The following is a 56,258-nucleotide window of genomic DNA, read 5'->3' as shown; positions in this document are numbered from 1 at the left end:
CCACATCAAGCAGCCCGAGCCCCTCGACACGGCCTGCCGCGCCTTCAAAGCCTTGCGGGTCCTCAACGCTTTGGCCCAGCATTTGATAACCGCCGCAAAGCCCAATGATATACCCGCCGCGTTGCCTGTGCGCTTTAATATCCTCGTCCCAGCCCTGCCTGCGCAGGAATGCGAGATCGCCAATCGTCGATTTTGACCCCGGCAGAACGATCAGCCCGGCATCCCGCGGCAATCGCTCACCCGGCGGCACAAACACCACTTCCACCTCCGGTTCCGCCGAGAGTGGATCGAGATCGTCGAAATTGGCGATGCGTGACAGCATGGGCACCGCAACCTTGAGCTTCGCCGGCAGCGGGCTCGAGCGCCGCGCCAGTGTGACGGAATCCTCCGGCGGAAGCCGATGTGCCTCTGCAAGCCACGGTACGACGCCGAAAGACGGCCAGCCGGTGAAGCGGTGAATGGCGGCGATCCCGTCATCAAACAGCGAGAGATCACCGCGAAACTTGTTCACGATATAGCCGACGATCATCCTCCGGTCCGCTTCCTCGAGGATCAGATGCGTGCCGGCCAGCGCCGCGATCACGCCGCCCCTGTCGATGTCGCCCACCAGAACCACCGGCACGTCGGCCTCTGTGGCAAAACCCATATTGGCAATATCGCGTGCACGCAGATTGATTTCGGCCGGCGATCCTGCTCCCTCGACGATCACCAGATCAGCATCCTGGCGCAGCCGTTTGAAGGAATCCATCACCGGCGCCATAAGCGCGCCCTTGCTGCGCTGATAATCGCGCGCCCGGGCCGAACCACGTGATTGCCCCTGCACCACGAGCTGCGCGCCCGTATCGCTCTCGGGCTTGATAAGAACCGGATTCATATCCACGGTGGGTGCCACACCGCAGGCCAGTGCCTGCAGCCATTGCGCGCGCCCGATTTCGCCCATTTCACTGGATCCTGGAATGGCTGCGATGGCCGCATTGTTCGACATGTTCTGCGGCTTGAACGGAAGAACGTTGAGGCCGCGCCGCTTGGCCATCCGGCAAAGCCCGGCCACCAGAACAGACTTGCCCACATCCGAACCCGTGCCCTGCAACATGATGGCGCGCGCCATGGTCACCCCGTCTTCTTCCTCACCGCGTTTGATGCACAGCGCCTGTGCCACACCTCGCATTGCGCGGTTCCCTCAATGCACTAAAGTGCTCGATCAGGGAAGGAATTCCATTTCGGGAGGACGTTATGGACGCCAGCGTTTCACAGGCTGCGGAGCAGTTCGAGCTCAACGCAGACCAGCGCGCCATCCAGGAAATGACCCAGAGCTTCGCCGCTGATCGTGTCGCACCCCATGCGCTCGACTGGGACCGTGAAAAGCATTTTCCCGCCGATGTGGTGCGCGAGACAGGGCCGCTGGGTTTCGGCGGCATCTATGTGCGTGACGATGTCGGTGGCTCAGCGCTCGGCCGGCTTGACGCGGTGCTGATTTTTGAAGCTCTTGCCGCGGCCTGTCCGGGCTTTTCCTCCTTTATCTCCATCCACAACATGGCCGGATGGATGATCGACACATTCGGCAACGAGGAACAGCGCCAGCGCTTCCTGCCAAAGCTGACCTCCATGGAATGGCTTGCCAGCTATTGCCTGACTGAACCCGGTTCCGGCTCCGATGCGGCGGCGCTCAAGACAAGAGCCGTCAAAGCGGGCGGCGACTACGTGCTGAACGGCACCAAGCAGTTCATTTCGGGTGCTGGCGAAAATGACATTTATGTCGCCATGGTGCGCACCGGCGAAGACGGTCCCAAGGGCGTGTCCACGGTCGTCGTCCCGAAAGATGCGCCCGGCCTTTCCTTTGGCCCGGCCGAGTTCAAGATGGGCTGGCACATGCAGCCGACCCGACAGGTGATCTTCGAGGATTGCAAGGTTCCTGCCGAAAACCTTCTGTCCAGTGAAGGCGCCGGCTTCAGCATTGCCATGGCCGGGCTTGACGGCGGACGTCTCAACATCGCCGCCTGCTCGCTGGGTGGCGCGCAATCCGCGCTCGACAAGGCCCTCGCCTACACGAACGAACGCCAGGCGTTCGGCCAGGCTATCAACCGGTTTCAGGCGCTCCAGTTCAAACTGGCCGACATGGAAACCCACCTGCAAGCCTCACGCATGATGCTCTACACCGCTGCCTCCAAGCTGGACGCCAAGGCTTCGGACGCCTCGAAATGGTCGGCCATGGCCAAGCGCTTCGTCACCGATACCTGCTTCGACATCGCCAATGACGCGCTGCAGCTTCATGGTGGTTACGGCTATCTGCATGAATACGGCATCGAAAAATTGGTGCGTGACCTGCGCGTTCACCAGATTCTCGAAGGCACGAACGAGATCATGCGCCTCATTATCGCACGGCATCTGGTCGGTCGGAGCTGATCCCGCCGCCGAAACCGCATCGCCACCCCCGGGAGGAAATTTATGGCAAGCATCGCATTCATCGGTCTCGGCAATATGGGCAACCCCATGGCCGCCAATCTCGTCAAGACGGGGCACACGGTGCTGGGTTTCGACCTCGTCACGGAAAACCTCGAGATCGCAGCAAAAAACGGTGTCACGGTCATGGCCAGTGCAGCCGCGGCAGTGAAGGATGCAGACGTCGTCATCACCATGCTGCCCGCCGGAAAGCACGTGCTGTCCGTTTATGCAGACATCGCTGCGAAGGTCCGCAAGGGTGCGCTCTTCATCGATTCCTCCACCATCGATGTGGACTCGGCCCGCAAGGCCCATGGCATTGCCTCCGAGCACGGGCTCCTTTCCATCGACGCTCCGGTCTCCGGCGGTGTGGGCGGAGCGGAAGCAGGCACCCTCACCTTCATGGCCGGCGGTTCGGCTGATGCCTTTGCCAAGGCGAGCCCGATTCTCGAACCGATGGCGGGTCGCGTCGTTCATTGCGGCGAAGGGGGTGCCGGTCAGGCCGCGAAAATCTGCAACAACATGATCCTCGGCATTTCGATGATTGCCGTCGGCGAAGCTTTCGTATTGGCCGAAAAGCTAGGTCTTTCCCATCAGGCGTTGTTTGACGTGGCCTCAACATCCTCGGGCCAGTGCTGGTCGCTGACAAGCTATTGCCCCGTGCCCGGTCCGGTGCCCGCATCCCCGGCAAACCGCGATTATAAGCCAGGTTTTGCGGCAGCCTTGATGCTCAAGGATCTGAAACTGGCGCAGGAGGCCGCCCAGAGCGCCGGCGCTGCCACACCGCTCGGCGCGGAGGCCACGCAGCTCTACACGCTCTTCAACGCCATGGGACACGACAGCACCGATTTTTCCGGCATCATCAATTTCCTGCGAGGCAAGCAAAGCTGAAAATATAGAACGCCGGCAAAAAAAAGTGATTTTATACTTCGCGCTAACTTCCCGGTAACCATGAGCAGCTAGAAATGACGTCGAGGCGGCTTTGAAGCCTCCCCGACGCCGGATCAGGTCTCGCGTACCGGTACGGGAACTCTTCGCAGTGTTGCGTATTGGCGAAGAGAAGTATTCGAGTGCTGTAAAACCGCGTCTCTTCCCGCCCGAAGACACGCGGTTTTTCTTTGCTGGATCGTCAACCCTTGCGAAGCTCGGTTTCGGCCTTGTCCAACGCCGCAGAAATACGCTCGCAGGCCATGTCGATGGTTTCGCGCGTCCAGATCAGCGGCGGTGACAGGATCATCGTGTCCCCCACGGCCCGCATCATCATGCCGCCGGCAATGGCGTGGTCGCGCACGCATGCAGCGGCCGCCCCTTCATCAGGGAAGCGTTTGCGGGCTTCCTTGTCCGACACGATTTCAATCGCTGCCATGAGCCCGAAGGAACGCACCTCGCCAACAATGCCATGCCCCCCGATGCGGGCCTGCAATGCCTCGGCCAGATAAGGGCCGGTGTCGTTGCGCACGCGCTCCACCAAGCCTTCCTGCTCGATGATTTCCAGATTCTTGAGCGCCACCGCGCAGGCCACAGGATGGCCCGAATAGGTGTAGCCATGGAAGAACTCGCCGCCTTTTCCGACCAGCGTTTCGGCAATGCGATCACCGACCAGGAGCGCTGACAACGGCTGATAGCCGGAAGTGAGCGCCTTGGCCGTCGTAATCGTGTCCGGCCTCAATCCCAGCCGATTGGCTGCAAACCACTCGCCTGTGCGGCCATAGCCGGTGATCACCTCGTCCAGCATCAGAAGCACATCGTATTTCTTGCAGATGCGGTCTATCTCCGGCCAATAGCTTTCCGGCGGAATCTTCACCCCACCTGCTCCCATCACCGGCTCACCGATGAAGGCTGCGACAGTCTCCGGTCCGGCCGCAAGAATTGCATCCTCAACTGCCCTGGCTGCGCGCAATCCGAAATCATGGTCGCTCTCGCCCGCTTCCCTCAGCTCAAACGCATAAGGCGGCATCACGTGGTCGATGTTCGGCACGGCGCCATAGAGCTGCCCGTGCATGGCGCCCATACCGCCAAGCGATGTCGCCGCAACGGTGGAGCCGTGATAAGCCCAGTTGCGCGAGATGATCCGGTTCTTTTCCGGCCGGCCCTCAAGCGCCCAATAATGCCGCACCAGCCGCAGCGCCGTGTCATTGGCTTCCGAGCCGGACGATCCGTAAAAGACCTGATTGATGTTCTCCGGCGCGATCTCCGCCAGCTTCTGCGAAAGCAGCACCGGTGAAGGCGTCGAGCAGCGAAAGAAGGAATTGTAATAGGGCAACTCCTTCATCTGTTCATAGGCCACTTCGGCCAGCTCGTTGCGCCCGTAGCCAATGTTCACGCACCACAGGCCGGCCATCCCGTCGAGGATTTCATTGCCCTCCGTGTCATAGACGAAGGGCCCGTCGGCACGGGTGATGATGCGTGAGCCGGAAGCCCGCAAATCCTTGTGGTCGGTGAATGGATGCAGATGGTGCGCAGCATCCATTGCCTGAAGCTGCTTCAGCGAAAAATTCCGATAGGTCATGAGTTTGGCCTCTTCTGCTTGAAATCTTCCGGCAATGCCGGAGCCGCGTTCAAACAGAAGCCGGGGGAGAATATCCGATGCGCGCGCAAAGCCGAAGCAACTCCGCGTGCCGTGTACGCGACGACGGCTTGGGCGCCGGCAAGATGCCGTGATCGTGGGTTGCGCGATGTTTCATGAAGCGACTCTAGCCGCACACGACTGCGCTGTTCAAGCAGGATTACCCCCGGCCACCCCGGCCGTTCAGCGGCGAATATGTCGCATCTCTGACGCTACAGGTCGCCAGCCCTGCCTTGTCCCGCCTCTCTTGGCTCCATCATCAAGAATACGCAGCAGTCACGAAGGATGCCCATGACGCAGGACCTCGCAACCGCTGATCCCGGCCCGGCCCGCTCGAGGCGCGGCGGGCGCGCCGCCAAGCGCGCCAGCACGTCACATTTCGAACAGCCTCCCTTCCGACGCCTCGTCAATCCCTTCGAGCCAACGCGCATCGTTTCCGAAGATCAACTTGAAGCGATACATTTGGCCTCATTGCGGGTGTTGAGCGAAATCGGCGTCGAGGTGCTTCATGATGAAGCGCGCGCAATTATGAAAGCCCATGGCGCCGATGTGCGCGCCGATACCCAGCGCGTTCATTTCGATCCCGCGCTGATCCTCGACTACATCGCTCATTGCCCATCCGAATTCGAGGTTCACGCACGCAACCCGGCGCACAATCTGCGTATGGGCGGTAACAGCCTCATTCTCGCGCAGATGGCATCGGCACCCAATTGCTCCGATCTCGACCGCGGCCGCAGACCGGGCAATCAGGAGGATTTCCGGAACTTCATCAAACTCTCGCAGATGCACAACATCATCCAGTGTCAGGGTGGCTATCCGGTCGAGCCCATCGACATCCACCCCTCTATCCGTCATCTGGAATGCCTGCGCGACATCGCCACCCTCACCGACAAGGCGTTCCACATCTATTCGCTTGGACGTGAACGCAACCTCGACGGTTTGGAGATTGCCCGGATCGTTCGTGGTGTCAGCCCCGAGCAATTTGCCAACGAGGTTTCCTGCTTCACCATCATCAACACCAATTCGCCACTCAGGCTCGACATACCGATGATGGAAGGCATCATCCAGATGAGCCGCCACGGTCAGGCCGTTATCATCACACCTTTCACGCTGGCCGGCGCGATGGCCCCGGTCACCATCGCCGGTGCCGTGGTCGAGCAGAATGCCGAGGCTCTTGCCGCAATTGCCTTTTCCCAGATGGTTCGCAAAGGGGCACCCGTCGGCTATGGTGGTTTTACCTCAAATGTCGATATGCGCTCCGGCGCGCCTGCCTTCGGCACGCCTGAATACATGAAAGCCCAGTTGCTCGGCGGGCAACTCGCAAGGCGCTATGGCATCCCCTATCGCAGCTCCAATGTCTGCGCCGCCAACACGGTCGATGCGCAGGCCGCCTACGAAAGCACTTTTTCGCTCTGGGGCGTCATTCAGGGCGGCGCGAACATGGTCAAACATGCCGCCGGCTGGCTCGAAGGCGGGCTGTGCTGTTCCTACGAAAAGATGATGCTCGACATCGATCTTCTGCAGATGGTGGCCGAGCTTCTACAGCCGCTTGATCTTTCCGAAGATGCACTCGGTGTCGATGCCATCCGCGAGGTCGGGCCCGGTGGACATTTCTTCGGCTCCCCGCACACACAGGCCCGTTACAAGACCGCCTTCTATTCCCCGATCATTTCCGACTGGCGCAACTACGAGACCTGGGCTCAGGCCGGCTCTCCCACTGCCATCGATCATGCCAATCGCCTGTGGAAGGAGCGGCTTGCCATGTACGAACCACCCCCAATGGATGACGCCATTCGCGACGAACTGAACGAATTCGTCGAGCGCCGTATCCGCGAGGGCGGCGCACCCACGGATTTCTAGAGCGATTCCAGGAAAAGCGGGAATGCTCTGGTTTCGATTCCAGAAACAGGTACAAGCCTATGAAATCGCATGCAAAAGCAGTCGTGATCGGTGGTGGCGTGGTCGGATGTTCGGTGCTCTACCACCTCGCCCGCGCGGGCTGGCGCGACATCATGCTGATCGAACGATCCGAGCTCACCTCCGGCTCTTCCTGGCATGCCGCCGGCGGTTTTCACACGCTCAATGGCGATCCCAATGTTGCGAAGCTCCAAGCCTATACGGTCCAGCTTTACCGGGAAATCGAAGAGCTGTCCGGCCAGTCCTGCGGTCTCCACCTCACGGGCGGCGTCATGCTGGCCGACAGCCCCGAGCGCATGGATTTTCTGCGCCTTGCCCACGCCAAGGGTCGGTATCTCGGCATGGAGACCGAGCTGATCACACCGTCGGAAGCCAAATCCATGTTCCCCCTCATGGATGAGCGCCATTTCGTTGGCGCCATGTGGGATCCGGTCGAGGGTCACCTCGACCCCTCCGGCACCACCCACGCCTATGCGAAAGCCGCGCGGAAACTCGGTGCCGAGATCGTGCTCAGAAACCGAGTCACGGAACTCTGGCAAACCTCTGATGGCACATGGAAAATCGCCACAGAGCAAGGCACGGTCGAAGCAGAGCACGTGGTCAATTGCGGCGGCCTTTGGGCGCGCGAGGTGGGCCGAATGGCGGGCCTCGAGCTGCCGCTTCTGGCCATGGAGCACATGTATCTTCTTACCGAACCCATGCCGGAAGTGGAGGCTTTCAACCGCGAAACGGGCCGCGAGATGATTGGCGTCATCGATTTCAAGGGCGAGATCTACACGCGCCAGGAGCGTAACGGCATTCTGCTTGGCACCTATGAGAAGGCGGCGAAGCCGTGGTCGCCGCGCGAAACCCCGTGGGATTTCGGCCATGAGCTTCTGGAGCCGGACATCGACCGCATCGCACCTTCTCTTGAAGTGGGCTTCCGCCATTTTCCGGCGCTGGAGAACGCCGGCATCAAGCAGGTGATCAATGGCCCCTTCACTTTCGCGCCCGATGGCAACCCGCTTGTCGGCCCGGTTCAGGGTCTCACCAATTACTGGGTTGCCTGCGCCGTCATGGCCGGGTTCAGCCAGGGTGGAGGTGTCGGGCTTGCCCTTGCCAACTGGATGGTCGATGGCGACCCCGGCTTCGATGTCTGGGGCATGGATGTCGCCCGTTTCGGCGAATGGGCAAGCCTGCGCTACACAAATGCCAAGGTGCGGGAAAACTATTCCCGCCGCTTCTCCATCCGTTTCCCCAATGAAGAACTGCCGGCAGCCCGCCCGGCGCAGACAACGCCGCTCTACGACATCATGGTGCGCGACAACAATGCAGTCATGGGCGATTCCTGGGGTCTGGAAACACCCCTCTGGTTTGCCCCGCAAGGCACCAAGCCGAAGGATGTGGTCTCCTTCCACCGCTCGAATGATTTTGCGCCTGTGGGCAATGAGGTGCGCGCCGTTCGCGAGCGCGTGGGCATCACCGAGATCGCCAATTTTGCAAAGTATGAGATTTCCGGCACTGGTGCGCGGGCCTATCTCGACCATTTGATGACCAACCACCTGCCAAAGCCCGGCCGCATCGTCCTCTCTCCCATGCTCAACGAGTTCGGCAAGCTTATCGGCGACTTCACCATCGCCAATCGTGGTCCAAAAGACGGCGCCGACCGCTTCATGGTCTGGGGCTCGTCCGCCGCGCAAATCTACCACATGCGCTGGTTCGAAAAGCACCTGCCGCGCGACGAAACGGTGCATCTCCACCGCTTCGATCAGACCCTTGTCGGCCTGTCGCTCGCCGGCCCCAAATCCCGCGCCGTTCTCGAAAAACTGGTCGACATCGATATTTCCAAAGATGCCTTTCGCTTCATGGACTTCCGCGAAATCGCCGTCGCCGGCGCGCCCTGCCTGGTCAACCGCCTCACCTATACGGGCGATCTCGGCTATGAAATCTGGATGCCGCCGGCCTACCAGCGCCTCGTTTATACGGCGCTGAAGGAGGCGGGCGCCGAATTCGGCATTGTCGATTTCGGCATGCGCGCCCTGCTCTCCATGCGGCTTGAGAAGAATTTCCCGACCTGGTTTCGTGAGTTGCGCCCGATCTACGGCCCTTTCGAAGGCGCCATGGAGCGTTTCGTCAAAATGGACAAGGGAGATTTCATTGGGCGCGAGGCCGCCATGCGGGAGAAGCAGGAGGGGCCGCGGCTGCGCCGCGTCTCCTTCATCGTCGAGGCTGAAGACGCCGATGTGATGGGCGACGAGCCCATCTGGGCAAAGGTCGGCGATCAGGATTTCGGCACCGTCGAGCCACCCCATGGCTATGGTGCGCCCCGCTTCGATGAAACCGGCATGGAGATCTCCAAGCCCGGCAGCAGCATGGTCGATGGCGCGTGGCGCGTTGTCGGCTGGGTGACCTCCGGCGGATACGCCCACTCGGTCGACAAATCCATGGCGCAGGGCTATGTGCCCGCAGCTCTTTCCGACGACGAGACCACCGGTCTCTTCGAGATCGAGATCCTGGGCCGCCGCTGTCCCGCACGCATCAATGTCACGCCGCCCTTCGATCCCGAAGGCGAACGCATGCGCAGCTAGGCAAGAAGCACTGACCGCAGCGACGCAAGTGTTTTCGCGTCCGTTTCAAGGCTCGTGACATAGGGAAGCCCCAGCCGCCGCGCCGTCCACCCGGCGATACGCAGCCCATCTAAACCAGGCACGAAACGCTGCGCCAGTGCCCAACTTCGGCAATCCACGGCGCACACATCCGCGCGCCCGTCCCGCACGGCCTCCAGCGAAGCGCGGTGCCCCCCGGTCTCTCGCTTTTCCGAAAACATTTCAATCGTTTCTCCCGCCTCTCTCAGATCCTGAATCAAGGCGAGAAAGCCCGAGCGCGAGAGCGTTTCATTATAGGCAAGGCGCATTCCCCGCATCCCATCAAGCGGCAGGAGCGCCCCTCCATCCCCGGGCGCAGCTACATCACGGCCAGCCATGCCCTTGCGCATCACGATGACGCTTGAATAATGCGGGCCCGCCCCACCCTCATAGGCTGAATAGTCCGGCTGCCCGACCACACGCACATGCCGGGCCAGTCCCGCCTCCATCGGTCCCCAGCATGTCTGGGCGAGAAGCAGACGCGGGTTCCGCCACAGCGCCTGCAATTCGTCGCCACGCGAAAGCGCCTCGGGCGCGTTGACACCACGCCCGCGCAGCGCATCGCGCAGCCGGCGCCATTGCGCATCGGTCTCATCCCGGCACTCCAGCCAGTCATACATTGGAAGGGCTGCAATCCAGTCACTCATGCGCTCTTATCCGATACGGAGCGCGCCAGACGCAAGCGCTCACTCCTTCACCGGCCTTGCCGGCACGGGCACGGTCCCCTGCCCGCCAACCCTGCGCCCATGCGCCCGCGGGCGAAAGCCGCGCGCAGCCTCAGGCATGCGCCGCAAGACAGGATGCGGCACCGGCTCCTTGGCCCGAAAGGCAAAGTCCTTCAGAAGCGCCCAGTAACTGGAATAGCTGTAGCCGCCATTCATGGCGAGCCATTCCCCCCGCCTTTCCCGGTAAAGCGCGGGAAGCCGATACCATGGCACACGCGGCATCTTGTGATGAACGAGATGCAGATTGTTGTTCAGGAAAAGCAGCGACAGCGGCGAGCGCTCCACGATGATGGTGCGCCCGTCCGGCCGTTCCGACCACTGATGCTCGGCAAAGGTACGCACGGAAATCAGCGATTGTCCAAGCCAGGCCGGCACCAGACCATAAAGCCACAGCGCCATGTCGAACCCATAGCCGATGACAGGCAGAACAATGATAAGCCCCGCCCCGTGCAGCAGCCAGGCTTTGCGCACACCGGGCGCATTCTCTCCGATCAGCCTCCATTCCGAAACCAGAAAGCCCGCATTCATGATCACCGGCCCAAGCACGAACCGGCCCAGCATGGTGTTGTTGATTGTCAGGAGGCGCTGCACCCAGACGGGCATCTCCTCATATTGCCAGAGCGCCCTGTAATGGCTCTCCGGATCCTCGAAAGGATCGGTCAGCCGTTCATCCGCGTGATGGCGCAGATGCAGCGCCTTGAACCGGCGGTAAGGATAGACAAGGCCGATGGGCAGGAACACCAGCGCTTCATTGATGACCGCCGAGCGTGTCGGATGCCCGTGCAGGCATTCATGCATGAGCGAACTCTGCAGCGCGATCGTCAATGTGAGGAGGACGAGCGCTGCGAGCGGCCAGTGAGGCCAGAGCACGAGACCCGCAATCGCCCAGGCTCCGTAGCAGGCGAAAATCAGGGCGAGCGTTGGCCATTCCACCGCCGCAGAGCGTGTGCCCCGGCGTCTGGTCGTTTTATGCATCGGTTTTCCGGTTCTGCGCCACACCCCAAGCCCGTCGGGCCGCCACGGCAGCGCGTCATTTATCCTGACAATAGTGTGTCAGGAGCACCGATTACACGCAATGCGAGAAAGCGCACAATCCGTTGACATTGCACACTTATCGTCGCATTTGTTTACTAAAGTCATCATTCGTTGAGAGGCGTTATGGAAAAGCTCATGATCGACAAGCGCGATCTCTCAGGCACCTTCCGTGATCGCCTGAAAATCCTGCTCCAGCGCTCCGGCCTCAACCAGTCGGCCTTCGCCGCAGCCGTTGGCATAGATCGCTCCGCTCTCTCTCAGCTGCTCTCCGGCGCGTCCACCCGCCTTCCGCGCGCCGAAACGCTCATCAATATCGCCGCAGAACACAAGGTGTCGCTCGACTGGCTGCTCGGGCTCAGCCAGGACGAGGGCATCACCGGCGACCTGCGCGAAAGCCTTGAGATCGCCGAGGCTCAGGGCGGGTTCGACGACACGATGCTTGCCAGATGGCATGCCGAGGCAGTCGGCACAAAAATCCGTTACGTGCCCTCGGGCATTCCCGATCTTCTGCGCACCGAGGCTGTCATCCACTATGAAGCCGAGGCCATGCCCCAGCGCCGCGACACGCAGATCAGCGAGGCCCGGTATCGTGTGGACTACAACCGCCGGCCCGAAACCGACATGGAGGTCTGCATGCCCCGGCAGACCCTGGAGCTTTTCGCCAAGGGCGAAGGTGTGTGGCGCACCCTGCCCGAACAGGTTCGGGCAGAACAGGTCATCCACATGGCGCGCCTGGTTGACGATCTCTACCCCACCTTTCGCCTTTTCCTGTTCGATGGCCGCCGCCGCTATTCCGCGCCCTACACGATCTTCGGCCCCTACCGCGCGGCCCTCTATATGGGCGGCATGTATCTGGTGATCAGCTCCACCGGCTCCCTCCAGCGCCTCACCCGGCATTTCGACGGGCTGATCCGCGACGCCGAGATCAACGCACATGAGGCAGCCGATTTCGTCAAAAGCCTTCGGCTTGGATGAGAAAGGCGGATTGACGGATATAAAGATTTCTTTATATCCTCACCCCACATCGAAGCCTCGCCAAATGGAAGGCGCACCCATGCAGACCCCGTCTCTCGCAAATCCCATCGATGCTCTGCTTGCAGAACGCGGCGTGCTCCTTGCCGATGGGGCAACCGGCACCAATCTCTTTGCCATGGGGCTCGAATCGGGCGAAGCGCCGGAACTCTGGAACGAGGATGCGCCCGAAAAGATCGAGGCCCTGCACCAGGGCTTTGTCGATGCCGGCGCCGACATCATCCTCACCAATTCCTTTGGCGGTACACGCCACCGGCTCAAGCTGCACAACGCACAGGACCGGGTCCACGAATTGAACCGCAAGGCGGCTGAAATTGCCTGCCGCATCGCCCAAAAGGCAGGACGTCGCGTCATCGTGGCGGGCTCCGTCGGCCCCACGGGCGAGCTTCTCGTGCCGCTCGGCGCGCTCACCTATGAGGAGGCGGTGGACGCCTTCGCCGAACAGATGGAAGGACTCAAGGCAGGCGGCGCGGAAGTGGCATGGATCGAAACCATGTCCGCGCCCGACGAGATCCGCGCGGCAGCCGAGGCGGCGATCCGGGTTGGCCTTCCCTACACCTATACCGGTTCCTTCGACACGGCCGGCCGCACCATGATGGGCCTTGCACCAAAAGACATTCACACCGTTGTCGACGACCTGCCCCAGGCACCTCTCGCCGTCGGTGCCAATTGCGGCGTCGGCGCGCCCGACATCCTGGCCTCTTTGCTGGACATGACAGAAGCGCGACCGGATGCCACGGTGGTCGTCAAGGGCAATTGCGGCATTCCGGAGTTTCGCGGCACCGAGGTCCACTATTCCGGAACGCCGGAACTCATGGCCGAATATGTGCGGCTTGCCGTCGATGGCGGCGCGAAGATCATTGGCGGCTGCTGCGGCACCTCCTTCGAACATCTGGCGGCGATGCGTGCTGCGCTGGACCGTCACAAGGAGCCCGGCAACCGTCCGGGCATCGAAGAGATCGTGGCGCGCGTCGGCCCCTTGCGCAACAAGGCTGCATCCGAAAGCGGCGCAACGACCGGAGCGCGCAGGTCCCGCCGCGGGCGCAATTAACGGCGACTGGACCAAACGAAACCAGCTTGCCTGTCTGGCTGGCAACGTTAAAAGCAATTCTTCGCCGAAGGCATCCTCCTTCCGCGCATGATTCCGGCAGGCGTTGAATGCTCCGCCCGCCACAAGGGGTAGACAACATGACGGCCATCGCTCCCGGCGTCCGCGCGCCGGCCAATCCGTGGACCGCCGAAGCGCGGGCGATGCTGGCGCTTTCTTGGCCGATGGTGCTCACCAATCTGGCGCAGATCGCCATGACAACGACCGACGTCATGATGATGGGGCGTTTGGGCCCGGATGCCCTGGCAGCCGGGACACTCGGGTACAATCTCTATTTCGCGCCGTTGATCTTCGGTCTTGGTCTGCTGTTGGCCACCTCCCCCATGATGGCGAGCGCGCTTGGACGCAAGCTTCATTCGGTGCGAGACGTGCGGCGCACGGTCCGGCAGGGGCTTTGGCTTGCAATCGCGGTCTCCGTCCCGATTTGGCTCCTGCTCTGGCAGTCCGAGCGGGTGCTTCTGTGGATGGGACAGGAGCCAGACCTCGCTGCAGTGGCTGGCAGCTATGTGCGTGCGCTTCAATGGGCGGCTTTGCCGTTTTTCGGCTATATCGTGCTGCGCTCGTTCATTTCGGCGCTGGAGCGACCCGGATGGGCGCTTACCATCATGTTCATCATGGTCGCCTTCAACGTGCTGGCCAACTGGTGTTTGATGTTCGGCAATCTCGGTTTTCCGGCACTTGGCGTGCCCGGATCCGGCATCGCCACCACGCTTTCAAGTCTTTTGATGTTTCTCGGTCTCGCGCTGGTCGTTTCCATCGAACGCCAGTTCCGCCGCTACCAGCTTTTTGGTCGCTTCTGGCGTTCCGACTGGCCGCGCTTCTTCGAACTGATCCGCCTCGGCCTGCCAATTGCGGGAGCGATGACGTTCGAGGTCACGATCTTCAATGCCGCCGCTCTTCTGATGGGCCTCATCAGTGCGCCCGCATTGGCCGCCCACGCCATTGCGATCCAGATTTCCTCCATCACATTCATGGTGCCCATGGGCCTTGCGCAGGCGGCAACCGTTCGCGTTGGCCGGGCGTTCGGTGCGCAGAACCGCGATGCGATCACCCGCGCCGGCTGGACCGCGTTCGTCATGGGAGTTGGCTTCATGGCGTTGATGGCCGTTATCATGGTCACGCTTCCAAAACCGCTTATCGGCGCGTTCCTCGACCTCGATTTGCCCGAGAATGCAGAGGTCATCGCCCTTGCCGTCACCTTCCTGGCCTTTGCGGGTCTGTTCCAGATTTTTGACGGAGCACAGGCGCTCGCCGCTGGCATGCTGCGCGGGCTGCACGACACGAAAGTGCCGATGATCTACTCGCTTCTGGGCTATTGGGGGCTTGGCATGACGTCGAGCGTGGTCCTTGCCTTTGTCCTCGGCATGGACGGGCCCGGCATCTGGATCGGCCTCGTAAGCGGCCTCGCCATCGTTTCAGTCCTGCTTTATGGGCGCTGGTTGCGGCGCGAGCGCCTCATGCCCTGGCTTCACCAGCCCCGCGCGGCTTGAATTTGCCGCGTTTGGCTTCATCAATCAGCATATTCGCCACCTGCATGCGCATCATGGCATTCGCCCGCAGGTGAGCAGGCACACGGTCGGGGTGATTGCGAAAGGCGAATTCCCGCCGCAACCGATCAAGGAGTTTGGGCTCGATGGCCTGGCTCAGACCGAGTTCACGGGCGATATCGTCTGGGTCAGTGGTCAACGGCGGTGACGGAGGCGCTTCGGCAGCCTTGCTAGCAGCCTTGCTCCTTGGCTCGACCGGCTCCGCCATCCGGTGCTCGTCATACTCGACCTGCGCGAGCCGGTCGGTAAAGTTGATGCGTCCGGAATGGAGCTCTTCGGCCACGGAAAGATAGTCGAGTGAATTGAGGCTCGCAGGCACGCCGCCCGCATGCTCATCATCCTCGCTGATCAGTTCATCAAGCAATGCCGCAAAATCGCGGCCTCTCCCGATGGCCATGTCGCATCTCCCGCCGGTGCGAGAGCTCCCATCATCCAATCCGCACCGAACGCACCCATAGCGAGGGGCGGTTAAGAAATGCCCCTCTGTTTCATTCTATTTGAAACAACACCAAAATGCACGACGCGCCGCTACAGGCGATCACAATCTGAGCAATGTTCAAACGCTAATATCGGTGCGAATCGATGTTTCCCGCGTTACCCTGCAGGCCGTTTCGAGCCGAGGAGGCCCTGATGAAACCCGCTTTCGCCGCCATCGCATTCCTTGCTGCGTTGCAAACATCCGTCCTTGCACAGGACGAACCCTATCTGGACGACCGCTCGACGCCGCAAACCTTGTTGAAATCCCTTTACAACGCCGTCAACCGCAAGGAATACGCCCGCGCCTACGACTATTTCGCAACGCCGCCGGCCGATACGCTCGAAGCCTATCAACAAGGCTATGCCGACACTGAACATGTCGAGCTTGCAACGGGAACAGCCACCTCCGAGGGCGCTGCCGGCAGCATTGTCTATTCACTGCCCGTGGCGATCCGTGCGCAGGCAAGCGGTGGCGACGAACGGGTTTTTGCGGGTTGCTATACGCTGCGCCTGTCCAACCCGTTGATCCAGGGAACACCTTACAATCCGCTTCATATCGAAAAGGCGGAAATGAAACCCGCTACCGGCGAACTCGCCAGCGTTCTGCCGCCCAGCTGCGGTGATGGCGCTCCGGATGAAACCGACGCCATGTTGGCCAGCGCAACGGCACTCTTCAAGTCTGTTTATGGCGCCAGCTGCCCCCAGGCATTCGAACAGAAACGCGACGATCAGGTGGAAAGCTACACGATCGCCTTCAACTACTCGCACGAAAGCCTCGACACACCGAAACACGAGGCCAAGCTCTTCCGATTCTATTGCGGTAGTGGCGCGTATAATGAGATTCACGCTTATATTCTGGCCGATGAGGCCGGTGCGCTCACCCCTCTGCAATTTGCCGCGCCCGAAACGAGCGTACAGTATCAAGATGATGATCCCGAGGGGAAAGTGGAGGACATCCGGACGATCGGTTATACTGCCGACAACACGCTTGTGAACTCGTCTTATGATGCCGATACGCTGACGCTCACCAGTTACAACAAATGGCGCGGTGTCGGCGACGCCTTCTCGTCAGGCACCTGGATCTTCCGCGAGGGCACCTTCACGCTCGTGCGCTATGATGTCGATGCGTCCTATGACGGCGAACAGGATCCCATCACCATTCTCGACTATCATACAGGCCCCTGACACGTCGCGTCATTGCTGAGCAAGCATCCAGTTCAGCGTCTCGCGCCAATCGGTCATGCGGATCGGCGTGCCATGGGTGCCGGTCTCAAACCGCACGAAGCGGGCAGGATAACCCTTTGCCGAAGCGCGGATCTTGCGAAAGAACGCCTCCTGCCGCTCCACCGGAAACACGCGGTCATTGCTGCCGTGACCGAAGAACACCGGCACGCGGGCTGCAAAAGCCGGGCTCTTGAGAAACGCCTCATGCCACAGGGAGCCGAGCAGCAGCAGCCCGCCAAGCCGATCCACCATCGTTTCATCTTCCGCGAGCCACCAGCACTGCACGCCCCCCATCGAACCGCAGGCGACAAACACGGGCGCGCCCGGCGAAGCCGCCGCATAATGAGAAATCAGCGCCGCGATCTGTTGTTTCCCACGCGTCTCGAAATCCGCAACATCAGGCGACAGATAAAGCCCGCCGCTCCTCACCATCAGGTTCTTGATGCGGTTGAAATTGCCACCGAAGGTGAAATCGTTCACACCCTGCCGGCGATTGCCGCCCTGCCCGTGCAGGTAGATCACGATCGCGCTCGCCCCGCGGGTCTTGCCCACGGCAAAGAAACGCAGCGTGCCCGCCTCCGTCTTCATTGCGAGTTCCTGCTGCGCACTGCGCACGCCTGTGGAAATGTATCGCCCCTCCACCCGCCGTTCCGGCACGGCATCGCGAGCATTGATGTCGCGCATCTCCTGATAATCGACAACGCGGTAGGCGCCGCCATCGCTGGATGACAGAACCGCGGGATAGGCGAAAAGCCGGTCCTTGTGCGAAGCAAGTTCAAGCGCCTTCACCGACGCTACCGAAACAAACAGGAAAAGAACAGGAAACCAGAACCTTGGCCTGAAAAGAAAACTCATCGATCGAACGTCCCGCCCGCCTTTTCGAGCGCCTCCGGCGTGTCCACGTCGAGATGCGCCGCACCGCCGATCTCCACATCGAACACCGGGACCAGCCCCTGCTCCACCACATGCCTTGCGCCCGTATCACCTTCAAGCCGCGCCACTTCGGCAAAGAGCACGCGCGGAAGGATCACGGGATTGCCGCGTTTGCCATTGTGGGTTGCCCGAACCACGGAATTGCCGCCCGCCTTCACAAAGGCATCCACGAGCCTGTTGAGATCGTCGCAACCAACCTGCGGCATGTCCGCCAGCATGATCAGCGCACCAGAAGCCTCTTCCGGGAGCGCCGCAATTCCGGCCTTCAGAGAAGTGGAAAGCCCGTCCGCATAGGCATGGTTGATCGCAAAGCCCAGTCCGAGACCTTGAAGCGCTGCCTGCACAGGCTCCGCGTCATGCCCAAGCACGGCCACGGCTGCGCCCACACGCGCCTTGGCCAATGCCGCTCCCGTCCGCCGCACCAGCGGCACATCGTCAAATTTGGCGAGAAGCTTGTTGCGCTCCCCCATCCGGCGCGATTGGCCGGCCGCCAGCAAAACACCCCAAACCAGGGGGTCGTCCGCGTCGCGCTTTCCCTCGCGCGGCTGCGGCCGCGTCGGTATTTCGGCGAGCAGACCGCCGACGCCCATCCCGGCAATATCGGCAGAAGAAACGGCGAGCCCCGCCATCAGCCGGTCAAGCACCCAGTCAAAACCATTTGTCTTGGGGCTGCGCGCGCAGCCGGGCGCGCCGATGACCGGCTTGCCGTCAATCGTGCCCAGCACCAGAAGATTGCCGGGATCAACCGGCATGCCGACCCGCTCCACCGCGCCGCCCGCCTTGCGGATGGCGGAAGGGATCACGTCATCCGCATCGCACACCGCCGATGCGCCAAAGACGAGCAGCATGTCGCTTTCATCCTTGAGCGCATCGAGCGCGCGCGCAACCGCTTCGGTCTCATGCGCCGGTCGCAGCTCGCGCGTCACGCGGCTTCCCGAACGCGCCAGCCGCTCACGCGTGATCCGTGCAGTCTTGCCGAGCACGCTGTCTTTCAGGCTGGGCAATGCGGTCTGCACCACACCGACAGAATGCGCGCGGAATGGCGCCAGGCGGAACACGTCCTCTCGGATCACAGCCAATGCCTCATCCACCCTGCCAGAGCCAACAGCAAAGGGGATGATCTTCACCGTCGCCACCATCTGCCCTTCGCCGACCGGGCTATAATCTGGCAGCGTGGCAAGCGTGACGGCCGGGTCCACGGCATTCAACCGGTCCACAGCTTCCTTGTCGACAATGAAGAGACCTGCCTTTTCAGCATAAAAGTTCACCCGCCCCGTGGAGGGAGGCCGCGCGGCAATTCCGTCGACGGCAAGCCGTTTCGCAAGCCGTTCCGCCGCTTGATCCTCGTCCAGATCTCCGGGCTCCAGCTTTGCCGCAATCACGGTCGAGACACCTTCGGCCCGCAAAAGTGCAATGTCTTGTGCCGTAAGCCGGTGCGCCTTGCGCAGCCGCATGCTGCCGGCCAGCGTCGCATGGGCAAGAACCGCTCCCTCGGCATCTTCAACGCAAAGCGGCCCGAACTTCACGACGGGAGCCCCCCACCATCGAGCCCGCGCGTCCGCAGCGCCCGGATCACCGAGCCAAGCACCGCCACGGCGATCTCTGCCGGCGTCGCTGCGCCGATATCGAGCCCTATGGGTGCATCGATCCGCTCCAGCGCCTGCCCTGCCACGCCGGCATCCTTCAGCCTCTCCACGCGCTTGGCATGGGTCTTCCGGCTGCCCAGCGCCCCGATGTAAAAACACTCAGCGTCAAAAGCTGCCTTCAAGGCAGGGTCGTCGATCTTCGGATCATGGGTCAGGGCTGCCAGCGCCGTATAGGCATCGAGCGGCTGGCGCGCCAGCGCTTCATCCGGCCATTCGGCGTGAAGCGCCACGTCGGGAAACCGCTCCGGCGAGGCGAAGGCGGTGCGCGGGTCGATGATTGTCAGATCGAAGCCGGCGATCTTCGCCATCGGCGCCAGCGCCTGGCTGATATGCACCGCCCCGATCACCACGAGACGCGGTGCGGGCAGATGCACGTTGAGGAAAAATTGCCGCCCGTCGACCTCCGCCACACCGGATTTTCCGGAGCGAAAGGCACGCGCCACGGCCTCCCCCAGAACTCCTGCCACCGTGTCGCCCTCGCCGATCACACGGTCGCGTCCGTCGCCCAGATCCGTCAGCAGGATCGCAGCCTTGCGGTCGCGCCGCAGCGCGTTCAGTTTTTTGAGCGAATGCGGATCCACTAGCCAAGCCTCTCCACATAAACCCGGATGCGCCCGCCGCAGGAGAGCCCCACCTCCCAGGCGGTCTCGTCGGCCACACCGAATTCCAGCATGCGCGGCTTGCCCTCAGCGAGCACGTCAGCGGCCTCGGCCACCACCGCGCCCTCGACACAGCCACCCGACACGGATCCTTCGAAATTGCCGTCCGTGTCGATCACCAGATGGCTCCCCACAGGCCGGGGTGCAGATCCCCAGGTCTCGACCACGGTGGCAATCGCCACATCGCGGCCGGCCTTCATCCATTCCTCCGCGATCATCAGCGGATCGCGCGCATGGTCCTTATGCACAAGATCAGACATTGGCGTTTCTCCCGCCTTTCATATGGGCACGCTGAAACTGCCGTGCCAAGTCCCCGCCGCTCGCCGGTGCCGTCAGCGCGGCCACCAGATCGTCCAGCGCATCGAGCGAGTGGACGGGCCGCAGTTCGTCCACATGCGGCAGCATGGCGCGCATGCCGCGTGCGCGCGGCTCGAACCCCTTGAAACCCAGCAACGGGTTCAGCCAGATCAGTCGCCGGCATGATTTCGAAAGCCGCTCCATCTCGCGTGACAGAACCTCGATATGGTCGCGCTCCAGCCCGTCGGTGATCAAAAGCACGATGGCGCCCTGCCCCAGAACCCGGCGCGACCACAGCCGGTTGAAATCGCCCAGCACCGTGCCGATCCGCGTGCCGCCCGACCAGTCGCGCACGGTTCCTGAAGCCTCGTCCATCGCCTCATCGGGATCGCGACGGCTGAGCGCACGCGTGATGTTGGTCAGCCGCGTGCCGAAGGTGAAACTGTGAACGCGCCGACGCTTCTCCGTCAGCGCGTGGAGAAAATGCAGGAAAATGCGCGAATACTGGCTCATCGAGCCCGAAATATCGACCAACGCCACCAGCGGCGGCGCGATCTCGCGTGGTGAACGGAATCTTGGCAGGATCAGGTCACCGCCCGTGCGCAGGCTCGACCGCAGCATGGCATGGGGATCGATCCGCACACCATGGGGATCCGGTCTGAAGCGGCGCGTCGCGATCTTGTCGAACGGCAATGTGAGATCACGCATGGCAAGGCGCGCCTCGGCCAGTTCAGCCGCCGACATCTGCGCAAAATCCTTGCCACGCAGCACCTCCATTGCCGTGAAGGAAAGGCGCGCATCGAGCTCGAATTCCGGGCGTTTCTGGATGATCCCGCGCCGTTCCTCATCGAGCGCATCTTCGGCACGGCGGTCGCCGGCGCGCTTCTTCTCGCGCAGCACTTCCGCCTCCTCGCCGTCCTCGCCATCGTCCGCGTCGTCACGATCCTCGCGCCGCACCCAGTAAAGGCGGAACACCGCGTCGAACACCGCATGGTCCTCGCGCCGCGAAATCATGGTCGAATGCAGGGTCCAGTAAAAATCCTCGCGCTTCTCGATGCCGACCGAAAGCACCGCGCGCACCGCATCCATCACCGCCGCAGGCCCGATCCTGAGGCCGGCGCGGCGCAGCATGCGGGCAAAGCCGACAATGCGGTTTGCCAGCCGCGCGCCCTCCGGCTCAACCGAAGCCGATTTCTGCGTTACCGGGGCGGCGGCCATTCAGCCGACCCTCACCTCTTCCAGAACCTGCACGCCCTCGCCCTCTTCCATGCGCGCAATGTCGTCCTGGTATTTCAGGAGAACGCCCATCGTGTCAGATACGCTTTCGGCGTCCAGCGCCTCCTTGCCAAGTGCCGTCAGCGCCGTGGCCCAGTCGATGGTTTCGGCAACACCAGGCGCCTTGAAGAGATCGAGCTCGCGCAGTTTCTGCACGAACACCACGATTTGTTTTGCCAGCGTCGCATTGGCGTTCGGCACCTTCTTGGCCAAGATGTCGAGCTCGCGCTGCGCGTCGGGATAATCGACCCAGTGATAGAGGCAGCGCCGTTTCAGCGCGTCGTGAATCTCGCGTGTGCGGTTGGTGGTGATGACGACAATCGGCGGTTCGGCAGCCTTGATCGTGCCCAGTTCCGGCACACTCACCTGAAAGTCGGACAACACTTCCAGCAGATAGGCCTCGAAGGCTTCGTCAGCCCGATCCAGCTCGTCGATCAGAAAGATCGGTGGTCCATCCACACTGCTTTCCAGCGCCTCCAGCACCGGGCGGCGGATAAGATACTTTTCGGAGAAAACACCGCTTTCCATTTCCGCGCGGTCATGAACGCCTGCCGCTTCGGCCATGCGGATCTCAATCATCTGGGCGGCGTAGTTCCACTCATAGACGGCAGAAGAGACATCGAGCCCTTCATAACATTGCAGCCGGATGAGTTTGCGGCCGAGCCGGTTGGCCAGTACCTTGGCGATCTCGGTCTTGCCCACACCCGCCTCGCCTTCCAGAAACAGCGGCCGCTGCATCGTCAGGCTGAGATAGAGCACCGTGGCAAGTGAACGGTCAGCCACATAGCCACCCTCAGTCAGCAGCTCCAGTGTTTCATCGATCGATTGCGGCAGGCCGCGTGTGCTCGGTTGGGCCATCATTCCCCCAGTTTTCCTGCCCCCAGTTTTCGCGCCCCCAGTTTTCGCGAAAGCGTGCAAGGTTACAACACCCGGTAACCCCGTTCATGGTAGAGGAGCGGGCTCGATTTGTCGCCGATACTGAGGCCTGCGACCTGGCCGAAATAAACCCGATGCGTGCCAAGCTCCACCGTCTTCACCACGTGGCAGTCGAACACCGCCAGAGCATCTGGAAGCGTGGGAGCGCCGGTGGCAATGGTTTCCCAACGGGCCAGCGCAAAACGCTCTTCGGGCGAAAGTCCGGTCAGCCCCGAGAATGCGTTCGAGAGCTCCTGATGCTCCGCTGCCAGCGTGTTGAGCGCAAAAACGCCGTTCTTCACGAAACTGTCATTGTTGGGGTTTTCGCGGTTGAGGCACACCAGCACCGTGGGTGGATTGTCCGAAACCGAACAGGCCGCGATGGCTGTGACGCCGCGCTTGCCTGCCGGCCCATCCGTGGTGACCACATGAACGGCACCGGCAAAACGGGCCATGGCATCGCGATAGTGGCGCGGTTCGATCTCGTTGGTCTTCAGCACAATCAACTCTTTTCAACTCTTGGGCGCGATATAGGATATTCCCAAGCCTTACCAAGGCATACCGAAACCCGACAGTGCAAAATCAGAAAAAGCGGTACGCCAACCCAACACGCCAAGCAGACGCATATTGCCGCAAGTGCTTTATGGCACAGTTATTTACCAGTTCAGCAGCTTTGCGGTTAATGTCTGGTGCCGACGGGCTGATTCCCATGTTACTGCGTGACCGTTAAACGGGTAACTGAACCACGATATGCGTTGCTTGGTCTTTTTCATCTTTTGCAGCTTCGCTGCCATCAGCCAGCCTGCCGCTCATGCGCAGGAGCCGGTTGTCGGGCTGGCCGCACCTTTGACCGAGAACTTCGAGCTGCTTGGGCAGCAGCTGCGCGATGGAGCACGCGTGGCGGCTCAATCGATGGGTGCGCGGATTGTCGAGGCCGATACGCAGTGCAGCACCGAAGGTGGGGAGGCCGCCGCCCGCTCACTCATCGATCAGAACGTATCGGTGGTGGTGGGCTTTCTGTGCACAGACGCCATCGACGCAGCGCTCCCTCTCTTCGCGAAAGCGGAGATTCCAGTCATCACCCCCGGGGTGCGCACTGCAACCCTGACCGATCAGCGTGAACGTACCGGCTGGCCCGTTTTTCGTACAGCGCCGCGCGCTGATGCGGAGCGCGATGCGGTCACCCGGCTTCTCCTGCCCCGCTGGCGCGATGCCTTTTTCGCCATTGTGGATGATGGAACCATCTATGGGCGCGAACTGGCGGAGAACCTCCGCGCGTCTGCCGAGCTGCAGGAACTCAAGCCCGTCTTCATCGACACGTTCCGCCCGCAACTCGACAATCAGATTGCACTGGCAGGGCGCCTGAAACGCTCGGGCGCCACCCACGTATTCGTGGGCGGCGATCGCAGTGACATTGCCATTCTCGCGCGCGACGCGGCAGGCATGGATTACCAGCTCGTCATCGCTGGTGGCGAAGCGTTGCGCGCAGAAGAAAGCACCATACCTCTTGCCGACGGAACACTGATGGTCGGCCTGCCGCGTTGGGCCGACATCGCCACTGAGAGCGCCAAAAGCGCGCTGGACGACGCCGGCATTGTGCCCGACGGTTACGTTCTACCTGCCTTCGCAGCCACCGAACTTGCCATTTCCGCGTTGCGTGCGGGGACCGACGCCATCTCGACGACACTCCAATCCGGCACATTTCAAACAGCGCTCGGCCCATATTCCTTCGATGAGAAAGGCGATCTCGAACAGCCCTTGTACCAGCTGTTCCGCTTCGACGGGCAGGCCTTCAAGGCGGTTGAATGATGTGGCGCAAGGGACCGCGGAACCTGATTACGGATGTCGCAGGCCTCACGGTCGGCAATCACACCGACCAGCGCGTGAGGTCGGGGGTCACAGCAGTTCTGTGCGAAACGCCGGCGACTGCCGGTGTGCAGGTTCTCGGCGGCGCGCCGGGCACCCGCGAAACCGACGCGCTGGAGCCACACAATCTGGTCGACGGGGTCGATGCCATCACGCTGTCAGGCGGCTCCGCTTTTGGCATTGATGCTGCGGCCGGCGTTCAGGCGGCGCTGCGCGAAATGGGCCGGGGTTTCGAAATTCTGGGCTTTCGCGTGCCCATAGTGCCCGGCGCCATCCTGTTCGATCTTCCCAATGGCGGCAACAAGGACTGGGGTCGCTTTTCCCCCTATCGGGATTTCGGCTTTTCCGCCGCCATGTCCGCATCGCAGGACTTCGAGATCGGCACGGCAGGTGCCGGCACAGGCGCCACCACGGCGACGCTGAAGGGCGGGCTCGGCTCGGCATCCACCGTGCTCGAAAACGGCATCACCGTCGGTGCGCTCGTTGCGGTGAATGCGGTTGGTTCGGTCACTCTCGGCAACACACGGCATTTCTGGGCCGCCCCTTTTGAGATCGGCGACGAGTTTGGCGGCCTCGGTCTGCCTCACCCAATGCCGCCGAATGCTTCCAGCGTCACCACAAAAATGCGCACGGCCGCGCGCGGCAACACCACGATTGCCGTCATTGCCACCGATGCAAAGCTCGACAAACCGGCTGCAAAGCGTCTTGCCATCGCCGCTCATGACGGTTTCGCGCGCGCCATCTGGCCGGCGCACACGCCGGTCGATGGCGATCTGGTCTTCGCGTTGTCGACCGGCCGCAACGAAACACCGCTTGATCTCGAAGCAGTGATCGATCTCAACGCCGCCGCCGCCGCAACCATGGCCCGCGCCATTGCCCGGGGGGTGTTTGCCGCCAAACCGGCTGAAGGTGATATATTTCCCACTTGGGCGAACACATCTGTCATAGGGCAGTGAGACGAGCATTCAGCCGAAAGGAATGTCATCATGAAACAGTTTCTCATGGCACTGTGCGCCGCCGCACTTCTCGCCGCTTCACCCGCGGCTCATGCAGGAGACACGCCCTCGGTCGAGGTTCTCGGCTTTTCAGCCGACGGTTCCACATTCGCCTTTGAGGAATTCGGTGTGCAGGACGGGTCCGGCTTCGCTTACGCCAATCGCTATTACATCAATACCGCCCATGACAGTTTCCTGCCCGGCACACCCATCCGCGTGACCCTTGAGCAGGACGGGGCCAGTATTTCCGAGGCCCGCGCTGAAGCCAGAACACAGTCTCAAACTGTCATTGCAGACAGCGAGCTTGCAGAAAATCTCGGTTTTACCGCCGGCTGGAACGCTGTGACGGAACAGTCAGCTGATCCCTTCCGCATGGCTGTCAATCCCCGCCCGGTCTTTCCCGCGATCGACAGTCCCCTCGAATTCCGCCTGACTGAACTTCCCATGCCGGACGGTGCGGAGTGCTATGGGTTCGGCGAGCCAGCAGGCTTTCGCCTCACACGTATTGCCACACAGGCCGGGGCGGAAACCGTTCTTGTGCATGAAGACAGCGCGATTCCGCAGAGCCGCGGCTGCCCTCTCGGCTATAGGATCAGCGGCATCCAGACTTTCTATCCGCAGGGTGGCACACCGGTCTTCGCGGTGATCATTGCCGTACGCAAAGTGGGCTTTGAAGGGCCCGACCATCGATTTATCGCCGTTACAGGTCGGCTTTGAACGTTGATGTCGGACGGCGGCAGAGACGTGGTTTTTTCGTGAGGCGGTGTTTTGCCAGCCTGCGGCAGGCGCTGCCATCGCTCACACAGGCGTTGACAGGCGCGCTCTTTTGGGGCGCGCTCATGGGCCTCAACATGCTCGTTTTTCTGTGGGCGCGCGGATGGCAGACACTGCCGCAAGTGCTGGTGCTGACATCGATCTTTGCGCTGGGTGGGGCACTGGCCTTTCCCGTCGGGCACACACTTCAGGCGCTTGTTGCGCGCAGGTCCGGGCCCGAGACGCGCTTTGCTGCAGCCTTTGTTTGCTTCGCTCTCGCCACCATCGGCATCACGGCCGCGCTCTATGCACTGCAGTATCGTGCATACTACGCTCAGTGGCACGGCGATCCCCTGTCGGTCCGGTGGATACTGCATTTCATTTTCACCACGGCGGGTGCCGTCTATCAATTCGCCGTCATCGGGCTCCGGGCCTATTTTCCCTGGGGATTGGCCGCGCTTTTCGCCCTCTCCTGCATCTATGCCGCCAGGCCGCGTTGAGGAAAACGTCAAGCTCTGCTAGTCAGGCGCCGACCCCACTTTCATGGAAGGCAAGGCACGCATGATCCCGCGCTATTCGCGGCCGGAAATGGCTGCAATCTGGTCGCCCGAGACCAAGTTCCGCATCTGGTTCGAAATCGAGGCTCACGCCGCAGACGCAATGGCGGAGCTCGGCATCGTGCCGAAGGAAGCCGCCAAGACCATCTGGGACAAGGCCGGCAACGCCACGTTCGACATCGACCGCATCGACGAGATCGAGCGCGAGACGAAGCACGACGTCATCGCCTTCCTGACGCACCTGGCAGAGATCGTCGGGCCCGAGGCCCGCTTCGTCCACCAGGGCATGACCTCCTCCGACGTGCTCGACACCTGCCTCAGCGTCCAGCTCGTGCGCGCCACCGACATCCTGCTCGACGATCTCGACAAGCTTCTCGCGGCGTTGAAGAAACGTGCCTTCGAGCACAAAGACACGGTCACCATCGGTCGCAGCCACGGCATCCATGCCGAGCCGACCACCTTCGGTGTCAAGCTGGCGCAGGCCTATGCCGAGTTCGAGCGCTGCCGCACCCGCCTCCTCAATGCGCGTGAGGAAATCGCCACCTGCGCCATTTCCGGCGCCGTCGGCACTTTCGCCAACATCGACCCGAGCGTCGAAGCACACGTGGCGGAGAAGATGGGGCTGAAGCCGGAGCCGGTCTCCACACAGGTCATCCCGCGTGATCGGCATGCCATGTATTTCGCCACGCTCGCCGTGATCGCTTCCTCCATTGAGCGCCTCTCGGTGGAAGTGCGCCACCTGCAGCGTACCGAGGTTCTGGAAGCCGAAGAGTATTTCTCGCCGGGCCAGAAGGGCTCGTCGGCCATGCCGCACAAGCGCAACCCGGTTCTGTCGGAAAACCTGACCGGTCTTGCCCGCATGGTGCGCGCCTATGCCATGCCTGCCATGGAAAACGTGGCACTCTGGCACGAGCGCGACATCTCGCACTCCTCCGTCGAGCGCATGATCGGCCCGGATGCCACCGTCACGCTCGATTTCGCGCTCATGCGCTTGACCGGCATGATGGAAAAGCTGGTGGTCTATCCCGAGGCGATGGACAAGAACCTCAACAAGTTCCGTGGCCTCGTCCATTCGCAGCGCGTGCTTCTGGCGCTCACCCAGGCAGGCGTGTCGCGCGAGGATGCCTACCGGCTGGTGCAGCGCAACGCCATGAAGGTCTGGGAACAGGGTGCCGATTTCCTTGAGGAGCTTCTGGGCGACAAGGATGTGCGTGCGGCTCTCTCGGAAGACGAGATCCGCGAAAAATTCGATCTCGGCTACCACACCAAGCATGTGGACACGATCTTCGAGCGCGTTTTCGGCGAAAGCTGATCTCTGCCCCTTAAATGCAAAAACGCCGGCGCATCACCCGATGCGCCGGCGTTTTTTTGTCTGGAGCAATTCCGGAAAACTGGGAACGCTTCAGGCAGATGATGGCTTCCTTCTCCCCGCGTGCGGGGAGAAGGTCCCGGCAGGGGGATGAGGGGCCGACGCCGCGCATGAAAATTTTGCCGTATTGTGGGTTCGCAGAACTTCGCGCCCGCCCCTCATCCTCACCTTCTCCCCGCAAGCGGGGAGAAGGGGGCCTCGAAGTCGGCGTCTGAAGCAGTTCCGGGAAAAGCGGGAACCGGTTCTCCGCGTTTCAGCGAAAGCGGAATGGTCCGGAACCGCGCCACATCAGTTTGACGGTGCGACCCGGATCACCGTGCCCCACGGGTCGGCGAATTCCTTCTCCGCCGTCGCATTCCTGCTCTTCAGCTCCAGCCAGGAAAGTCCGGTGCGGTTTGGATTGCGCTGGCCCGCGCCGGCACTGCGCCAGCTGTTCGCGCCGATATGGTGGTGATAGCCGCCCGTCGCCAGAAACACCGCCTGCGATCCGTAGCGCGTCATCGTGTCGAAGCCCTGCGCCTCGTGCCACCAGGTTTCCGCCGTCTTCGGATCGCCCACCCGCAGATGCACATGGCCGATGACGGTGTTTTCCGGCGCGCCCTGCCAGCCTTCGTCGCCATCCGCCAGGGTGGACAACAGGCTTGAGAAATCAAGCCGCTCGGTCGCCATCGCAATGCCGTCCTCGTTTCTCGCCCAGCTTTCAGGAGCACGGTCGGCATAGATCTCAATGCCATTGCCCTCCGGGTCCGAAAGATAAATCGCTTCACTCACCAGATGGTCCGAAGCACCTTCAAGCCGCATGTTCCTGTCGCGCGCAAACAGTGCCCAGCGCGCCAGATCAGCCCGCTCCGGCAAAAGGAATGCCGTGTGGAATAGCCCTGCCTCGCGCGGATTATCCGGTTCGGCAGAGCGATCCTCGACGATCTCCACAAGCGTGCGACCGCCGACGCCCAGAGCAATCGCACCATCGTCGCTTTCCATTTCCTCAAGGCCCAGGATATCCGCATAAAATGCGGCCAACATCCGCGCATCGCGTGCTTTCAGGCCCACGCGGCCGATGCTCACCGGGGTGGTTGCGGCGAAGGGAAACCCATTCATGGCAAAATCTCCATTAAAGTGGCAGCCGGCCATTTCCGCGGGCCACCTCGCGTTTGCCTGAAACTGGCGTGTCATCCTCCCATGCACAAGCATGTGTCGGGAGAACACTTCGTTCACAGTTTCAATGCCAATAAAAAGCAACCGTTCGATGCAGATCAAAATCGTGCTTCCAACCGGCGAACGCTTGCATGCAACCGATACGATGGCTACATGGCCGGCCATGAAAGCTTCCGACGCAGACATCCTCATCATCCCCGGATACACCAATTCGGGACCCGATCATTGGCAGACGCGGTGGCAGTCTCGTCTCTCCACGGCGCGGCGTGTCGAACAGGAAGCCTGGTCGAAGCCGGTGCGCGAAGACTGGGTCGCCAATGTCGCAAAAGCCGTCAATGAAGCGGAGAAGCCGGTTGTTCTGGTCGCACATTCGCTGGGTGTGGCCACCGCGGTGCAGGCGATTCCGGAATTCAGAAAACCCGTCGCCGGCGCCTTTTTTGTTGCCCCGCCGGACGTCGCCAACAGCAGGATCAGACCGAAACACCTGATGACCTTCGGTCCCTATCCGCGCGACCCGCTGCCCTTCCCGTCAATCACCATCGCCAGCCGAAACGACCATTTCTGTGCGTTTGACGTCGCAGAAGATATTGCAGCCGCGTGGGGGTCGCTGTTTCTGGATGCAGGCGAATCCGGCCATATCAACGCCGAGTCGGGCTTCGGCCCGTGGCCTGAGGGCTCCATGACCTTTGCCAAGTTCCTCCAGCAGCTTTGATCGCTCTCAATCCTGAATGGAATCCCGCGCGGCCTGGAGCATAGCCGGAGCGCCCTGAGCCATATATGTCGCTTCTGATCCCATGGCGAACAGCCTGAATCCCATGGCGTAGAACCGCCCGACAAGGCGTGGATCGACCACATAGATGGCCGCGTGTTTGCCGAGAGCCCGCGCCTTTTGAGCGATAGACGCAATCGCAGGCATCATTTCTTCAAGCGCCGGATCCACGGTCTTGCCGTTCGACCACGCGATGGAAAAATCCGAGGGGCCAACCAGCACACCGTCGATGCCGTCCACAGCCAGAATGTCGTCGAGCGCGGCAAGTGCCTGCCGGGTCTCTATCATGGCAAAGGCGACCGTGCCGGTATTGGCTGTTTCCAGCCACGTCTGCCCGTCGAAAGCGCCTTCACGCGGCATGGCGAAACTTGGCCCCCAGGACCGCAGTCCGACGGGCGGGTATTTCGTCGCGGCCGCGAAGGCGCGGGCGTCCTCAAGTGAGTTCACCATCGGGGCGATCACAGCCTCTGCGCCCATATCGAGCGCGCGACTTGCCATGTCGAAACGCCCCACGGGGATCCGCACCAGAGAATGTTTGTGATGCGAGCGGATGGCACTGATTCCACGCAGCACGCTGTCTTCGTGATGCCCCCCATGCTGCATATCCAGTGTCACCGCGCCGAAGTCCAGTCCGGCGACGAGCTCGACGGTTAGCGAATCGGGGATGGCCGACCAGGCGGAGAAAACGCTCTCTCCTGCCTGCAGCCGGGTGGCCAGGGAGGGAACCGGCAAGCGCCTTACTCGCCGCTCTTGATTTGCTCGAGCGCAGTGGCGAGCAATTCGTCCATTGTACGGCGAATCTGATGATCCGATTGCTGAACCCCTGCCGCATCGAAATCCTTGCGAACCTTCCGGAACACATCGTCGTCCCCGGCTTCTTCGAAATCCGAGTTCATGACCTCGCGCGCATAGGCATCTGCCTCATCACCGCTCTTGCCCAGCTTTTCAGCGGCCCACAGGCCGAGCAGCTTGTTGCGGCGTGCCATCGCTTTGAACTTCTGGGTCTCGTCGTGAACAAACTTGTTCTCGAACGCGTCTTCACGATCTTTCATATTGGCCATCTCGCAATTCCTCCGGCTCGGGCATCGTGTGGCGATGCGGAAACATCTGGTTGAGAAGCAGAAACCAGATGCCCCGTCCCGGGTCAATACGCTCGTTTGGCGCATCCGTTCTTTGCCGGCGGGACACAAACTCGTTGGCTATCACAAATGGCAATTGTGGTATGAGTGGGTTTGCGCTAGAGACCGCGTGAAACGATGCATCCATGAAACTGCCGCATTGCGGAACTTCCGCGCGAAGTTTCCCTGTCTAGGCAACGGACCAGGAAAAGCCATGAACCGTCGTCGCCGCATTTATGAGGGCAAGGCCAAGATTCTTTATGAAGGCCCCGAGCCCGGCACCTTGATCCAATTCTTCAAGGACGACGCCACCGCCTTTAACAAGAAGAAGCACGAGATTGTCGATGGCAAGGGCGTGCTCAACAACCGGATCTCGGAGTACATTTTCGAGCATCTGAACCGAATCGGCATCCCGACCCACTTCATTCGCCGCCTCAACATGCGTGAGCAGCTGATCAAGGAAGTGGAGATCATTCCGCTTGAAATCGTCGTGCGCAATGTGGCAGCCGGCTCGCTCGCCAAGCGTCTGGGCATCGAGGAAGGCACGGTGCTGCCCCGTTCGATCATCGAGTTCTACTATAAGGCCGATGCGCTGGACGATCCCATGGTCTCCGAAGAGCACATCACGGCCTTCGGTTGGGCCAGCCCCCAGGAGATCGACGACATGATGGCGCTCGCCATCCGCGTCAACGACTTCCTGACCGGCCTCTTCCTTGGCGTCGGCATCCAGCTCGTCGACTTCAAGATGGAGTGCGGGCGTTTGTGGGAAAACGAGATGATGCGTGTGATCGTGGCGGATGAGATTTCGCCCGATTCCTGCCGCCTGTGGGACACCACCACGCAAGACAAGATGGACAAGGACCGTTTCCGCCGCGATATGGGCGGGCTGGTCGAGGCCTATCAGGAAGTCGCACGCCGTCTCGGCATCATGAACGAGAACGAACCGCCGCGCGGCAATGGCCCGGTCCTCGTATCCTCCAAAGACAACAAGACGCGCCACTAGGCCGTTTCAGGACATGCAGGGAGCAGCAAAGTGATCAAGGCCCGCGTCACCGTGACGTTGAAGAACGGCGTTCTGGACCCGCAGGGAAAGGCCATCGAAGGCGCGCTCGACGCGCTCGGTTTTTCCGGTGTCGGTTCGGTGCGCCAGGGCAAGGTCTTCGATCTGGAGCTCGAGGGTTCCGACAAGGCCAAGGCCGAGAGCGACCTCAATGCCATGTGCGAAAAGCTTCTGGCGAACACAGTGATTGAGGACTACACTGTCTCTGTTACCTGAGGTTGTGGAGAAAGACTGTCATGGGCGACGTCACCAACGAGCTGCTTTATGAAGTTCTCAAGAGCATGCAGGGTCGCCTGGACAAACTTGAAGCCGGTCAATCGGAGATCCGTCAGGAGCTAATCTCCATCCGGGGGCATATGATTGCGATCCAGCAGGATACCCACAACATCTACGGTATGCTTGGTCGTCATGATGATCGCCTCGAACGCATAGAACGCCGCCTCGAGCTCCGCGAATTGGCCCAAGGCCCTCAGAAACCGTACGATCCCAGCCCAAGCGATCAGAACCCATGAAATCAGCCATCATCCAGCTTCCCGGCCTCAATCGCGACCGCGACATGATTGCCGCGCTTACCAGGATTTCCGGAAAAGCGCCGATCACCGTCTGGCAGACGGAGACCGAGCTTCCCGATGTCGACCTGGTGGTCATTCCCGGCGGCTTCTCCTATGGCGACTATCTGCGCTGTGGCGCAATCGCCGCGCGCATGCCGGTCATGCAGGCCGTGGCCGAGAAGGCTCGCAAGGGCGTTCTCGTCATGGGCGTGTGCAACGGGTTTCAGGTTCTGCTTGAGATGGGCCTCCTGCCCGGCGCGCTCATGCGCAACGCCTCATTGAAATTCGTGTGCCGCGAGGTCAAGCTCGAAGTGACCAACGCCAACACCGCCTTCACGCGCGGCTATGCTCAGGGCCAGATCATTCGCTGCCCCGTTGCCCATCATGATGGCAATTATTTCGCCGATGATGAAACATTGAAACGGATCGAGGATGAAGGCCAGGTTGCGTTCCGCTATGCCGAAGGCACCAATCCCAATGGCTCTGTGAACGACATTGCCGGCATCGTCAGCGACAGCGGCAACGTGCTCGGCATGATGCCGCATCCCGAAAACCTCATCGAGGCCGCCCATGGTGGCGATGACGGTCGCGCGCTCTTTGCCGGCCTTCTTGGAAAGGCCGCCTGATGGGCTATGCCGGCCATTCCGGCTTAAACCTGCGACGCTTCGCTCGCTGTGCTACCGGCGCGGTGTCTATAACAGCGCTGCTTCTGTTGTCAGCATGCCAGACAGAACCTGTGGGTGGCGATCTCAACCTTGAGGTCGATGCGTCGACCCCTGTGGCCGCTCTGCAGAAGATCAACAGCATTGGTGCAAAGTGCTGGATGCGGTCGGGCGATCGCCGCTTCCGTGATCTCCATATGATTCCGGAGCTCGACACGCGCGTCGGGCGGCCACGGCTCCTGATCATGCGCAGCAAAAATCAACAGGGGCTGCCTTTGCTTGTCATCGAAGCAACAGGTTCTCCAACAACGATTTCGACCTACGGCCCCCTGGCGTCGTCACAGACCGGTGCAAGGATCAACGCTGATATCATGCGCTGGTCTGGTGGAGCGTCCGACTGCTGAGCAGCAAAATCGCTTGAGCGGAATTGACGTACCCCACTCCCACATGCATTCCCTTGGCGAAACGCATTCCCTTGGCGATATGGAATTGTTGCGGGGTATCGCGTCAGGACAATACGACCGGATCTTTTGCACAGCGTGGTCGTGCGTTGCCCTTTCGGAACCCGGCCCGTTCTCACGACAATTGCTTTAGGCCTAAACTTTAAATTTAGATTCTCGGACTAATGCAAGCCTGGCAACACGGCCCAGGGGAACCCGCATGACGAAAATCCTGAACATCGCCGGCCTCGTGGTCGGCTTGCTTGCTCTTGTCGTGCAATTCACCTTGACCATACCGGCTTCCATGGAAGCGGGTCGCAGCCTCATTGGCTCCATCATCTACTACTTCTCGTATTTCACGATCCTGACCAACATTCTGGTGGTTTTCGTCCACATGGCTGCTTTGTCCGGAGCTCCTCGCTTCTTCACACAAGCCTGGGTGCGTGCCGGCGTCGCGGTGGCAATTTCGGTGGTCAGTCTGGTCTACTGGCTGCTTCTGTCGGCGATCTGGCAGCCACAAGGCCTGTTCCTTGTGTGCGACATCGCGCTGCATTACGTCGCGCCGGCGCTCTATCTCGTCTGGTGGTTGGTGGCTGGTACGGATGGCAGTCTTTCCTGGCGCCACCTACCGCTTTGGCTCGCTTACCCGCTCCTCTATGTGATCTTTCTACTCGTGCGCGCGCCCATCGCGGGTGAGATCCCCTATTACTTTCTGGATGCACGGTTGAACGGATGGCCGAGTGTGCTCGTTTACTCTGCCGCCATTCTCGTCACATTTGCGTTTCTCGGACGCGTTGCCATGCTGGCGGATCGCCTTATAGCGAGCGGAAAACCCTCTCGCGCCAACGCCTCTGTCTAGAGACAGGCAGCACCAAAACCTTCATCAACCTCGCCCTCTTCTCGGCTATTGGAAAGGCGTTTCGATAGCTACCGGCGTGCTCACCCTTCACTCTCGAGGGACGCGAAAGCAGTCTGCTCAACTCCAGAACGATCTCAGCCCTTCGCGACGGGCCTCTTCCCGCGAGATGCCTATATCCCGCAATTGATCATCTGTAAGGTCGTACAAGGCCAGCCTGCTGCGACGTTTGCTGAGCGCGGCATTGATCCATTCCAGCGCGGAACGAAGCCCAACCCCATACATCCTCTTCGCGGGCCCAGGCGTCGCCGGCTCGCATCTTTTGCCGATTGTCTTGATTGCGTCCATTGTATCACTCCTCGTTTCATATTGGAGCGATTGAACCTATGCATTGACTCAAAAAACGGAGCAATATAGATAATTGTCACCATGACAAATTGGCTCCCTAACCTTCATCGCGGATCCGGCCCGCTTTATGTGCGACTGGCCGACCAGATCGAACGCGATATTGAGAATGGCACGCTCCCGCCCGGGACCAAGCTGCCGCCGCAGCGCAATCTTGCTTACGATGTTGGCGTCACGATCGGCACGGTAAGTCGGGCTTACACGCTCGTCCGACAACGTGGACTCGTGTCGGGAGAGGTGGGGCGCGGCACCTATGTTCTAGAGCGTATACGCAGCGCCCGCTCGACGGATGCGCAAGCACAACCCTTCGGAGGCACACGGTCAACCGTGCCGGAACCCGGCAAGACCCGAATGGATTCGACTGCTGCACCCAATGTCGGCCAAGCGCAAATTCTCACTCATATCGCGGAACGAATCGCTCGCGAACATCCTTCTGATGTCGCCAGTTACACGCGCGCGCTCCCTACGCACTGGCTTGAGGCGGGGAGCCAGTGGCTCGCGCGTGGCGATTGGCGCCCGCAGCCGGGCTCCATTGTCCCCACACTCGGCGGTCATGCCGGCATACTCGCGGTCATTGCTGCCATGACCGTGCCAGGTGATCGGATCGCTTTCGAGGAATGCACCTATTCGCATGTCGCCCGCAGCGCCACCGTGATCGGTCGCCGTCTGCTTTCGGTCGCCATCGATGACCAAGGCATGGTGCCGGAGGATTTTGAACGGGTTTGCGCCCAGCAACATCCCCGCATGGTGTTTCTGGTTCCCTCGCTCCACAATCCGACACTTGCGACGATGCCCGAAGCGCGCCGGCATGCCATTGTGGAGATTGCCAAGATTCACAATGTCTGGCTGATCGAGGATAACATCTACGGCGCGCTTCTTGAGGCGACGCCGCCCCTGTTCGCGTCACTGGCGCCTGAGCGCACATTCCACGTCGGCAGCCTGTCCAAATCGGTGGCGGCAGGTGTGCGCGGCGGTTGGGTGGCCAGCCCCCTGCCCTATGTTTCGCGTGTGCTTACCGCGCACAAAATGATCACCGGCGGCATTCCTTTTCTGCTTGCCGAATTGGCCGCCCAGCTGGTGCTTTCCGAAGAAGCCGCAAGCATTCATGCCCGCGTGCGCGCGGAGATCGCAGCCCGGCAGGCGATTGCCGCATCCGTCCTTGCCGGGAAAGATTTCGCCTCTCACCCCGATGCACCCTTTCTGTGGCTGAAACTGCCCGAACCATGGCTTTCCAGCACCTTCAAACAGGCCGCCATGGAGGAAGGTGTCCTGGTTGACGACGAGGACGAGTTCAAGGTCGGTCGGGGCGGCACCCCACTCCACCGTGCCCGCATCGCTTTCACCGTTCCGGAAAGCCGGGAGACAGTGACACGAGGACTGAAGAAGCTCAGAAGCCTTCTGGACAATCCGATCAGCGGGTTTGACAATTACGGTTGATGAAAACCGGCAAAGGGAAGTGGATTATCCGCGCGCAATACTGTACCGCAGGCGCGAGATAGCCTAAGCAACCCCTTTGCAGGGACCATGCCGACCACATGACCATTCCCAATCACATCCCCATCACCGAAGATCTCATCGCCGCCCACGGCCTGAAGCCCGACGAGTATCAGCGCATTCTCGACCTGATCGGTCGCGAGCCGAGCTTCACCGAGCTTGGCATTTTCTCGGCCATGTGGAACGAGCACTGTTCCTACAAAAGCTCGAAGAAATGGCTTCGCACACTCCCCACTTCGGGGCCGCAGGTCATTCAGGGGCCTGGCGAAAACGCCGGCGTGGTCGATATCGGCGACGGGCAATGCGTGGTCTTCAAGATGGAGAGCCACAACCACCCCTCCTATATCGAGCCCTATCAGGGTGCGGCCACCGGCGTCGGCGGCATTCTGCGCGATGTGTTCACCATGGGCGCGCGTCCCGTCGCCGCCATGAACGCGCTGCGCTTCGGCGCGCCCGATCACCCCAAGACGAAGCATCTGGTGGCCGGTGTCGTCTCCGGCATTGGCGGCTACGGCAATTCGTTTGGCGTTCCCACCGTCGGTGGCGAGGTCAATTTCGACGCCCGCTACAATGGCAACATTCTGGTCAATGCCTTTGCCGCAGGCATCGCCGAAACCAACGCCATCTTCTACTCCAAGGCCGAGGGCGTCGGCCTGCCCGTCGTCTATCTGGGCGCCAAGACGGGCCGCGATGGCGTCGGCGGGGCGACCATGGCCTCGGCCGAATTCGACGAAGGCATCGATGAAAAACGCCCCACCGTTCAGGTCGGCGATCCATTCACCGAAAAATGCCTGCTCGAAGCCTGCCTCGAACTGATGGCCACCGGCGCCGTCATCGCCATTCAGGACATGGGTGCCGCCGGCCTCACCTGCTCTGCCGTCGAAATGGGCGCCAAGGGCGATCTCGGCATCGAGCTCGACCTCGACAAGGTCCCCGTGCGCGAAGAGCGCATGAGTGCCTATGAGATGATGCTGTCGGAAAGCCAGGAGCGCATGCTCATGGTGCTTCAGCCCGAAAAGCGCGACGAGGCCGAGGCAATCTTCCGCAAATGGGGGCTCGATTTCGCCATTGTCGGCAAGACGACCGACGATCTGCGCTTCCGCATCCTGCATCAGGGTGAGGAAGTGGCCAATCTTCCCATCAAGGAGCTTGGCGACGAGGCGCCCGAATATGACCGCCCGTGGGTCGAGCCGAAGCCGCAGACACCGCTCGCCGGCCCCGTTCCGGAAGCCGACATCGCCGAAAGCCTTCTGAAGCTTCTCAACTCGCCGGATCTCTCCTCCCGTCGCTGGGTGTGGGAGCAGTACGACACGCTCATTCAGGGCAACACACTGCACATCCCCGGTGGCGATGCCGGCGTCGTCCGGGTGGACGGACAGGAGAAAAAGGCCCTTGCCTTCTCCTCCGATGTCACCCCGCGCTATTGCGAGGCCGACCCTTATGAAGGCGGCAAGCAGGCGGTTGCCGAATGCTGGCGCAACATCACCGCCACCGGTGCCGAGCCGCTCGCCTCCACCGACAATCTCAATTTCGGCAATCCCGAAAAGCCCGAAATCATGGGCCAGCTCGTTCACGCCATCAAGGGCATTGGCGAAGCATGCGCAGCACTCGGTTTTCCCATCGTGTCCGGCAATGTCTCGCTCTACAACGAGACGCTCGGCGAGGCGATCCCGCCGACGCCCACCATTGCCGGTGTCGGTCTCATCCCCGACTGGCAACAGGCCGCCCGCGCCGCTTTCGCGGCAGAAGGCGAAGCCATCGTGCTGATCGGCGCACCGGAAGGCTGGGGCACGCATCTCGGGCAGTCCGTCTATCTGCGCGACATTCATGGCCGCGCCGAAGGCCCGCCTCCGCCGGTCGATCTCGCTCACGAAAAGCGCACCGGCGATCTGGTGCGCGGTCTGATCCGTTCCGGCGCGTTGACCGCCACGCATGACTGTTCGGACGGCGGCCTTGCCGTCGCGCTTGCAGAGATGGCCATCGCCTCCGGCATCGGAGCCACCATAGATGCGCCCAAAAACGCCATCCCCGCCTTCTTCGGCGAGGATCAGGGGCGCTATGTGGCAACGACGGCAAAGGCCGATGCGGTTCTGTCGGCCGCCAGAACGGCGGGCGTTGCAGCTGTGATCATCGGCACGACCGGCGGCGATGTGCTGGCGCTCGGAGATGCCGCCCCTGTCCCTGTCACGACCCTGAAAGAGGCGCACGAGGCGTGGTTCCCGCACTTCATGGACGGCGCCTGACAAGGGCCTGTCAGCGCGCCTTCGCTCCTGCTAGATTCAGGTAAAATTCGGCCGGAGGCGCGCCGATGTATGACTGGAACGATCTGAAATATCTCCTGGCAGTGATACGAGCCGGGTCCACCGCTGCCGCCGCCCGATTGCTGGGTGTCAGCCAGACCACGGTCGCGCGTCGGCTTGATGCTTTGGAACATGCACTGTCCGCGCCCTTGTTCGAGCGCATGCCGGAGGGGTTTCGGCCCACACAGCTGGCGATGGAGCTCCTGCCCCTCGCAGAGCGGATCGAAGAGCGCGCCTCCAGACTTTCAGATCTGGCCCGCGCCCACGCTCGTCATTCGCGCCAGGTCTTGAGAATTTCAACCACCCCGCTGCTTGCCGCCTATCTCCTGCCGGACCTTCTCGCACACTACAGGCAGAAGGTGTCTGAGATCACGATTGAGATCGATACCAGCGACAGTCCCGCCGACCTCGTCCATGGAGAAGCCGACCTGGCGCTGCGTCTTGGCACATTGCCCCAGAACCCGGAGATCATCCGGTCACGCGTGGGGATCAGCCACTGGACACTTTATGCAAGCCGCGATTTCGTAAGCGTCCACGGTCTACCCACATCGCCGGAAGCACTCATCGCTTGCCCGCTGGCTGTCGGGGAAGGCGCGCTCGCTCGTATCCTGCCGCTGCAGCGTCTTTCCGAATTGCTTTCCACGCATGCACCTGCGTATCGCTGCGACAATCTGGAAGCCCTGATCGCTCTGGTCAGGGCCGGGCTTGCAGCCGCGCCCCTGCCTGTGTGGCTTGCAAACAGGGACCAGACCCTCGTGCCCCTGCCCGTCACCACCTGCAATGTTGCAGCGCCAATCTGGATGCTGTCTCACGAGCGAAATCGGCACGTTCCCCACATTGTAGCTTTTCGCAAAGTGGCAACGCATCGTCTTCGCACGATGCGTCACCAAAATGCCGATCCGGAGAATGCCTTTGATCAGGCTGCATCTTCCTTGGGCCTTACAGGCCCCGCCGCAACCGGGAACCCGAGCTGACGCGCCTGCGCAGCCGCGTCGCGCACCCCCCAACGCTTCTGGACCTGATTGTTCTCGATCTCGAACCACTCCATGGCCACCAGCTCATAGCTGTTGCCCGTAGGGGCATCGAAATCGAGGAATGGTGCAGTCCAGCGTCCCGTTTCGCGAAAACGGACGGCAGCCCTGTTCTTCTCCATCACGCAGTCCTCAACCACCAGCTTCATGTTGAGGGAATCATGAAGCTGACGCCAGATGGAGGCGGCGAACGAGAAGGCACCCGTCCCCGTCACGCCCTGAATTTCGCAGTCCGGCGCGAAGATCTGCCTCAAACGCTCGATGTCGCCATGGTTCATCGCCTCGACATAGGCGTCGATGACATCCCTCACGCCCTGTTCCTTGCTCTCTACTGTCATGTCTGTTCCTTTGGAAAACCGCCCGTTCGGCGGCGCATCCTCATGCGTCTGATCGGGTGCTCGCTTCAACGGAACTTGTTGCAGCCCCCTTCTGCAAATCTGTGGTCCAGATTGCGCAATTCTCCCCACTCGATTGACCTTGTCGGCGCCAGACGCCATATCTCGATTGAGAACACTTCAGGAGGCACCGCATCCATGGCCATGAACGCCGCCGACATTGAACGCCTGATCAAGGAAGGCATCCCTGACGCCAAGGTCACGATCCGCGATTTGGCTGGAGACGGGGACCATTACGCGGCGGAAGTGGTGGCAGAGAGCTTTAGAGGCAAATCCCGCGTGCAGCAGCATCAGATGGTCTACAATGCCCTGAAGGGCAATATGGGCGGAGCTCTTCATGCGCTCGCCCTCCAGACCAGCGCCCCCGATTGAGCGAGAAAAAAGTTTTTATCCGTCGGCGTTGCACCGCAATGGATGGTGCAATACATAACGGTTAACAAGTGAAACGCCGGGCCTTTACCCCGGTCAGATGAGGATTTGCGATGACCGGCATCAACGAATTCATCGATAATGAAGTCAAAAGCAGCGACGTTGTGCTTTTCATGAAGGGCACACCCGGCTTTCCGCAGTGCGGCTTTTCCGGCCAGGTGGTTCAGATCCTCGACTATCTTGACGTCGACTATAAGGGTGTCAACGTTCTGACCTCCGACGAACTGCGCCAGGGTATCAAGGATTATTCCAACTGGCCCACCATTCCGCAGCTCTACGTGAAGGGTGAATTCGTGGGCGGTTGCGACATTATCCGGGAAATGTTCCAGGCAGGTGAGCTGCAGGCTTTCCTGAACGAGAAGGGCGTGGCTGCCAAAGGCGCCGCCTGATTTCGATACCGGATTAGCGCCCCTGTCGGGGCGCTTGCTTTCTTTTGTAGATGCGTTGGCGTTCGCCAGCGCATTTTTTCGCGTCGGTAACTGGTTTCCCGTTTCACTGCCGGCGTTTGTTGTGGCCCCGAGCGCGGTTTCTCGCCTCGGATGGGGTCGCAGCGCCTGCTTGCATTAGCGCGGCCGACTGTCGCCACGAGCAGGCTTGATTGCGTATACCTGATGATCGTTGGAGAGTCATATGAACAAGCCCGTTTCAAATGAAGCCTTGCAACCCCAGAGATCCCTGGGTCGTGCGGAATTCATTGCGCTTGCGGCTGCGCTCATGTCGCTGAACGCGCTTGCCATCGACATCATGCTTCCAGCTCTTCAGCAGATTGGCGCCGAGCTTGGCGTGGATGATGAAAACGCTCGCCAATACATCGTCACCGCCTATATAGCCGGCCTTGGCGGGGGCCAACTCGTTTTCGGTCCGGTTTCCGACCGCTTCGGTCGCCGCGCGCCATTGTTCTTTGGCCTCGTTCTCTATGTATCAGCGGCGCTGATCGCAGCGATCTCCCCCAGCTTCGCCTTCATTCTCGTTCTGCGCTTCCTTCAGGGCATCGGAGCAGCAACGACGCGCGTCATCGCCGTCTCCGCAATCCGAGATGTCTTTGGCGGACGCCAGATGGCCGAAGTCCTTTCCATGGTCATGATGGTGTTCATGGTTATACCGGTCATCGCGCCGAGCATTGGCCAGATCATCATGATTTTTGGCGACTGGTCCGAGATCTTTCTCGCCATGGCGGTCCTGGCGGTGGTCTTTGGCACATGGGCCGCGCTTCGGCTTCCAGAGACACTTTCACCTGAGAATCGGCGTGAGCTAACGTTCTCATCGGTGACCAAGGGCTTCGCCTACGTCCTGACCAACCGGATCGCTCTTTGTTACACGCTCGCGACGACGAGCATCTTCGGTGCGCTTTTCGGGTTCATCAGTTCAGCGCAGCAGATTTATACCGATACGTTCGACCTGGCGGACTGGTTTCCGATCCTGTTTGCCATCGGAGCCGGCCTCATGGCTGTCTCGTCCTTCACCAATTCGCGGCTGGTGGGGCGAATCGGCATGCGCCGCCTCTCCCATACGGCGCTTGTCGGGTTTACGCTCGTCAGCTTCCTGTGGCTGGTGCTTGCCATGGTGGGCTATATGCCGTTTGCACTCTTCTTCGTGTTGTTCTCTGTCGCCATGTTTCAGTTTGGCTGGGTGGGTGCGAACTTCAATTCGATCGCCATGGAACCTCTGGGCCACGTGGCCGGCACCGCGGCAGCAACGCAAGGGTTTCTGACCACGCTTGGCGGAGGTTTGATCGGCGCTCTGGTCGGCCAATCCTTCGATGGATCCACCGTGCCGCTGGCCGCCGGTTATTTTCTCACCGGTGCCGTGGCCATCGTTCTTGTTCTGATCGGCGAACGCGGTCGCATGTTCCACGCGGTCAATCCGCCCGTGTGAGCCCCGCAAAGTCGAACAGGTTCCGGTCAAGCAGGTGAGACGGGCGCGCATTGGTCAGCGCCCGGATCATCGTGTCCTTGCGTCCTGGCATGCGACTTTCGATATCCGTCAGCATCGCCTTCATGGCGTTGCGCTGAAGGCCGTCCTGACTGCCGCAAAGGTCGCAGGGAATGATGGGAAACTTCATGGCCTCGGCGAACTTGGCCAGATCTGCCTCCGCACAATAGCTCAGCGGACGCAGCACCATGACATCGCCCTCATCGTTCAACAGCTTGGGCGGCATCGCCGCAAGCCGCCCACCATGAAACAGGTTCATGAAAAAGGTTTCGAGAATGTCCTCTCGGTGATGGCCAAGCACGAGTGAGGAGCAGCCCTCCTCCCGCGCAATCCGGTAGAGATGCCCGCGCCGAAGACGTGAACACAGCGAGCAATAAGTGCTTGATTTGGGAAGTTTCTCCGTCACCACCGAATAGGTGTCCTGGTATTCGATCCGGTGCGCGACACCGATACTGTCGAGATACTCCGGCAGAATGTGTTTTGGAAAATTCGGCTGTCCCTGATCCAGATTGCAGGCGAGAAGTTCAACTGGCAAAAGCCCGCGCCACTGCAGATCCATCAGCACGGCCAGAAGTCCGTAGGAATCCTTTCCTCCCGAAAGTGCTACCAGCCAGCGCTCACCGGGTTTCACCATGGCGAAATCCTCGATCGCCTGACGCGTCTGGCGCAACAGACGCTTGCGCAGCTTGTTGAATTCCACCGAAGACGGCATGCCGTGCATGAACGGTGGAGTGTCTTGCGCCGCATCCGCCTCTGCGTCCGTCATATCGATCGGTTCTTTCGATTGCGCCAAAGTGGTATGCATGGACACGCCTCTGTCGGTACATATGATTTCGCGTCTTCCTATCAGAAGCCTTGCGGCAAGGCGACTTAACGAATAGGCATTTTCAACTTTCTATTGGCAGAACATCGTTTGATGGAGATTGCGCGCGTGGCCCAGCGGCTCGACATTCTGGTTCCTTTCCTCAACGAACGGGAGAGCGTTGCCGGGTTCAGCGCCCTGGCAAGCGAGCTTGCTGCACAGGTCAAGCAGCGCTTTGATCTCGACACGCATTTCATCTTCATCGATGACGGAAGCACGGATGAAGGCGGCGCACTATATGGCGAGCACATGACCGGCCATTGGTCCCTCATCACGCTTGCGCGCAATTTCGGCAAGGAAACGGCGATCCTTGCCGGCCTCGATCATTCGGAGGGAGATTATGTCCTGCTCATGGATGCCGATCTCCAGCATACGGTGGATGTCGCCCTCGACATGATCGACCGTATCACTCACGATCCCGATCTCGACATGGTCTATGCAGTTCGCGCAGACCGTGCCGAGAGCCGCACGCTGGGGCGATACCTTGCCAACGGTTTCTACTGGCTGATCAATATGGGTCAGCGGTACGAGATCCCGGCCAATGCCGGCGATTTCCGTGTCATGACGAGCCGCTTTGCCGCGGCACTGCGCCAGTTGCGTGATCAGCGCCGCTTCAACAAGGGGCTTTACGCCTGGACCGGCTTCAAGCAGGAACGCATCCTCTACAAACCGGCCGAACGGCAAGGTGGCGAAAGCAAATGGTCGCGGCGCCGTTTGATCGCCTTTTCTCTGGAAGGGTTCACCTCGTTCTCCGTTGTGCCCTTGCGCATGGTCTCGCTGTTCGGGACCGGTGTTGCGGTGCTCGGCTTTCTCTACGGCATCAAGATCCTTCTGGAGGTTCTGTTCACCGGTGTCTCCGTTCCCGGCTATCCCAGTCTGATCGTGGCGGTACTGGTCCTGGGCGGTCTCAACCTGGCTCTGACGGGCCTTGTGGGCGAGTATGTCTGGTCCGCGTTGAGTGAGGCGAAGAACAGGCCGAATTACATCGTGAAGTCCATCACGGGCTCTGGGGCCTCTGCACTTTCGGCCACGAAAGAGCGCAAGCCGCGCAAGGCAACCCATGGCTGAGCCCGGCGCCCGCTCGATCTGGCTGATCGCGGATGACTATGGATTTTCGCCCGGTGTCAGCGAGACCATCCGCGCGCTGCTGGAAGCCGGACGCCTGAGCGGCACGGGCTGCATGACCCTCTTCGATGACTGGTCGAACGAGGCCGGCGCCCTTGCCACGATCGGCGGTCCATTCGCGGTCGGCATGCATCTCACCCTCACAGACTTCCCTGCCCTATCCACGGGCCGGACCATGCCGGACCTGAAACGCCTTCTTGGCAACGCAGAAGCGGACGCCATCATGTCCGAGGCCGATGCCCAGCTGGCGCGCTTTCGCGAGGCGTTCGGGCGAGATCCCGATTTCATTGACGGCCATCAGCATGTCCATTTCCTACCACCCGTGCGACAGTGGCTGATCCAACGGTTTGCAGATATTCCGAGCGACAAGCGCCCATGGTTGCGTGGTGCACCGACGCTGCGCGCAGCGCCTGCTCTTGTGAAAGCCAAGATCGTTGTCGCGCGTTTGCTCGCGCGCAACTTCGACGCGGAAATGCGGCGGCATGGTTTTAACGTCGAGGGACCGCTCTGCGGCTTCTATGACTGGCGCCGCCCGGGTGCGTTCGCCCGCGCGCTCGATCTCTTCATGGACAAGGCTCCCAATGGCGCCGTTGTCATGTGTCATCCCGGCACGGTGGATGAGGTTCTTCGCAGCCGCGACGTGTTCACCGATGCCCGCAACGAAGAACGCGATGCGCTCGCTTCGGAGGCTTTCCCCTTGCGCCTGCAGAGTGCCGGCCTCGTTCTGAAGCGGGCGGCGTCATGAACCATCAGGCCAATCGCCCGTTTGCAAGCAAGCTTGGTCGGTTTGCAATTGTCGGGCTTTTGAACACGGTGATAGACCTTGCCACCTTCAGCGCACTTGTCGCGCTGTCGGTTCCAGCACTGCTTGCCAATTTTCTCGGCTGGACTGTTGCCGTGATATTTTCCTTCGTGGCCAACTCATGCTGGACATTCGAGCGTACAAAGCGCTTCAACCTTCACCGGGCGTTTGCGAAATTTGCGGTCAGCGGGAGCATCATCTCCCTCGGATCGTCGACACTCGCCGTTTATCTCCTGCCACCGTTCACGGGCTTGTTCGCGGCCAAACTCATCGGCATTGTCGTCGGTGCGATCCTCAATTTTTTTGCCGCCCGCTGGTCGATCGAAAATCGGGTAATTTAACGAGCTTTCGGACGAAACGGACCGGTTTTAGCTCGAATTCCGGCAAACCGAGCCATTTTCGGAAAAATGCTTCAAAGCCCGCTGCCGGCGGGTGGAACAAAGAAAATCCGCACCGTCCAGTTTCTGTCTCCGCCAAAGCCGGGAACCGTCAGGTCCTGCGTATCGCGCCCGCCGCTCGATAACTCTATCGCCTTGTTCAAACAGCCTTTCTGGCCTTCGAAGCAGGCAATCAGCATCCCCTTCCGAGCGACATCCTCGGGGCTGATCCAGGGCGTTAGCGCATAGGAGTTCGCCTGCATGGAATAGGGGCGAGAAGCCGTGTAGAACGTCATTCCGCTGGCCAAAATCTTGTCACCGGCCACATAGGTGAGCGGCGTGTCATACCGCGCATACCACGCGCTCTCGATCTGAACCGCGAGTGTCCGAACGGGCACGTTGTTGTAGTGCGAGGTGTTTTTCGCTTCCTCGGCATAGATGATTGGCGTCAGAGCGAGAAGGCAGGCGCCGTAAAGGACAACGATCGCAGGAATGGCAGGCTTCTGCACCTCCAGACGTCCAGCCTTGACGAACAGCATAAGAAAGGCCGGCGCCGAGAAATACAGTGGCAGCGCCCACACCGAACTAAACTGCACGGTGAACGCGATACCAAGCAGAAGCGTCAGCGCTAGGGACCCGAAGCCGGTCCACAAGAGCGCGCGCCCAGTCAGAGTGCTGCGCAGCCCAAGAAAAGGTCCTGCGTCAAACCATGGGCCGCGCCCGTTGCGACGGATGGCGATCAACAAGACAAGAACGGCCGGAAGCAGATAGGCCAAAAGGGCCGCGAGGAACCGCGGGGCGGAGGTAAGCCCGATCCAAGGGGAGCCATCTCCCTGTTCGGAGACATAGGTCAACGGCAGAAAATCGTTCGCAAACAGCCAGAGCAGATGCGGAGTCATCAGCGCCAGAAACACAAGGCTTGCGACCCAGACGCCAGGCTTCAAAAGCAGCGTACGCGCCTCGCGATCAAACAGAACATGAAGACAGATCGCACCCAGAAGTGCAGCCGAAAAATACTTGATCAGCACGGACGCAGCCGCCAGCGCACCCAGGACTACCGCATCGATAAAGCGTTCTCTTTCCAGAAAGCGCAGGTAGAACCATACCGTCGCGGCCCAGAAAGGAAGCATGGCCGAATTTGCATTGTATTTGATCGCGAGAAATGTGACCGGCGGCAGAAAGAAGAAAAGCGCCGTTGCCAGAAACGCGCGCCATGGATCGAGGAACCTGACGGCGATCCGCCAGCTCGCAAACATGAGCGCTGCGCCATTGACCGCCGAGAGGAGATAATAGGCCCAGTCGACATTGGGAAACACTGCAAACCATGCCGCCGTGATCCAGGCAAACAGCGGCGGGTGCTTGTAGTATCCCTGCTCCCAGGCAATGCCCCAGGAGTAGTTTTCCAGCATGTCGCCAAAGCCATCGAGATTGAGCTGGGTCAGGCTGGCATAAACCGTCCATAACGCAACGAAAAAGGCCAGCAACAAGCCCATTCGCACGCCGGACGCAGCGGCCAGTCCTTTCATCGCATTACCCCGATAAATCTCTGAAGACAAAAAAGAAGGCGCCCGGCCAATGGCAGGACGCCCCCTTCCGAATTACCTGCCGAAACGTATCAGCGCGAGTAGTACTCGACAACCAGGTTCGGCTCCATATGCACGGCGTAGGGCACATCGGAGATCGAAGGCATGCGCAGATAGGTGGCGACCATCTTGTTGTGGTCGACCTCGACATAATCCGGAACATCGCGCTCGGCGAGCTGCGTGGCTTCCAGAACGATGGCGAGCTGCTTGGACTTTTCCTTGACCTCGATCACGTCACCGGCCTTGCAGCGGTAGGACGGGATGTTGACGCGGCGACCATTGACCAGAATGTGGCCGTGGTTCACGAACTGGCGCGCAGCAAAGATCGTGGGAACGAATTTGGCGCGGTAGACGATGGCGTCGAGGCGGGACTCCAGGAGACCGATCAGGTTCTCGTTGGTGTCGCCCTTGCGGCGGTTGGCCTCGTCATAGGTCTTGCGGAACTGCTTTTCCGAAATGTCGCCGTAGTGACCTTTCAGCTTCTGCTTGGCGCGCAGCTGCAGACCGAAGTCCGAAAGCTTGCCCTTGCGGCGCTGACCGTGCTGGCCGGGGCCATATTCACGACGGTTGACCGGAGACTTCGGACGGCCCCAGATATTCTCGCCAAGACGGCGATCGAGTTTGTATTTTGCTGAATGGCGCTTGCTCATCGCATTCCCTTTCACATCAAAAATCCCGGAGCAAAGAACTCCGGACGAAGGAAACGCGCCCTCCTCTGGTTTCCGTTTTCGAAACCTGACAGGACATGCCACGCACGCTGATGCGGCTTGTCCACGGGACACGTTAAAAAGCGCGGCAGCCGGAAAGCCATCGCGCTTGTGCGGGTGATTATTGAAGACCGGAGCAAATGTCAACCGAAACGCGACGACTGCTCAGGAGGTTTAGTCTAATCTGAAACCGAAGCCCGAGACCAACCGGCGATAGCCCTCGACCGGTGCGCCGGAGGTGAAATGGGCAATGTCCTGTCCAGGCGCACCTGCGGAGGCAAGAGGCAGATCCGCTGCCAGCGTGAGGGCACGCCTTGCAATCGCTTCGGATGTATCGATCCAGTCCACGGGCCAAGGCGCGGTCTTGCGCATGCGGTTCACCAGAAACGGATAATGCGTGCAGGCCAGCACCACGATGTCGGTGCGCTTTCCCTCCTGCTCGACAAAACAGGGGGCGATTTCCTGCGCCACGGCCGCCTCGTCCACATAGCCCTCGCGCATATACTGCTCGGCAAGAGCTGCCAGGTTTTCGCTGCCAACCAGGCGGACATGGCACTTGGCCGCATAGTCGCGGATCAGATCGCGCGTGTATTGCCGTTTCACGGTGCCGGGCGTGGCCAGAACGGAAACCAGCCCTGATCTTGTGCGCTCGGCGGCCGGTTTGATCGCGGGAACCGTGCCCACAAAGGTTTCACCAGGAAACACCTCGCGCAATCGGTGAATGGCAAGCGTCGAAGCGGTGTTGCAGGCGATCACCGACATGGCTGGCCGATACGTCTCCAGGAGTTCCTCAAAAAGCGTGACCATACGCTCGAGGAGCGCGCCCTCCTCCCATGCGCCATAGGGGAAGGCTGCATCATCGGCCACATAGACATAGGGCCGGCCCGGCAGAAGAATGCGCGCTTCCTTAACCACCGAAAGGCCGCCAATGCCCGAATCGAAGAAAAGGATCGGCCGAGTCTCCATGGTCACCCTTCGTCAGGCGCGCCTGCGCCGCGCGGGTTTTTCGGCGAAAACTTCTCCAGCGAACGCAACACACCGCGCAACACCGCCAGCTCTTCCACAGTGAAGCCAGGACGTGTGAACAATGCCCGCAAATTGTCCATCATCTTCGGCTTCTTGTCCTCGGTTCTGAAGTAGCCACGCTCATCCAGCACCTTGTCGAGATAGTGCATGAGGCTTTCAATATGCAGTTTCTCGGCGGGAGCGAGCGCAATGTCGGGTGGCCGGACGGCCTGATTGCCCGTCTTGATCCACTCATAGGACATGAGCAGCACCGCCTGCGCGATGTTGAGCGAGGCAAACGCCGGATTGACCGGAAAGGTGACGATCTCATCGGCAAGCGCCACTTCCTCATTGGTAAGCCCCCAGCGCTCCCGCCCGAAAAGGATGCCGGTCTTCTGGCCACCGGCAAAGCGGTTCCGCAGATCTGCGGCGGCTTCGACCGGACCGCGCACGGGCTTGAAATTGTCGCGTGGGCGCGCGGTGGTTGCCAGGACGAAGTTCAGATCCGCCACCGCTTCCGCCGGGGTTGCAAAGACCGTGGCCGCGTCGATCACATGGTCGGCGCGACTTGCCGCCGCACGAGCCTTCTCGTTCGGCCAACCATCGCGCGGGCTGACGAGCCGAAGCTCCGCCAGACCGAAATTGGCCATGGCGCGCGCGACCATGCCGATGTTCTCACCCAGCTGCGGCTCCACCAGAATGATTGCGGGGCCTTCAGCGAGCATGTCTTGCTGTTTGTCTGTTCCTGCCATGATGGGCTGCTGTTACCCGCTTCATGCGCCGCGGTAAAGCATACAATGATCAGTTTGCGAACATGGCGCTGCGGACAAGTTCGGGAATGATAGCGACCGCCTTGAGGGCGTCCTTCAATGTCTTCTGCCGAGACGCTGTGAGCCGGTCGACAGCGATCCGGTTGGAGAGCGGTATGCCGGCAGCGATATCTTCCACCTGCTGCTCCAGCACGCGCGCGAGGAGGAAGCGGTGGGCATCGCGCAGCGCGAGAAGATCGCTGCGGGGCATTGCGGGCAGATCCGCGAGAGCTTCCAGACGGGCGCGCGTGGAGGCATGCGGCAGATGATGGCGAATTGCGAGCGCGCGGGCGAGTGCCGAGATCGGAAACAGGCCATGGAGTTTCAGATCCAAGCGCCCATTGTCCAGCCGAAACCCGCCAAAAATCGTGAAGGGATTGGCGATATTGCGAACGCTTTCACCCAGGAGCTTGGCGAATTCAACGCGTTCCGCCCCCTTCTTCCATGCATGGGCTGCAAGCTCGGTCACCAGCCGTTCTTCGCCGTAAACCGCCCGAAGATCGTAGAAAATATCGATATTGAGGAGATCCTGCGGCCGCGCCTTTGACACCCAGCCATCGACACGTTGGCGCCAGGTTTCGGCTGATCCGCGCCAGGGGGGATTGCGCGCCATCACACCACCCTTGCAAAGGGGAATTGCTGCCGTGTGGAGATGGTCGGTGAACCTTTCTGCGAAAAGCGCAAACCAGCTGTCTTCGGGCCCATTGGGTACACCCGTCGAGAAGATGATGGCATTGTCCTGATCTGCGGCCAGGAGACTTTCGCCGCGCCCGCCCGATCCCAGAACCATCACGGCGAACGGCACCGGCGGCGCACCCCGCCCCTCGGCTTCCATTTCACACAGCGCCATACGGCAGGCGCTGGCGGTGATGGAACATAGAATTCCGGAAATGATTTCAGCGATAATGCGCGTGTCGGTCTCCTCGTCGAGAAGCGCTGACGCTATGACCGCGACGCGCGACCATGCGCCAGCGAGATCGGCGGGCGTTCGCGCATTTTCGATCCGCGCCTGGAGGTCGACAGCGGCTCCTGCCCGGAATTTGAGAAAATCACGGGAGGAGAGCACGCCAGCCAGGTTTCCGCCGTCATCCGAGACCGCCAGATGCCGAATTCTCTTTCGGCTCATGAGGCCTAGCGCCTGGTAGAAGAATGCATCGGCCGCCACCGCGATCACCGGCTTTGACGCAATGACCGACACGGGTTCGGCCAGTGTATCACTGCCTCTGGCAGCGACGGCCCGCAGGATATCTCGCTCGGTTACAATGGAATAGGCGGAGACAGGGCTGCCCGCTTGTCCATCCGCTGCAAGGAGAAGCGAACTGATGCGGCGCTCTGCCATGAGGCGTGCGGCGTCCAACACCACAATGTCGTCACGCACCACGACCGGCTCGGGCGTTGCGGCTTCCCGCACACGATGGCGGAAAGCATATGGATCGATGGCTTCAAGCGCATGGCGGGCGGCGCCGCTTCGGCGCAGAAAGGGTTCGCTCCACCCGGCTTCCGCCTGCTGGCGCAGGGCCTGAGAGCGCAGGCTTGAGGCGCGCTCGGCCTCGGCGACCGTGCGGATGCCGCGTTCTGCCAGATGCGGTGCCAGCGCGATGAAGATTTCTCCCGCAATGCGCGCATCTGCGGTTGCCCGGTGACGCCCGGACGTATCCACCTCCAACCAGGCCGCGATTGCCTCCAGGGAGGCATCGGGCAGGTGTGAATTGACAAGACCGGCAAGCATGCGCACGCAGAGCGTTCTCGGAGCCTGCCAAAGCAGACCGGCCCTGTGCGCTTCACGCTCGAGAACGGCCAGATCGAAACCCAGTGCGTAACCGACCAGGAGACGGCCGCCGCAATATGCCTCAAAGCGCGGCCAAGCCTCGGCAAAGCCGGGCGCCGTGCGCAGCATCTGCCCGGTAATGCCGTGAATGGCGGTGGAACGTGGCGGGATGGGGATACCTGGGTCGACCAGTGTCTCGAAAACATCGCCCGGCTGCAGCGCTCCGTCCACCAGCGCCATGCCGCCAAGCTGCAGGATACGTGCTTCCTTCACATCAAGACCGGTGGTCTCGGTGTCGAAAGCCACCGCGTTGGCAGCAATCAGGGGCGTGGCGTCGGTGACCGGTCTCACAACACAATCCAAACAACGGGCCAAACAACGGGCCAATCAAGAGGCCAAACAGGTGGTTCTGATTAAATCTGCACCAGAACCGACGCAATTTCATCCGCAGAAACCGCCTCTGGGACCAAAGTCTGACCTTTCCTCACAGGGCCGGACCGGCAAATCACAGCTCCCCGCTTTGCGCTTTCTGCAAGGGATGCTATAGGGCAGCCGACCTTTGCGCGGCCCCTCTTTGCCGCGTCGTTTTTCACCACAATTGCGGAGCTTTTTCATGGGTAAGATCAAGGTGGACAATCCGGTCGTCGAGCTCGACGGCGATGAGATGACGCGGATCATCTGGCAGTTCATCAAGGAAAAGCTGATCCACCCCTATCTCGACATTGATCTGAAGTATTACGACCTCGGCATCGAGGCCCGTGACGAGACCGACGACCAGATCACCGTCGACGCTGCCGAAGCGATCAAGAAATACGGCGTGGGCGTCAAATGCGCCACCATCACGCCGGATGAGGCGCGCGTGGAGGAATTCGGCCTGAAGCGCATGTATCGTTCGCCCAATGGCACGATCCGCAACATTCTGGGCGGCGTGATCTTCCGCGAGCCGATCATCATGAAGAACGTTCCGCGGCTGGTTCCCGGTTGGACGCAGCCGATCATCGTTGGCCGTCACGCCTTTGGCGACCAGTATCGCGCCACCGATTTCAAATTCCCCGGCAAGGGCAAGCTGACGATCAAGTTCGTTGGCGAGGATGGCCAGACCATCGAGCACGAAGTGTTCGACGCCCCCTCCTCCGGCGTGGCCATGGCCATGTACAATCTTGACGATTCCATCCGCGACTTCGCCCGCGCCTCGATGAACTACGCGCTGATGCGCAAGGTGCCGTGCTACCTCTCCACGAAGAACACGATCATGAAAGCCTATGACGGGCGCTTCAAGGACATCTTCCAGGAGATCTACGAGACCGAGTTCGAGGAGAAGTTCAAGGAAGCCAAGATCACCTATGAGCACCGCCTCATCGACGACATGGTCGCCTCGGCGCTCAAATGGTCGGGTGGCTATGTCTGGGCCTGTAAGAACTATGATGGCGACGTGCAGTCCGACACGGTGGCGCAGGGTTTTGGCTCGCTCGGCCTGATGACCTCGGTTCTGATGACGCCGGACGGCAAGACGGTGGAAGCCGAAGCCGCGCACGGCACGGTGACGCGCCACTACCGCCAGCACCAGAAGGGCGAGGAAACCTCGACCAACTCCATCGCCTCCATCTTCGCGTGGACGCGTGGCCTTGCCCACCGCGCCAAGCTGGACGACAACGAGGAATTGGCAAACTTTGCCCAGACGCTGGAAAAGGTCTGCATCGACACGGTGGAATCCGGTCACATGACCAAGGATCTGGCCCTGCTCATCGGCCCCGATCAGCCCTGGCTCTCCACCACCGGCTTTTTGGACAAGATCGACGAAAACCTGCAGAAGGCCATGGGCTGACCACCAGCCCTTCGCCAGGCAAGACAAAGAGCCGCGGTTTCATCCGCGGCTTTTTTCGTGTTTCCTCGCAGATAACAAAAAACGCGGGCTCACTCCGGGACCCGCGTTTTCCTTTTCGCACCTGCAGGAGGGGGGGGCGCTAGCCTTCCATGGCAGCCTTCACGGCGGCGATGGCGTCGGCAGCTCTGGAGCCATCCGGCCCACCGGCCTGCGCCATATCCGGCCGCCCACCGCCGCCCTTGCCGCCGATGGCAGCGGAGGCGACGCGGACGAGATCGACCGCGCTGAAGCGCTCTGTCAGATCCTTGGTTACGCCGACCACAACGCTCGCCTTGCCCTCTTCGGAGGTTCCCACAAAGACCGTGACGCCGGAGCCGAGCGAGGCTTTGCCATCATCGGCCAGCGGCTTCAGATCTTTTGGCGAAATGCCCTCGACCACCCGGCCCATGAAGCCGACACCGGCGACGGTTTCCCGACCGCCATCCGCTCCCCCGGCACTGCCGCCGCCAAGAGCCAGCTTGCGCTTGGCTTCGGAAAGCTCGCGCTCCAGCCTGCGGCGCTCTTCAAGGATAGTCTCCAGGCGTGCGGTGACATCGGCGGGAGCGACCTTCAATGCGCCTGCAGCGAGCTTCAACTGCTGCTCCTGATGGCCGAGATAGTGGCGAGCCGCATCGGCAGTCAGCGCCTCGATGCGGCGCACGCCTGAGGCAACGGCGCCTTCAGAGACGATGCGGATCAAGCCGATATCGCCGGTCGCCTTCACATGCGTGCCGCCGCAAAGCTCCAGCGAGTAGGTCTTGCCGGCCTTATCGCCTTCGCGCGCGGTGCCCATGGAGACAACGCGCACCTCGTCTCCGTATTTTTCACCAAACAGGGCCATGGCTCCAGCCTCGATGGCATCGTCGACTGCCATCAGATGGGTCTCGACCGGTGCGTTCTGCAGAACGATGGAATTGGCAATGTCCTCGATGCGGGCCAGTTCCTCGTCCGAAATGGGTTTCGGATGCGAAAAGTCGAAGCGCAGGCGCTCGGGCGCCACGAGCGACCCCTTCTGCGCCACATGCGTGCCCAGCACTTCGCGCAAAGCCTCGTGCAGAAGGTGCGTGGCAGAGTGATTGGCACGAATGCGCGTGCGACGCCCATGATCCACCTTCAGCGCGACCACATCACCGGTCCTGACCCTGCCGCTCTCGACACGGCCGAAATGAACCAGAAGCCCGTCACCCTTTTTCTGGGTGTCGGCGACGGCAACGGAAAAGCCTTCGCCCGAAATCAAACCGGTATCGCCCACCTGACCGCCGGATTCGCCGTAGAACGGGGTCTGGTTGGTTACGATGGCCACCTCGTCGCCTTCTGCCGCGTGATCGACCATCGCGCCATCGCGCACCAGCGCGGAAACAACGCCTTCGGCTTCCTCGGTCTCATAGCCCAGAAAATCGCTGCCGCCGGTCTTGTCCTTGACGGCGAACCAGACGGCCTCGGTGGCCGCTTCGCCGGAACCGGCCCAGTTTGCGCGGGCCTCGGCCTTCTGCCGTTCCATCGCGTCATTGAAGCCGCCGAGATCCACATGGATGCCGCGCTGGCGCAGCGCATCCTGCGTCAGATCGAGCGGGAAGCCGTAGGTGTCGTAAAGCTTGAAGGCGGTTTCGCCGTCGAGCAGGTCGCCCTCGCCCATCTCGCTGGTTGCGTCGGACAGCAGCGTCAGGCCGCGCGCCAGCGTCTTGCGGAAACGGGTTTCCTCGAGCTTCAGCGTCTCGGTGATGAGCGCCTCACCGCGCACCAGTTCCGGATAGGCCCGACCCATCTCGCGCACCAGCGCCGGCACGAGGCGCCACATCAGCGGGTCCTTCGAGCCCAGAAGCTGGGCGTGGCGCATGGCACGCCGCATGATGCGGCGCAGCACATAGCCGCGCCCCTCATTGGAGGGCAGAACGCCATCGGCAATCAGAAAGCTGGACGCGCGCAGGTGATCGGCAATGACCTTGTGGCTTGCATGCTGCGCGCCCTCGGCACGCACGCCGGTCGCCTCCTCCGACGCGTGGATGAGCGCGCGGAAAAGATCGATGTCGTAATTGTCATGCACGCCCTGCAGGACAGCCGCCACGCGTTCGAGCCCCATGCCCGTGTCGATGGAGGGCCGAGGCAGGTCTACCCGCTCGTCCGGCGTCACCTGCTCGAACTGCATGAAGACGAGGTTCCAGATCTCGATGAAGCGGTCGCCGTCCTCATCCGGGCTTCCGGGCGGGCCACCGGGAATGTGGTCTCCATGATCGTAGAAGATTTCCGAGCACGGGCCGCACGGGCCGGTATCTCCCATGGCCCAGAAATTGTCGCTCGTCGCGATGCGGATAATACGGTCGTCGGGCAGACCGGCGATCTTCTTCCAGAGGCCGGCGGCCTCGTCGTCCGTGTGGTAGACCGTGACCAGAAGCCGATTGGGATCGAGGCCGAACTCCTTCGTCACAAGGTTCCACGCAAGCTCGATGGCGCGGTCCTTGAAGTAATCGCCGAAGGAGAAATTGCCCATCATCTCGAAGAAGGTGTGATGGCGGGCTGTATAGCCGACATTGTCCAGATCGTTGTGCTTGCCCCCGGCGCGCACGCATTTCTGCGCGGTGACCGCGCGGTCATAGGGCCGCGTCTCCAGGCCGGTAAACACGTTCTTGAACGGCACCATGCCCGCATTGGTGAACATCAGGGTCGGGTCGTTGCGGGGCACAAGCGGGCCAGAAGCCACGATCTCGTGTCCGTTCTTCTTGAAATAGTCGAGAAAGGTCGACCGGATGTCGTTGACGCCACTCATGATTCAGCCTTTGCGAGAAGCCCGCCCAGACAAGCG

The 56,258-nt window shown here is 61.1% G+C and carries 54 protein-coding genes (1 of these 54 running past the window's edge); 30 read left to right on the top strand and 24 right to left on the bottom strand.

Translation table 11 applies throughout. The features are described 5' to 3' along the window. Positions 1–1,108, bottom strand: the 5' portion of a protein-coding gene (locus tag AC2CHD_RS00830; protein ID WP_484553177.1) for a cobyric acid synthase. Its footprint begins 362 nt before the window's first position; 1,108 of the gene's 1,470 nt are visible here — the first part of the coding sequence; the start codon lies at positions 1,106–1,108; its stop codon lies off the left edge, out of view. A gap of 125 nt (positions 1,109–1,233) precedes the next feature. On the opposite strand from AC2CHD_RS00830, the gene AC2CHD_RS00825 reads away from it, so the two are divergent. Further along, a complete protein-coding gene (locus tag AC2CHD_RS00825) occupies positions 1,234–2,403 on the top strand; it encodes an isobutyryl-CoA dehydrogenase (RefSeq protein ID WP_229447048.1) in 1,170 nt (389 codons plus the stop codon). A gap of 42 nt (positions 2,404–2,445) precedes the next feature. Beyond that, positions 2,446–3,330, top strand: coding sequence for a 3-hydroxyisobutyrate dehydrogenase (gene mmsB, locus AC2CHD_RS00820; RefSeq protein ID WP_484552248.1), 885 nt, complete (start codon positions 2,446–2,448; stop codon positions 3,328–3,330). 238 nt (positions 3,331–3,568) lie between these two features. Here mmsB and AC2CHD_RS00815 read toward each other — a convergent pair whose 3' ends face one another. Then, positions 3,569–4,948 (bottom strand): aspartate aminotransferase family protein, encoded by a 1,380-nt coding sequence (locus AC2CHD_RS00815; RefSeq protein ID WP_484552247.1) that lies wholly within the window; start codon positions 4,946–4,948, stop codon positions 3,569–3,571. Between the two features lie 348 nt (positions 4,949–5,296). Here AC2CHD_RS00815 and AC2CHD_RS00810 point away from each other — a divergent pair, with 348 nt between their 5' ends. Continuing rightward, entirely contained in the window at positions 5,297–6,865 is a 1,569-nt protein-coding gene (locus AC2CHD_RS00810) for a trimethylamine methyltransferase family protein (RefSeq protein ID WP_484552246.1), read from the top strand. A 59-nt stretch (positions 6,866–6,924) separates the two neighbouring features. Continuing rightward, positions 6,925–9,489, top strand: a complete 2,565-nt coding sequence (locus AC2CHD_RS00805) for a GcvT family protein (protein ID WP_484552245.1) — start codon at positions 6,925–6,927, stop codon at positions 9,487–9,489. On the opposite strand, the gene AC2CHD_RS00800 is transcribed toward AC2CHD_RS00805, so the two are convergent. Both AC2CHD_RS00800 and AC2CHD_RS00795 read right to left on the bottom strand, forming a co-directional pair. Beyond that, a complete protein-coding gene (locus AC2CHD_RS00800) occupies positions 9,486–10,193 on the bottom strand; it encodes a phosphate/phosphite/phosphonate ABC transporter substrate-binding protein (protein WP_484552244.1) in 708 nt (235 codons plus the stop codon). The two genes, AC2CHD_RS00805 and AC2CHD_RS00800, sit on opposite strands and share 4 nt — an antisense overlap. Positions 10,194–10,232: 39 nt before the next feature. Further along, a complete protein-coding gene (locus AC2CHD_RS00795; protein WP_484552243.1) occupies positions 10,233–11,246 on the bottom strand; it encodes a fatty acid desaturase in 1,014 nt (337 codons plus the stop codon). 195 nt (positions 11,247–11,441) lie between these two features. On the opposite strand from AC2CHD_RS00795, the gene AC2CHD_RS00790 reads away from it, so the two are divergent. The 3 genes from AC2CHD_RS00790 (at position 11,442) to AC2CHD_RS00780 (ending at position 14,936) form a co-directional block, all read left to right on the top strand. Beyond that, a complete protein-coding gene (locus AC2CHD_RS00790; RefSeq protein WP_484552242.1) occupies positions 11,442–12,281 on the top strand; it encodes a helix-turn-helix domain-containing protein in 840 nt (279 codons plus the stop codon). Positions 12,282–12,360: 79 nt separating this feature from the next. Further along, a complete protein-coding gene (gene bmt / locus AC2CHD_RS00785) occupies positions 12,361–13,389 on the top strand; it encodes a betaine--homocysteine S-methyltransferase (protein ID WP_484552241.1) in 1,029 nt (342 codons plus the stop codon). A gap of 137 nt (positions 13,390–13,526) precedes the next feature. Next, positions 13,527–14,936 (top strand): MATE family efflux transporter, encoded by a 1,410-nt coding sequence (locus AC2CHD_RS00780; protein ID WP_484552240.1) that lies wholly within the window; start codon positions 13,527–13,529, stop codon positions 14,934–14,936. Here the strand turns inward: AC2CHD_RS00780 and AC2CHD_RS00775 are convergent. Next, entirely contained in the window at positions 14,902–15,390 is a 489-nt protein-coding gene (locus AC2CHD_RS00775; protein ID WP_484552239.1) for a hypothetical protein, read from the bottom strand. The two genes, AC2CHD_RS00780 and AC2CHD_RS00775, sit on opposite strands and share 35 nt — an antisense overlap. A 233-nt stretch (positions 15,391–15,623) precedes the next feature. Between AC2CHD_RS00775 and AC2CHD_RS00770 the strand changes: the two genes are divergently transcribed. Further along, entirely contained in the window at positions 15,624–16,655 is a 1,032-nt protein-coding gene (locus tag AC2CHD_RS00770) for a DUF1176 domain-containing protein (protein ID WP_484552238.1), read from the top strand. A gap of 9 nt (positions 16,656–16,664) precedes the next feature. Here AC2CHD_RS00770 and AC2CHD_RS00765 read toward each other — a convergent pair whose 3' ends face one another. The 7 genes from AC2CHD_RS00765 to AC2CHD_RS00735 form a co-directional block, all read right to left on the bottom strand. After that, positions 16,665–17,549: an alpha/beta hydrolase gene (locus tag AC2CHD_RS00765; protein WP_484552237.1), complete on the bottom strand. Its 885-nt coding sequence runs from the start codon at positions 17,547–17,549 to the stop codon at positions 16,665–16,667. After that, on the bottom strand, positions 17,546–19,153 hold the full coding sequence (locus AC2CHD_RS00760) for an NTP transferase domain-containing protein (protein WP_484552236.1): 1,608 nt from the start codon (positions 19,151–19,153) through the stop codon (positions 17,546–17,548). Before AC2CHD_RS00760 ends, AC2CHD_RS00765 begins: the two co-directional genes overlap by 4 nt. Beyond that, positions 19,150–19,854: an XdhC family protein gene (locus AC2CHD_RS00755; protein WP_484552235.1), complete on the bottom strand. Its 705-nt coding sequence runs from the start codon at positions 19,852–19,854 to the stop codon at positions 19,150–19,152. Before AC2CHD_RS00755 ends, AC2CHD_RS00760 begins: the two co-directional genes overlap by 4 nt. Next, the gene (locus AC2CHD_RS00750; protein WP_484552234.1) at positions 19,854–20,192 is read right to left on the bottom strand and encodes an XdhC family protein; all 339 of its coding nucleotides are present in this window, start codon (positions 20,190–20,192) and stop codon (positions 19,854–19,856) included. The genes AC2CHD_RS00755 and AC2CHD_RS00750 overlap by 1 nt, the downstream gene beginning before the upstream one ends. Continuing rightward, on the bottom strand, positions 20,185–21,447 hold the full coding sequence (locus AC2CHD_RS00745) for a vWA domain-containing protein (protein WP_484552233.1): 1,263 nt from the start codon (positions 21,445–21,447) through the stop codon (positions 20,185–20,187). The genes AC2CHD_RS00750 and AC2CHD_RS00745 overlap by 8 nt, the downstream gene beginning before the upstream one ends. After that, on the bottom strand, positions 21,448–22,362 hold the full coding sequence (locus AC2CHD_RS00740) for an AAA family ATPase (protein WP_484553176.1): 915 nt from the start codon (positions 22,360–22,362) through the stop codon (positions 21,448–21,450). A gap of 62 nt (positions 22,363–22,424) precedes the next feature. Next, positions 22,425–22,919 carry a flavin reductase gene (locus tag AC2CHD_RS00735; RefSeq protein ID WP_459439916.1) on the bottom strand — a complete coding sequence of 165 codons (495 nt, stop codon included), beginning with the start codon at positions 22,917–22,919 and terminating at the stop codon, positions 22,425–22,427. Between the two features lie 250 nt (positions 22,920–23,169). Here AC2CHD_RS00735 and AC2CHD_RS00730 point away from each other — a divergent pair, with 250 nt between their 5' ends. From AC2CHD_RS00730 to purB, 5 genes are all read left to right on the top strand, one after another. Then, entirely contained in the window at positions 23,170–24,228 is a 1,059-nt protein-coding gene (locus tag AC2CHD_RS00730) for a branched-chain amino acid ABC transporter substrate-binding protein (RefSeq protein WP_484552232.1), read from the top strand. After that, entirely contained in the window at positions 24,228–25,241 is a 1,014-nt protein-coding gene (locus AC2CHD_RS00725) for a P1 family peptidase (RefSeq protein ID WP_484553175.1), read from the top strand. The genes AC2CHD_RS00730 and AC2CHD_RS00725 overlap by 1 nt, the downstream gene beginning before the upstream one ends. A 30-nt stretch (positions 25,242–25,271) precedes the next feature. After that, the gene (locus tag AC2CHD_RS00720) at positions 25,272–25,997 is read left to right on the top strand and encodes a DUF2259 domain-containing protein (RefSeq protein WP_484552231.1); all 726 of its coding nucleotides are present in this window, start codon (positions 25,272–25,274) and stop codon (positions 25,995–25,997) included. Between the two features lie 38 nt (positions 25,998–26,035). Further along, positions 26,036–26,533, top strand: coding sequence for a hypothetical protein (locus tag AC2CHD_RS00715; protein ID WP_484552230.1), 498 nt, complete (start codon positions 26,036–26,038; stop codon positions 26,531–26,533). A gap of 61 nt (positions 26,534–26,594) precedes the next feature. Then, positions 26,595–27,902 (top strand): adenylosuccinate lyase, encoded by a 1,308-nt coding sequence (gene purB, locus AC2CHD_RS00710; protein ID WP_484553174.1) that lies wholly within the window; start codon positions 26,595–26,597, stop codon positions 27,900–27,902. 345 nt (positions 27,903–28,247) lie between these two features. Here the strand turns inward: purB and AC2CHD_RS00705 are convergent, their stop codons facing one another. Further along, positions 28,248–29,057, bottom strand: coding sequence for a VOC family protein (locus tag AC2CHD_RS00705; protein ID WP_484552229.1), 810 nt, complete (start codon positions 29,055–29,057; stop codon positions 28,248–28,250). A 220-nt stretch (positions 29,058–29,277) separates the two neighbouring features. On the opposite strand from AC2CHD_RS00705, the gene AC2CHD_RS00700 reads away from it, so the two are divergent. After that, entirely contained in the window at positions 29,278–29,826 is a 549-nt protein-coding gene (locus AC2CHD_RS00700; protein WP_229448062.1) for an RBBP9/YdeN family alpha/beta hydrolase, read from the top strand. Between the two features lie 6 nt (positions 29,827–29,832). On the opposite strand, the gene AC2CHD_RS00695 is transcribed toward AC2CHD_RS00700, so the two are convergent. Continuing rightward, positions 29,833–30,615 (bottom strand): HpcH/HpaI aldolase family protein, encoded by a 783-nt coding sequence (locus tag AC2CHD_RS00695; RefSeq protein WP_484552228.1) that lies wholly within the window; start codon positions 30,613–30,615, stop codon positions 29,833–29,835. A gap of 5 nt (positions 30,616–30,620) precedes the next feature. Continuing rightward, positions 30,621–30,944 carry a DUF1476 domain-containing protein gene (locus tag AC2CHD_RS00690; protein WP_229447072.1) on the bottom strand — a complete coding sequence of 108 codons (324 nt, stop codon included), beginning with the start codon at positions 30,942–30,944 and terminating at the stop codon, positions 30,621–30,623. 271 nt (positions 30,945–31,215) lie between these two features. Between AC2CHD_RS00690 and purC the strand changes: the two genes are divergently transcribed. The 6 genes from purC to AC2CHD_RS00660 all read left to right on the top strand — a co-directional run bounded on the left by purC (position 31,216) and on the right by AC2CHD_RS00660 (position 34,573). Continuing rightward, a complete protein-coding gene (gene purC, locus AC2CHD_RS00685; protein WP_223020479.1) occupies positions 31,216–32,004 on the top strand; it encodes a phosphoribosylaminoimidazolesuccinocarboxamide synthase in 789 nt (262 codons plus the stop codon). 30 nt (positions 32,005–32,034) lie between these two features. Next, positions 32,035–32,277, top strand: coding sequence for a phosphoribosylformylglycinamidine synthase subunit PurS (purS, locus tag AC2CHD_RS00680; protein ID WP_223020478.1), 243 nt, complete (start codon positions 32,035–32,037; stop codon positions 32,275–32,277). Between the two features lie 20 nt (positions 32,278–32,297). Further along, a complete protein-coding gene (locus AC2CHD_RS00675; protein ID WP_229447073.1) occupies positions 32,298–32,573 on the top strand; it encodes a hypothetical protein in 276 nt (91 codons plus the stop codon). Beyond that, complete coding sequence (gene purQ / locus AC2CHD_RS00670; RefSeq protein ID WP_484552227.1) at positions 32,570–33,238, top strand: phosphoribosylformylglycinamidine synthase subunit PurQ; 669 nt, start codon at positions 32,570–32,572, stop codon at positions 33,236–33,238. Before AC2CHD_RS00675 ends, purQ begins: the two co-directional genes overlap by 4 nt. Then, positions 33,238–33,678, top strand: a complete 441-nt coding sequence (locus tag AC2CHD_RS00665) for a hypothetical protein (RefSeq protein WP_484552226.1) — start codon at positions 33,238–33,240, stop codon at positions 33,676–33,678. Before purQ ends, AC2CHD_RS00665 begins: the two co-directional genes overlap by 1 nt. Positions 33,679–33,934: 256 nt before the next feature. Then, complete coding sequence (locus AC2CHD_RS00660; RefSeq protein WP_484552225.1) at positions 33,935–34,573, top strand: Pr6Pr family membrane protein; 639 nt, start codon at positions 33,935–33,937, stop codon at positions 34,571–34,573. Between the two features lie 117 nt (positions 34,574–34,690). Here AC2CHD_RS00660 and AC2CHD_RS00655 read toward each other — a convergent pair whose 3' ends face one another. Continuing rightward, on the bottom strand, positions 34,691–34,918 hold the full coding sequence (locus AC2CHD_RS00655; protein ID WP_229447077.1) for a DUF1127 domain-containing protein: 228 nt from the start codon (positions 34,916–34,918) through the stop codon (positions 34,691–34,693). Between the two features lie 81 nt (positions 34,919–34,999). On the opposite strand from AC2CHD_RS00655, the gene AC2CHD_RS00650 reads away from it, so the two are divergent. The 3 genes from AC2CHD_RS00650 to AC2CHD_RS00640 all read left to right on the top strand — a co-directional run bounded on the left by AC2CHD_RS00650 (position 35,000) and on the right by AC2CHD_RS00640 (position 39,743). Then, positions 35,000–36,412 (top strand): aminotransferase-like domain-containing protein, encoded by a 1,413-nt coding sequence (locus tag AC2CHD_RS00650; protein ID WP_484552224.1) that lies wholly within the window; start codon positions 35,000–35,002, stop codon positions 36,410–36,412. Positions 36,413–36,510: 98 nt separating this feature from the next. After that, a complete protein-coding gene (purL, locus tag AC2CHD_RS00645; RefSeq protein ID WP_484552223.1) occupies positions 36,511–38,712 on the top strand; it encodes a phosphoribosylformylglycinamidine synthase subunit PurL in 2,202 nt (733 codons plus the stop codon). A 65-nt stretch (positions 38,713–38,777) separates the two neighbouring features. Beyond that, positions 38,778–39,743, top strand: a complete 966-nt coding sequence (locus AC2CHD_RS00640; RefSeq protein ID WP_484552222.1) for a LysR family transcriptional regulator — start codon at positions 38,778–38,780, stop codon at positions 39,741–39,743. Here the strand turns inward: AC2CHD_RS00640 and AC2CHD_RS00635 are convergent. Continuing rightward, a complete protein-coding gene (locus AC2CHD_RS00635) occupies positions 39,686–40,138 on the bottom strand; it encodes an ester cyclase (RefSeq protein ID WP_484552221.1) in 453 nt (150 codons plus the stop codon). The genes AC2CHD_RS00640 and AC2CHD_RS00635 overlap by 58 nt on opposite strands. 195 nt (positions 40,139–40,333) lie before the next feature. On the opposite strand from AC2CHD_RS00635, the gene AC2CHD_RS00630 reads away from it, so the two are divergent. The 3 genes from AC2CHD_RS00630 to AC2CHD_RS00620 all read left to right on the top strand — a co-directional run bounded on the left by AC2CHD_RS00630 (position 40,334) and on the right by AC2CHD_RS00620 (position 42,499). Further along, positions 40,334–40,567, top strand: a complete 234-nt coding sequence (locus AC2CHD_RS00630) for a BolA family protein (protein ID WP_229447082.1) — start codon at positions 40,334–40,336, stop codon at positions 40,565–40,567. A 110-nt stretch (positions 40,568–40,677) separates the two neighbouring features. Continuing rightward, positions 40,678–41,013 (top strand): Grx4 family monothiol glutaredoxin, encoded by a 336-nt coding sequence (gene grxD, locus AC2CHD_RS00625; RefSeq protein WP_229447083.1) that lies wholly within the window; start codon positions 40,678–40,680, stop codon positions 41,011–41,013. A gap of 241 nt (positions 41,014–41,254) precedes the next feature. Continuing rightward, complete coding sequence (locus AC2CHD_RS00620) at positions 41,255–42,499, top strand: multidrug effflux MFS transporter (RefSeq protein ID WP_484552220.1); 1,245 nt, start codon at positions 41,255–41,257, stop codon at positions 42,497–42,499. Here the strand turns inward: AC2CHD_RS00620 and ttcA are convergent. After that, positions 42,483–43,322 carry a tRNA 2-thiocytidine(32) synthetase TtcA gene (ttcA, locus tag AC2CHD_RS00615; RefSeq protein ID WP_484552219.1) on the bottom strand — a complete coding sequence of 280 codons (840 nt, stop codon included), beginning with the start codon at positions 43,320–43,322 and terminating at the stop codon, positions 42,483–42,485. The genes AC2CHD_RS00620 and ttcA overlap by 17 nt on opposite strands. A 150-nt stretch (positions 43,323–43,472) precedes the next feature. Between ttcA and AC2CHD_RS00610 the strand changes: the two genes are divergently transcribed. Genes AC2CHD_RS00610 through AC2CHD_RS00600 form a run of 3 tightly spaced genes read left to right on the top strand, consistent with a single transcriptional unit; the run spans position 43,473 to position 45,686 of the window. Then, positions 43,473–44,486: a glycosyltransferase family 2 protein gene (locus tag AC2CHD_RS00610; protein ID WP_484552218.1), complete on the top strand. Its 1,014-nt coding sequence runs from the start codon at positions 43,473–43,475 to the stop codon at positions 44,484–44,486. Further along, positions 44,479–45,288, top strand: a complete 810-nt coding sequence (locus AC2CHD_RS00605) for a ChbG/HpnK family deacetylase (protein ID WP_484552217.1) — start codon at positions 44,479–44,481, stop codon at positions 45,286–45,288. Before AC2CHD_RS00610 ends, AC2CHD_RS00605 begins: the two co-directional genes overlap by 8 nt. Beyond that, positions 45,285–45,686, top strand: coding sequence for a GtrA family protein (locus AC2CHD_RS00600; protein WP_484552216.1), 402 nt, complete (start codon positions 45,285–45,287; stop codon positions 45,684–45,686). The genes AC2CHD_RS00605 and AC2CHD_RS00600 overlap by 4 nt, the downstream gene beginning before the upstream one ends. 71 nt (positions 45,687–45,757) lie before the next feature. Here AC2CHD_RS00600 and AC2CHD_RS00595 read toward each other — a convergent pair whose 3' ends face one another. From AC2CHD_RS00595 to AC2CHD_RS00575, 5 genes are all read right to left on the bottom strand, one after another. Then, on the bottom strand, positions 45,758–47,248 hold the full coding sequence (locus AC2CHD_RS00595) for a glycosyltransferase family 39 protein (RefSeq protein WP_484552215.1): 1,491 nt from the start codon (positions 47,246–47,248) through the stop codon (positions 45,758–45,760). Positions 47,249–47,337: 89 nt separating this feature from the next. Then, on the bottom strand, positions 47,338–47,955 hold the full coding sequence (rpsD, locus tag AC2CHD_RS00590) for a 30S ribosomal protein S4 (RefSeq protein ID WP_484552214.1): 618 nt from the start codon (positions 47,953–47,955) through the stop codon (positions 47,338–47,340). Positions 47,956–48,186: 231 nt separating this feature from the next. Further along, positions 48,187–48,978, bottom strand: coding sequence for a glutamate racemase (gene murI / locus AC2CHD_RS00585; RefSeq protein WP_229447090.1), 792 nt, complete (start codon positions 48,976–48,978; stop codon positions 48,187–48,189). A 2-nt stretch (positions 48,979–48,980) separates the two neighbouring features. Continuing rightward, positions 48,981–49,769 carry an RNA methyltransferase gene (locus AC2CHD_RS00580; RefSeq protein ID WP_229447091.1) on the bottom strand — a complete coding sequence of 263 codons (789 nt, stop codon included), beginning with the start codon at positions 49,767–49,769 and terminating at the stop codon, positions 48,981–48,983. A 49-nt stretch (positions 49,770–49,818) separates the two neighbouring features. Continuing rightward, complete coding sequence (locus AC2CHD_RS00575) at positions 49,819–51,945, bottom strand: DUF294 nucleotidyltransferase-like domain-containing protein (protein WP_484552213.1); 2,127 nt, start codon at positions 51,943–51,945, stop codon at positions 49,819–49,821. A gap of 262 nt (positions 51,946–52,207) precedes the next feature. Here AC2CHD_RS00575 and AC2CHD_RS00570 point away from each other — a divergent pair, with 262 nt between their 5' ends. Continuing rightward, a complete protein-coding gene (locus AC2CHD_RS00570; protein ID WP_484552212.1) occupies positions 52,208–53,419 on the top strand; it encodes an NADP-dependent isocitrate dehydrogenase in 1,212 nt (403 codons plus the stop codon). Between the two features lie 139 nt (positions 53,420–53,558). Here the strand turns inward: AC2CHD_RS00570 and alaS are convergent, their stop codons facing one another. Next, positions 53,559–56,222 (bottom strand): alanine--tRNA ligase, encoded by a 2,664-nt coding sequence (gene alaS, locus AC2CHD_RS00565; protein WP_484552211.1) that lies wholly within the window; start codon positions 56,220–56,222, stop codon positions 53,559–53,561. Between the last annotated feature and the right edge of the window lie 36 nt (positions 56,223–56,258).

The sequence above is a fragment of the Nitratireductor sp. ATLC21 genome (assembly GCF_057196525.1).
This window is presented reverse-complemented; position numbering and strand designations above follow the sequence as displayed.

Bases quoted from the DNA above. Each gene is read 5' to 3' on its own strand.
- AC2CHD_RS00745 (WP_484552233.1), bottom strand. From the start codon at position 21,447: ATGGCCGCCGCCCCGGTAACGCAGAAATCGGCTTCGGTTGAGCCGGAG.
- alaS (WP_484552211.1), bottom strand. From the start codon at position 56,222: ATGAGTGGCGTCAACGACATCCGGTCGACCTTTCTCGACTATTTCAAG.
- AC2CHD_RS00660 (WP_484552225.1), top strand. From the start codon at position 33,935: ATGACGAAAATCCTGAACATCGCCGGCCTCGTGGTCGGCTTGCTTGCT.
- AC2CHD_RS00605 (WP_484552217.1), top strand. From the start codon at position 44,479: ATGGCTGAGCCCGGCGCCCGCTCGATCTGGCTGATCGCGGATGACTAT.
- AC2CHD_RS00665 (WP_484552226.1), top strand. From the start codon at position 33,238: ATGGGCTATGCCGGCCATTCCGGCTTAAACCTGCGACGCTTCGCTCGC.
- AC2CHD_RS00815 (WP_484552247.1), bottom strand. From the start codon at position 4,948: ATGACCTATCGGAATTTTTCGCTGAAGCAGCTTCAGGCAATGGATGCT.
- purL (WP_484552223.1), top strand. From the start codon at position 36,511: ATGACCATTCCCAATCACATCCCCATCACCGAAGATCTCATCGCCGCC.
- AC2CHD_RS00825 (WP_229447048.1), top strand. From the start codon at position 1,234: ATGGACGCCAGCGTTTCACAGGCTGCGGAGCAGTTCGAGCTCAACGCA.
- mmsB (WP_484552248.1), top strand. From the start codon at position 2,446: ATGGCAAGCATCGCATTCATCGGTCTCGGCAATATGGGCAACCCCATG.
- purC (WP_223020479.1), top strand. From the start codon at position 31,216: ATGAACCGTCGTCGCCGCATTTATGAGGGCAAGGCCAAGATTCTTTAT.
- AC2CHD_RS00725 (WP_484553175.1), top strand. From the start codon at position 24,228: ATGTGGCGCAAGGGACCGCGGAACCTGATTACGGATGTCGCAGGCCTC.
- AC2CHD_RS00770 (WP_484552238.1), top strand. From the start codon at position 15,624: ATGAAACCCGCTTTCGCCGCCATCGCATTCCTTGCTGCGTTGCAAACA.
- AC2CHD_RS00620 (WP_484552220.1), top strand. From the start codon at position 41,255: ATGAACAAGCCCGTTTCAAATGAAGCCTTGCAACCCCAGAGATCCCTG.
- AC2CHD_RS00655 (WP_229447077.1), bottom strand. From the start codon at position 34,918: ATGGACGCAATCAAGACAATCGGCAAAAGATGCGAGCCGGCGACGCCT.
- AC2CHD_RS00700 (WP_229448062.1), top strand. From the start codon at position 29,278: ATGAAAGCTTCCGACGCAGACATCCTCATCATCCCCGGATACACCAAT.
- AC2CHD_RS00810 (WP_484552246.1), top strand. From the start codon at position 5,297: ATGACGCAGGACCTCGCAACCGCTGATCCCGGCCCGGCCCGCTCGAGG.
- purQ (WP_484552227.1), top strand. From the start codon at position 32,570: ATGAAATCAGCCATCATCCAGCTTCCCGGCCTCAATCGCGACCGCGAC.
- AC2CHD_RS00630 (WP_229447082.1), top strand. From the start codon at position 40,334: ATGGCCATGAACGCCGCCGACATTGAACGCCTGATCAAGGAAGGCATC.
- AC2CHD_RS00800 (WP_484552244.1), bottom strand. From the start codon at position 10,193: ATGAGTGACTGGATTGCAGCCCTTCCAATGTATGACTGGCTGGAGTGC.
- purB (WP_484553174.1), top strand. From the start codon at position 26,595: ATGATCCCGCGCTATTCGCGGCCGGAAATGGCTGCAATCTGGTCGCCC.
- bmt (WP_484552241.1), top strand. From the start codon at position 12,361: ATGCAGACCCCGTCTCTCGCAAATCCCATCGATGCTCTGCTTGCAGAA.
- AC2CHD_RS00600 (WP_484552216.1), top strand. From the start codon at position 45,285: ATGAACCATCAGGCCAATCGCCCGTTTGCAAGCAAGCTTGGTCGGTTT.
- AC2CHD_RS00790 (WP_484552242.1), top strand. From the start codon at position 11,442: ATGATCGACAAGCGCGATCTCTCAGGCACCTTCCGTGATCGCCTGAAA.
- AC2CHD_RS00730 (WP_484552232.1), top strand. From the start codon at position 23,170: ATGCGTTGCTTGGTCTTTTTCATCTTTTGCAGCTTCGCTGCCATCAGC.
- AC2CHD_RS00805 (WP_484552245.1), top strand. From the start codon at position 6,925: ATGAAATCGCATGCAAAAGCAGTCGTGATCGGTGGTGGCGTGGTCGGA.
- rpsD (WP_484552214.1), bottom strand. From the start codon at position 47,955: ATGAGCAAGCGCCATTCAGCAAAATACAAACTCGATCGCCGTCTTGGC.
- AC2CHD_RS00580 (WP_229447091.1), bottom strand. From the start codon at position 49,769: ATGGCAGGAACAGACAAACAGCAAGACATGCTCGCTGAAGGCCCCGCA.
- AC2CHD_RS00765 (WP_484552237.1), bottom strand. From the start codon at position 17,549: ATGAGTTTTCTTTTCAGGCCAAGGTTCTGGTTTCCTGTTCTTTTCCTG.
- murI (WP_229447090.1), bottom strand. From the start codon at position 48,978: ATGGAGACTCGGCCGATCCTTTTCTTCGATTCGGGCATTGGCGGCCTT.
- AC2CHD_RS00690 (WP_229447072.1), bottom strand. From the start codon at position 30,944: ATGGCCAATATGAAAGATCGTGAAGACGCGTTCGAGAACAAGTTTGTT.
- AC2CHD_RS00675 (WP_229447073.1), top strand. From the start codon at position 32,298: ATGGGCGACGTCACCAACGAGCTGCTTTATGAAGTTCTCAAGAGCATG.
- AC2CHD_RS00640 (WP_484552222.1), top strand. From the start codon at position 38,778: ATGTATGACTGGAACGATCTGAAATATCTCCTGGCAGTGATACGAGCC.
- AC2CHD_RS00650 (WP_484552224.1), top strand. From the start codon at position 35,000: ATGACAAATTGGCTCCCTAACCTTCATCGCGGATCCGGCCCGCTTTAT.
- AC2CHD_RS00780 (WP_484552240.1), top strand. From the start codon at position 13,527: ATGACGGCCATCGCTCCCGGCGTCCGCGCGCCGGCCAATCCGTGGACC.
- ttcA (WP_484552219.1), bottom strand. From the start codon at position 43,322: ATGACGGACGCAGAGGCGGATGCGGCGCAAGACACTCCACCGTTCATG.
- grxD (WP_229447083.1), top strand. From the start codon at position 40,678: ATGACCGGCATCAACGAATTCATCGATAATGAAGTCAAAAGCAGCGAC.
- AC2CHD_RS00750 (WP_484552234.1), bottom strand. From the start codon at position 20,192: ATGTCTGATCTTGTGCATAAGGACCATGCGCGCGATCCGCTGATGATC.
- AC2CHD_RS00635 (WP_484552221.1), bottom strand. From the start codon at position 40,138: ATGACAGTAGAGAGCAAGGAACAGGGCGTGAGGGATGTCATCGACGCC.
- AC2CHD_RS00775 (WP_484552239.1), bottom strand. From the start codon at position 15,390: ATGGCCATCGGGAGAGGCCGCGATTTTGCGGCATTGCTTGATGAACTG.
- AC2CHD_RS00795 (WP_484552243.1), bottom strand. From the start codon at position 11,246: ATGCATAAAACGACCAGACGCCGGGGCACACGCTCTGCGGCGGTGGAA.
- AC2CHD_RS00705 (WP_484552229.1), bottom strand. From the start codon at position 29,057: ATGAATGGGTTTCCCTTCGCCGCAACCACCCCGGTGAGCATCGGCCGC.
- AC2CHD_RS00570 (WP_484552212.1), top strand. From the start codon at position 52,208: ATGGGTAAGATCAAGGTGGACAATCCGGTCGTCGAGCTCGACGGCGAT.
- AC2CHD_RS00610 (WP_484552218.1), top strand. From the start codon at position 43,473: ATGGAGATTGCGCGCGTGGCCCAGCGGCTCGACATTCTGGTTCCTTTC.
- AC2CHD_RS00595 (WP_484552215.1), bottom strand. From the start codon at position 47,248: ATGAAAGGACTGGCCGCTGCGTCCGGCGTGCGAATGGGCTTGTTGCTG.
- AC2CHD_RS00740 (WP_484553176.1), bottom strand. From the start codon at position 22,362: ATGGCCCAACCGAGCACACGCGGCCTGCCGCAATCGATCGATGAAACA.
- AC2CHD_RS00720 (WP_484552231.1), top strand. From the start codon at position 25,272: ATGAAACAGTTTCTCATGGCACTGTGCGCCGCCGCACTTCTCGCCGCT.